Raw genomic sequence first — 55,858 nt, forward strand, 5'->3', positions numbered from 1 at the left:
CGTCCACCCAGTAGTCGTACCCCCGCGAGACCTCCTCGCGCCCGTACCACCGCTCCACCACCTGCGCCGGCAACCCCGCCAGCTCCAAGCGGTGCAAGCGGCTCGCGTCGGTCAGACGCGCCGACTGCGTCAACCACGTCCTCAACGCTTCCATTGCGTCACCTGCAAAAGCTCGGCCCGGCCGACACGTGATCCGGCCAGGATTGCCCCCTGCGGGACGGAAAGTAGCAGGTTCGGGGCAGGCCGGCATCCGCGGCCTGCCCGGCACGAGCCCGGGCCTCGGCGAGGCGATAGGAGCCGCCGGGACGCCCGGCCGTACCGGGCTCCCGGACGGGCCGGGATCAGTTGCCCGGATTGAAGGACAGCGTGCGGCGGGTGGTGACCGGGGCCGGCACCGGCTCGAATCTCCAACGCTTGACGGCATTGAGCGCTTCGCGGTCGAACACGCGCGGCGGGGTGGCGCGCAGGACGCGCGAGTTGGTCACCGAACCGTCGGTGCCGACCGTGATCTCCACCAGCACTTCGCCGGCGGTACCGGCGCGCAGCGCATCGGGCGGATACCGCGGAGCGGGCGTGCTGATCGGACGCAGCGACGGTGCCGTGGCCGCGGCCGGCGCGGCGGGCCGTGGGGCCGCCGGTTGCGCGGAGGCGCGCTGGTCGGCTTCGCGCTTGGCCGCGGCCTGGCGCTCGGCCTCGGCGGCCTGCTGGCGCGCGGCTTCCTGCTGGGCGGCGATCTGCTGGGCCGCGGCGGCCTCCTTGGCCTGCTGCTCGGCGAGCCTCTTCTGTTCGGCTTGCTGCTGCGTCCTCTGTTCGGCTTCCTTCCTGGCGCGTTCGGCTTCCTGCGCGGTGCGCGAAGCGGCGTTCTGGAGGCCATTGGCGATGCCGGACTTCAGGCGCGGCAGCGCCGGGGCCTTGGCGTCGACGCGCTCGATCAGCGCGACCAGGCGCTGGGCTTCCGGGAAGTCCTCGCGGGCGATGCCCTGCTCGGCGGCGATCAGGGTATAGGGCAGCAGGTCGGTCAGCGCGCTGGCGACGCTGGCATCGCCGGGCTGCTTGTCGCGCAGCGCGAGGTAGTACTCGACGGCGTTGTCGCCGGCCGGGGCGTACATGCGGTTCTCGCGCAGCGCCCGGGTCGCGGCCTCGCGCAGCTGGTCCACCGACATCCCGGCGACCTGCGGCGAAAGCGCGGCATCGGCGGCGGGTGCGGCCGGCGTACCGGCGGGAGCAGCGGCCGGTGCCGCGGGCGCGTTCTCGGCCGGTGCCGGCGACTCGGCGGCCGGCTTGTCGCCCTGGCCGGAACAGGCCGCAAGGCCCGCCAGCAACATCAGCGGCACGATCCGTCGTGCCTTACGGCCCATCTTCAGATCCGACATGTTTCCCCCTTGGCGCGATTGCGAATGAACGGCTGCGGCGTTGGAACGCCGCCGGCTTCTCCCGGAACCGGCGGCGGATTCCGCAATCTAGCATCGACCGGCGCGCTCCGGTCGGCCCGGAGTGCGCCGGTCGTGGAAAAAACCGTGATCCCCGCCACGTCAGTGGGCGGTCTCGCGTCCGTGCGCCGACGGGGCCATCAGCCGGTCGGTCCAGGCGATGCCGATTGCCGAGAGGATGAAGACGCAGTGGATGATGGTCTGCCACAGCACGCCCTCCCCGGTCAGGGTGGCGCAGCTGGCCTGGCCGACCTGGCCGGCGGTCTTGCTCAGCACCTCCGGGGCGCACAGCGGCATGCCGCCGAGCGCGCCTGCGGCGATGAAGGTCTTGAGCAGGTGGATCGAGGAGATGCCGATGATCGCCATCGCCAGCTTCACCTTCAGCACCGAGGCGTTGACGTGGCTCAGCCACTCGGGCTGGTCCGGGTGGCCTTCCAGGCGGAGCCGCGAGACGAAGGTCTCGTAGCCGCCGACGATCACCATCACCAGCAGGTTGGAGATCATCACCACGTCGATCAGGCCGAGCACGATCAGCATGATCTGCTGCTCGCCCAGGCTGGGCGCCTCGTGGACCAGGTGCCACAACTCCTTGCCGAACAGGAACACGTACACGCCCTGGGCGAGGATCAGGCCGAGGTACAGCGGCAGCTGCAGCCAGCGCGAGGCGAAGATCAGGGCGGGAATGGGCGAAAGCTTCTGCGAGGACGACATCGGGCAATGGCAGTGCGGGGAAGGAGCCGCAGGGTAGCGGCGCATCCATGAGCTGCCAAGCATCGCCGGCAGGCATGCGGACGGTGCGAAGGCGGCCGGTCAAGGACCTGCCCGGGTATTGCCGTGCGCGGTTCCCGGGCCTGCGTTCCGGTGGCACAGCGCCAGCAGCGGCGAGGCCATCAGCGTCGTGACCAGGGTCATGCCGAACAGCAGCGTGAACAGGGCGGGGCCGATCACGCCGCTGTCCAGGCCGATCTTGATCACCACCAATTCCATCAGGCCGCGCGCGTTCATCAGCGAGCCGACGGCGAGGCTGTCGCGCCAGCCGTATCCGCTCAGGCGCGCGCCCACCGTGCAGCCGAGCACCTTGCCGGCGATCGCCATCGCCAGGATCAGCGCGAACGCGCCGATGCCCGCACCGGCGAACGCATCGGGCGTCGTGGCCTGGCCGGCCAGCGCGAACAGGACCGGCATCAGCAGCGTGACCGCGATCGGCTCGATGCGTTCTGCCAGGTACCGCAGCAGGCGGTCGTCGCGCGGCAGGCAGGTGCCGAACAGGAAGGCGCCGAAGATCGCGTGCAGGCCGATCCACTCGGTGACGGCGGTGCAGGCCAGCAGGCCGACCAGCACCCAGGCCAACGCCTGGCGCGGGAATGCGTCGTCGCCGGCATGCGCCTGCAGCAGGCGTGCGTACAACGGCTTGAGCAGCACGAACACCACCGCGACGGTGGCGATCGCGCCGGCGGCGGTGAACAGGATGCTGCCGTGTTCGTTGCGGCCGGTCAGGGTCAGCACTACCGCCAGGAAAATCCACACCATCGCGTCGTCGATCACCGCCGCGCCCAGGGCCAGCCGCCCCGCGGTGGTGCGGGTCATGCCGCGGTCCTTGAGAATGCGTGCCAGCACCGGGAACGCCGTCACCGACATCGCGGCCGAGATGAACAACGCGAACGGCCAGAAGGCCACGCCCGCCGGCGCGAAGCGCGGATGCAGCCAGGGGGCGATCGCCAGGCCGAGCGCCATCGGCAGGACGATGCCGAGCAGGCCGGTGGCGAACGCCGAGCGCACCTGGGCGCGATTCCCTTCCGGCGCGCGCAGCTCGAGGCCGACGACGAACATGAAGAGCACCACGCCGAGGGTCGACAGGCTCGACAGCGCGGGCAGGCTGTCCCTGGCGAACAGCGCCGCATGCAGGCCTGGTTGCCAGGCGCCGAACACGATCGGGCCGAGCAACAGGCCGGCCGCCATTTCCCCGATCACCGGCGGCTGGCCGAGATGCCGGAGCAGTCTCCCGCACAGGCGCGCCGCGCCCAGGATGACGATGAGCTGGACCAGCAACAACGAGGTCGGATTCATGCTGTGCATCCTGTCAGGATCGAGGTTCCCCATGCGCCCGCGCCGGGCGGCCGCGTCCCCGGGCGGCAGGCGCGGAAGCGTAGCGCGGCGAGGGGCGGGAATTCACCCGTTCCGGGCAGGCATGGAAGGCGGATCCCGGCGGCGCGTCCTCGCCGCGTCATTGCCCGGGTGCGCAAAACGCTGTGTTGCCGCCGTCTTCCCGTCCGCTTGGCCTACTATCGCGGTCTTTCCCGCGCCGCGGCGCGATCCTCGTCCATGATCGGAGCCTTGCCATGATCGACCTGTACTACTGGCCCACGCCGAACGGCCACAAGATCACCCTGTTCCTGGAGGAGGCCGGGCTGGACTACGCGATCAAGCCGGTCAACATCGGCGCCGGCGACCAGTTCAAGCCGGAGTTCCTGCAGATCTCGCCCAACAACAAGATGCCGGCGATCGTCGACCACGCGCCTGCCGACGGCGGCGCCCCGGTCAGCGTGTTCGAGTCCGGCGCGATCCTGCTGTACCTGGCCGACAAGACCGGCCGGTTCTCCGGCGCGAGCGTGCGCGAGAAGGTCGCGGTCAACCAGTGGCTGATGTGGCAGATGGGCGGGCTGGGCCCGATGACCGGCCAGTACGGCCACTTCAACGTCTATGCGCCGGAGAAGATCCCCTACGCGATCGAGCGCTACACCAACGAGGTCAAGCGCCTGCTCGGCGTGCTCGACCGCCAGCTGCAGAAGCATGCGTTCGTCGCCGGCAGGGACTACAGCATCGCCGACATGGCGATCTATCCGTGGATCAACCCCTACGACGGCGCGCCGCTGGACATGGCGGCGTACCCGAACGTGCAGCGCTGGCGGGACGGGATCGCCGCGCGCCCGGCCACGCAGCGCGCCTACGCGCTGAAGCGGCAGGTCAACCCGAACGCCGGCAAGCCGCTCAGCGACGAGGAACGCAAGCACCTGTTCGGGCAGCGCTGATCGAGGCGCGGCGGGCCGCCGGGATCCGCCGCGTCCTGCGGAGGGCCGCGGCCAAGGCGGCCGCGACCGAAGCCGGCATGGGCATGCGGCGCAAGTGCCCGAGGGGTGGTTCACCCGCGCAAGCGGTTGCGCTTACCCTCGTGCCCACGCCCTCGCGCCAGCGGAGGGCTCCCGCCCGTTGCCAGAGACCCCGATGCGCTCCCTGTTGCTCGCCGCCTGCATGCTCGCCACGCCCGTCGCCGCCCACGCCGAAAAGCTCACCCTGGAAGCCATCACCGGACCGTTGCCGCTGTCCGGACCTACCTTGATGAAGCCGCAGGTGGCGCCGGACGGCTCGCGCGTGACCTTCCTGCGCGGCAAGGCCGAGGACCGCAACCGGCTCGATCTGTGGGAGTACGACATCGCCAGCGGGCAGACCCGCCTGCTGGTCGATTCCACGGTGGTGCTGCCGGGCGCCGAAACGTTGAGCGACGAGGAAAAGGCGCGCCGCGAACGCCAGCGCCTCGCCGCCTACAGCGGCATCGTCGATTACCAGTGGGCGCCGGACGCGCAGCGCCTGCTGTTCCCGCTCGGCGGCGAGCTGTACCTGTACGACCTGCGCAAGCGAGGGCCGGAAGCGGTGCGCCGGCTCACCCATGGCGAGGGTTTCGCCACCGATCCCAAGCTCTCGCCGCAGGGCGGCTTCGTCAGCTTCGTGCGCGGGCGCGACCTGTGGGTGATCGACCTGGCCAGCGACACGCAGGTGCGGCTGACCCGCGATGGCAGCGACACGATCGGCAACGGCGTGGCCGAGTTCGTCGCCGACGAGGAAATGAACCGCCATACCGGCTACTGGTGGGCCCCGGACGATTCGGCGATCGCCTTCGCGCGCATCGACGAGGCGCCGGTGCCGGTGCAGAAGCGCTACGAGGTCTATGCCGACCACACCGACGTGGTCGAGCAGCGCTATCCGCAGGCCGGCCAGCCGAACGTGCGCGTGCAGTTGGGCGTGATCGCGCCGAAGCAGGGCGCCGCGCCGCGGTGGATCGGCCTGGGCGCCGATCCCGACATCTACCTGGCGCGCGTGGACTGGCGCGACCCGCACCGGCTCACCTTCCAGCGCCAGTCGCGCGACCAGAAGCGGCTCGACCTGGTCGAGGCGGACCTGGCCACCGGCGCGCAGCGCACGCTGCTCAGCGAGACCTCGCCGACCTGGGTGCCGCTGCACGACGACCTGCGCTTCCTGAAGGATGGCCGCCTGCTGTGGAACTCCGAGCGCAGCGGCCATTCGCATCTCTACGTGGTGTCGGCCGACGGCACCGCCTCGACGCCGCTGACTTCCGGCGAATGGGTGGTCGACCAGGTCGAGGCCGTCGACGAAGCCGCGGGCAAGGTGTACTTCACCGCGACCAAGGATTCGCCGACCGAGAGGCAGCTGTACGTGGTGCCGCTGGCGGGCGGGCCGGTCGAGAAGCTCAGCCGCGTCCGCGGCACGCATGCCATCAGCTTCGCGCGCAACGCCAGCGTCTACGTGGACAGCTGGTCGAACACCGCGACGCCGCCGCAGATCGAGTTGTTCAAGGCCGACGGCAGCAAGCTGGCCACCTTGGTGGACAACGACCTGGGCGATCCGCGGCACCCGTTCGCCAAGTACCGCGATGCGTTGCGCCCGGTCGAGTTCGGCACGCTCACCGCCGCCGACGGGCGCACGCCGCTGCATTACCGCCTGCTGCGCCCGGCCGGTTTCGACCCGGCGAAGAAGTACCCGGTGATGGTCTACGTCTACGGCGGCCCGGCCGCGCAGACCGTCGTCGACAGTTGGCCCACGCGCGCCGACGCGATGTTCGACCAGTACCTCGCCCAGCACGGCTACGTGGTGTTCTCGCTCGACAACCGCGGCACGCCGCGGCGCGGCCGCGAGTTCGGCGGTGCGCTGTACGGGCGCCAGGGCACGGTGGAGGTGGACGACCAACTGCAGGGCGTGGCCTGGCTGAAGTCGCAGCCGTGGGTGGATCCGGCGCGGATCGGCGTGCAGGGCTGGTCCAATGGCGGCTACATGACGTTGATGCTGCTGGCCAAGCACAGCGAGGCCTATGCCTGCGGCGTGGCCGGCGCGCCGGTCACCGACTGGGCGCTGTACGACACGCATTACACCGAGCGCTACATGAACCTGCCGGCGGCCAATCCGGACGGTTACCGCGAGGCGCGCGTGGCCGAGCACCTGGACGGGTTGTCGTCGAAGTTGCTGCTGATCCATGGGATGGCCGACGACAACGTGCTGTTCACCAATTCCACGGCGCTGATGAGCGCGTTGCAGAAGCGGGGCACGCCGTTCGAGCTGATGACGTATCCCGGGGCCAAGCACGGGCTTTCCGGGCAAGATGCGCTGCATCGTTACCGCACTGCCGAGGCGTTCATTGCGCGCTGTTTGAAGCCTGAGGGCGATTGATGGCCCAGGCGTGGCGTGTTGCGGGGGGGCGGCGGGGGTGCGGCGGGGTGCTTCGGTTTTCCTTCTCTCTCTGGGGGTGAAGGCGTGTTGCATGCGAGTCATTGGCTTGCGCGGCGTTGAGCGCGATCGGGTTATGTCCGATGGCCGGCGATCGAAGATCCAGCGTCTTTGCCTTTCACGCTATCGGTCCGTTCTCCGACATCTATCTACCGTCATCCCCGCGAAGGCGGGGATCCAGGGACGTTGCTTTTGTGGCTTTTGGCGAGCAAGCCAAAAGCTTTCGCCTTCGGCGAGTCACTTTTCTTTGCTTGTGCACGCGCGCTGCAGGAGCAGCGCCGCACGGCGAAGCCGCCCCAAGGGCGCGGCACAGGGATGTGCCGCGTAAAGAAACGTAACCAAAAGAAGCGCTTCACAGCAGCCGAAGCGCTTCACAACAGCCGAATGGCTGGTCATGGCTGATCAAGCACACCCCGCCTTCGCGCCCGCAGCTGCGCTGCGGGTCCGCGGAGCCGACGGGATTTTTCGACGGGGCTCGTCCGCTATGCGGCCGAGTCCGGGGCATTCGCCGCACGGCGAATGCCCGCCTGCCGGGGCGAAGCGGTGCTTCGCCTTTTTCCGGCGAGCCCTGCCCCGGCGAAAAACGACGTGCATCCATGCACGTCGCCCCTTCGGGATTTTTCCCACCGTCTCCGCCGCTTCGTAGGGGCCTGCGCCGCAGTGACATTTGTGGGCCATAGTGGTTGGCGCGCCGCCGCGCGAGGAGGTGTTATCCAATCCAGAGCAAAATCACGAGCAACGGCAACGGCAACGGCAACGGCAACGGCAACGGCAACGGCATGGCTCATGGGCTTGCCAGCGGTTGTCGGCCGTCGTCCCCAGCTCTCCAGCGCCGCCGCTACAGCCGTCGCCATGACCTTTGGCCCGTTGCCGGCGCCCGGCCGGGCACGTAGGTTGCCGGCTACCGTTCCTGTGCAGGAAACCACCCGATGAAACCGCTCGTCCTGGCCGTTTCGCTGGCGCTGCTGGCGCCGTTGTCCCCGTCCGTGCAGGCCGCGGCGCCGGCCAAGGCGGCCGCGCCCGCCACGCCGCAGTGGGTCGCGCGCAGCAACGAGTACGCGCAGATCCTGTTGCAGGCGCAAGCGCCGTTCCAGCCGGAATTCGTCAGCTTCTTCGGCGTGCCCGGCTACGACGACAAGGTCGTCGATCTCGGACCGAACCACGACCAACGCGAGCGCGATGCCTTGGCCAAGGCGCGCGCCGCATTGCATGAGAAGCTGGCCGTCGAGCGCGACGCCAACGTGCGCCAGGACCTGGAGATCATGCTAGCCGCGATCGATCGCCAGGTCGAAGGCAGCCAGCTGCAGGAGCGTTACCTGCTGCCGTGGGTGGACGTGCCCAAGCTGGTGTTCGGCGGCATCAACAACCTGCTGTCCGACCAGACCCCGCCCGAGCGCCGCGCGCGCGCGCTCGATCGCCTGCGCAACTACGCCGGCCTCTCTCCGGGAGGCACCTCGACCGCCGCGCAGGCGCGGGCGCGCTACGAGGAGCGGCTCGGCGACGCGCAGTTGCTGCAACCGACCCGGATCGAGGTGGAGCAGGCGCTGGCCAACGTCGATACCTACATCGCCGGCATCGGCCAGCTGTTCGCCAAGTACGGCATCAAGGACGACGGCGCGCTGGCCGCCGTTTCCAGGCAGTTGAAGGACTACGCCGCCTGGACCCGCGCCGAGGTGCTGCCCAAGGCGCGCGAGGACACGCGCCTGCCGGAGCCGCTGTACGCCTTCCAGCTCAAGGAGGTCGGCATCGACATCGATCCGCGGCTGCTGATGCAGCGCGCGCAGCTGGAATTCATGGAGACGCGCTCGGCGATGCGCCAGCTCGCGCCGCTGGTGGCCAAGGAGAAGGGCCTGCCTGCCGGCGACTACGTCGACGTGATCCGCGCGCTCAAGCGCGACAGGATCGCCGACGACAAGCTCGAGTCGCACTACCGCGGCGTGATCGACCGGATCGACCCGATCATCCGCGAGCAACGCATCGTCGACGTGCCGAACCGGCCGATGCAGATGCGCCTGGGCTCGCCGGCCGAGAGCGCCGCGCAGCCGGCGCCGCACTTCCTGCCCGCGCCGCTGGTCGGCAACACCGGCCAGCAGGGTCAGTTCGTGCTGCCGCTGGGCAACCCGGATGCGGGCGGCAAGGGCCAGCAATACGACGACTTCAACTTCGGCTCGGCGGCGTGGACGCTGAGCGCGCACGAAGGCCGGCCCGGCCACGAGCTGCAGTTCACCGCGATGGTCGAGCGCGGCGTGTCGCTGGCGCGCAGCCTGTTCGCGTTCAACTCGGTCAACGTGGAAGGCTGGGCGCTGTACGCCGAGGCCGAGATGGTGCCCTACGAGCCGCTGGACGGGCAGCTGATCGCGCTGCAATTCCGCCTGTTGCGCGCCGCGCGCGCGATGCTCGACCCGATGCTGAACCTGGGCCTGATCGACCGCGAGCGCGCGCGCCTGGTGCTGGAGAACGACGTCGGCGTGTCGCCGGCGATGGCGCGGCAGGAGCTGGACCGCTACATGGTGCGCTCGCCGGGCCAGGCCGGCAGCTATTTCTACGGCTACTCGCGCATCATGGAGCTGCGCATGCGCACCGAGCTGGCGCTGGGACCGAAGTTCGACCGGCTGAAGTTCAACAACTTCCTGCTCGACCAGGGCATGCTGCCGCCGGACCAGCTGGCCAAGGCGGTGGAGGAGGTCTTCGTCCCGTCGCAGCGCTGAGCCACCGAGGTACCGCCGCCGGAATCGGCGGCGGTATCGCAAGACATGACACTGTGAGGCGCTTCTGTGGGAGCGACTTCAGTCGCGACGGGCTTTATCGGGAAGGCCCATCGCGACCGAAGTCGCTCCCACAAAAAAACACCCTTGCGGGACTCTGTCCGCTGGTGCCCGAGTCAGGGCTGCTGCTGCGCGCCCGGCGGCACCCAGATCGCCACGCCGGCCGCATGCTTCTGCGTGGTCGGGATGCCGATGCCGAGCCCGCCGCCGACGTGGCCGCCGTAGCTGCCGGCGCCGACCGATACGCCGCCGCCCGAGCGCTGCGAGCCCACGCCCATCAACACCACGCCGTTGGCGCCGAGCTTGGCCGCCTCGCGCTTGAGCCGGTCCACCGCGGCGTTGGTCTGGCCCTGGGTGCCGAAACCGGCCGCGCTGGTGGCCTCGATCTGCGCGATCTCCACCGAGCCGACCGGCGCGGTGTTGTAGATGCGCACGAACGCCGGGTCGATCGGCGGGCGCGCCTGGCCCATCATCACTTTCGAGGAGCTCGCGCAGCCGGCCAGGGCAAGGCCGAGCAGCGCGGCGGTCAACAGGCGTATGGTCATGGCGATTCCCCTCAGCAGTCGGGTGGCATGATCCGGCGCGGCCGCTGAATGCGGCCGGACCTGGCGGGAGCGAGCATGCGCCTCCGGGCGTGAAGCGGCCGGCGAGGCATGACCACCGGCCCGGTTGCCAGCCCGGCCCGGCGCGCTATCGTGCCGGTTCCGACCAAGGAGCACGAAGATGGGACTGATCAGCCTGCTGTGGGGCATCGTGGCGCTGTTGTGGATGATCCTGGCGTTCATTCCGCTGCTGGGCTGGGGCAACTGGTTCCTGATCCCGTTCGCCGCGGTGGGCGCGATCATCGCCGCGATCGGCATCCTGTTCACTTCGCCCGGCAACCGCGGGCGCGCCAAGGCCGGGCTGTTGCTCAACGGCATCGTGATCGTGGTCGGCGTATTCCGGTTGATGCTCGGCGGCGGCATCGTCTGACCCGGCGCGGAGCGCCGCGACAATCCGTCGCAGGTCCGTCCGGCGGCGCGCGGCGGAGGCGTAGAATGCGCGGCCTGTTCCCCCGACGATCCCAGCCGCGCCGGCGCCGGCCGCCGCGCGGCGATCTCCGCGATGATCATCCGCCCGCGTCCCCACGGTTGGCAGCTGCTCTACATCCTGCGCGGCTCGATCGTGCCGGCGATCGCGCCCAAGGTGCTGGCGATCGGCGTGCTCGCGCTGGCCGTGGCCGCGTTCGCCGAGCTGGCGCACCCGCCCGGCATCGAGCGGATCTCGGTGGTGCCTTTCAGCCTGCTCGGCCTGATGCTGTCGATCTTCCTGAGCTTCCGCAACAACGCCTGCCACGAGCGTTGGTGGGAAGCGCGCAAGCAATGGGGGCAACTGGTCTACGAATCGCGCAGCCTGGCCCGCCAGTGCGCGGTGCTGCTCGCCGGCGACCCGGCGCGGCGCCAGCGCGTGGGCTATCTCGTGGCCGGGTTCGCGCAGGTGCTGGCGGCGCGGCTGCGCGCGCGCGACATGCAGGCCGCGGCGCTGCCGTGGCTGCCGGGCCGGGACGCGGCGCTGCTGCGGGGTCGCGGCAACGTGCCCGACCAGATGCTGACGCTGATCTCGGCCGAACTGGCGCAGCCGCTGCACGAAGGCCGGCTGGACGCCTACCTGTACGGCCAGCTCGAGGCGCGCGTGCACGCGCTGTCGGCGATCCAGGCGGCCTGCGAGCGCATCGCCGGCACGCCGTTGCCGTTCGCCTACACGCTGCTGCTGCATCGTTGCGCCTGGCTGTTCTGTGTGCTGCTGCCGTTCGGGTTGGTGACCGCGCTGGGCTGGGCGACGCCGGTGGTGTCGATGCTGCTGGCCTACGCGTTCTTCGGGCTGGACCGGCTCGGCGACGAACTCGAGGAGCCCTTCGGCCTGGAGCCCAACGACCTGCCGATCGACGCCCTGGTGCGCACCATCGAGATCGACCAGCGCGAAGCGCTCGGCGAGCGCGACCTGCCGCCGCCGTTGCTGCCGCGCGACTACCTGCTGCAATGACCCCCTTCAATCCAAGCCAGAGGAATCCCGCCATGGCCCACCCGCATTACCGCCCGCGCCGCATGCGCCGCCACGACTTCACCCGCCGGCTGATGCGCGAGCACACGCTGACCGTCGACGACCTGATCTGGCCGGTGTTCGTGCACGAACTGCCAGGACGCGCGCCGGTGGCGTCGATGCCGGGCGTGGAGCGGCTGTCGATCGACGAGCTGCTGCGCGAGGCCGAGCAGGCGCTGGAGCTGGGCATCCCGGCGATCGACCTGTTCCCGGTGGTCGATCCGGCGGCCAAGAGCCTGGACGCGGCCGAGGCCTGGAATCCGCAAGGCCTGACCCAGCGCACGATCCGCGCGCTGAAGTCGCGCTTCCCGGAACTGGGCGTGATGACCGACGTGGCCTTGGATCCGTACACCACCCATGGCCAGGACGGCATCATCGACGAGAGCGGCTACGTGCTCAACGAGGTCACCGTCGAGGCGCTGGTGAAGCAATCGCTGTCGCATGCCGAGGCCGGCGCCGACATCGTCTCGCCCAGCGACATGATGGACGGCCGCATCGGCGCGATCCGGCGCGCGCTGGATGCCGACCCGCGCTTCCTCAACGTCAGCATCATGGCCTACTCGGCGAAGTACGCCTCGGCGTTCTACGGCCCGTTCCGCGATGCGCTCGGCAGCTCGGGCAACCTCGGCAAGGCCGACAAGAAGACCTACCAGATGGACCCGGGCAACGGCGAGGAAGCGCTGCGCGAGATCGCGCTGGACCTAGAGGAGGGCGCGGACATGGTGATGGTCAAGCCGGGCATGCCGTACCTGGACGTGGTGCGGCGGGTGAAGGACACCTTCCACGTGCCGACCTATGCCTACCAGGTCAGCGGCGAGTACGCGATGCTCAAGGCCGCCATCGCCAACGGCTGGCTGGACGAGCGCAAGTGCGTGCTGGAATCGCTGCTGGGCTTCAAGCGCGCCGGCGCCGACGGCGTGCTGACCTACTTCGCGCCGCAGGTGGCGCGCTGGCTGCGCGAGGGCTGAGCACCGCGGCGGGCGCGGCCCGGTTGCCGCGCCCGTGCCCGCGCCGCATCACGGCATCGGCAGCGCGATCGCGGTGGCCTTGGCGCTGGCGCCCAGGCCCGGGAACGGGTCCAGGCTGGCCATCGTGATCACGTCGTCGATCGACACCACGTCGCAGGCGATGCTGTCGTCGTTGAGGCAGAAGTACGCCGCCGCGCCCACGCCCGGCTCGTACACCGCCTTCCATACGTAGTCCGGCACGCGCACCGCGTCCGCGCCGATGGTCGCCGGCGTGCCGGTGTCGAAGGCCGGGCCGGTGACCACGTAGACCTCGCCGTTGTCGCGGGCGAGCTGGCGGACCTGCTCCTCGATGGCGGCCCACTTGCCGGTGTTGAGTTTGTGGTTCTGCGGTACGACGTTGGCCATCGAGAAGGTCTCCTTCTCCGAGGTGGTGGTGGAGGCGTCGCCGGCCGGGGTCATGTGGCCTCGGTCGTAGCCGCTGTTGGTGTAGTCGCTGCTTTCGGAGCGGTCGGCGGCCGGGATGCCGGTCTCCTCGTGGAACGAGCCGGTGCGGCCGATCGCGTCGGCGCCGGCGACCTGCTGGTCGGTCAGGTGCTCGGCCGAGTACAGCGGGCCCTTGGTCACGCCCGAGGCCATCAGCACGTACTCGCTGTGGCAGACCTCGGTGGTGCGCGCGGCGATGGCAGCGTCCAGCGTCGGCGCGGCGCCGCGGTAGTACAGCGAGGGGCATCCGGTCGCCGCCAGGGCGGCCGGGGCGGCGAATGCGGCGATCAGGACCAGGGCGCAACGCTGGAACGTCTTCATCTCAGGCTCGTCGGTGGGAGTGGAGCCGGCAAGCTCGCGGCGCGTGATGGCAGGACCGTGACCGCGCGGTGGCGGCGGCGGCCAGCCCCAAGCGGGTCACGGGCCCGGCGTGATCCGCGGCGCACCTGACTGCGTTCGATAAGCGTTCTCATTTAGAATGCGCACCTCCCATCCCTCCGGCCGCCGTCCCCTCGCGTGATCAAGTCCCTGCTCTTCCAGTTGCACTGGCTGTTGGGCATCAGCGCCGGCGCGGTCCTGGCGCTGATGGGCCTGACCGGCGCCCTGCTGGCGTTCGAGGACGAGGCCCTGCACGCGTTGAACCCGGCGCAGGCCGCGATCAGCGAGCGCCATGCCCGCGGCGAGACGCCGCTGCCGCTGCCCGAGCTGCTGCGCCGGCTGCAGGTCGGCCCGGAACAGCGACTGGCCCGGCTGATCGTCGATCCCACCGGCGACCGGCTTTCGCGGCTGCGCGCGCAGCAAGGGCCGGGCCAGCGCCTGGAGTTCTATTTCGACCCGTATACCGGCCAGCGCCTGGACGACCTGCGCGGGGTGGACGCCTTCCAGTTCATCGAGGAACTGCACCGCCATCTCGCCGCCGGCGAGCGCGGCAAGGCGGTGACCGGCGCGTGCGCCTTCATCCTGCTGTTCTTCTGCCTGTCCGGGCTCTACCTGCGCTGGCCACGGCAGTGGTGGAACTGGCGCGCCTGGGCCGTGGTGGAGTGGCGGCGCCAGGGGCGCGGTTTCCTGTGGAGCCTGCATTCGGTGATCGGCACCTGGTGCCTGCTGCTGTACGTCGTCATCGCGCTGACCGGGCTCAACTGGTCCTACGACTGGTACCGCAAGGGCCTGGTGCGCGTGTTCGGCGACACGCCGGCGGCGGCGGCCGGGCGCGGCGCGCGCCCGGGCGATGGCGAGCGCAAGCCCTGGAACCTGGAGCGGATGCAGGCCGCGCTGGACGGCGTGCCCGGCCTGGCGCGCGATCTGTACGACCTGCGTTTCCCCGAGCGCGGCACCCAGGTGGCGGTGCGCTACCGGCCGGCCGACCCGGCGCACTCGCGCGCCTACGACCTGGTCGAGATCGACGGCATCCGCGGCCTCGTGCTGCGGCGCCAGCCGTATGCCGGCCAATCGGCCGGCGAGCAGCTGTTGACCAGCCTCTACGCGCTGCATACCGGCAGCTTCTTCGGCCTGCCGGGGCGCATCGCCTGGATGCTGGCGGCGGCCTGCATGCCGCTGTTCTTCGTCACCGGCTGGCTGTTGTACCTGGACCGGCGCCGCAAGAAGCGCGCGCTGCGCGAGGCCCGCCAGGCGCTGGTGCCGGCCGCGCCTGCGGGCGAGCCGTGGCTGGTCGGGTTCGCCAGCCAGAGCGGTTTCGCCGAGCGGCTGGCCTGGCATGCCGCGGGCCAGTTGCAGGCCGCTGGCCTGCCGGCGCAGGTGCGGCCGCTGGCGCAGCTCGACCCGGCCACGCTGGGAGCCGCCCGGCGCGCGCTGTTCGTGGTCAGCACCTTCGGCGACGGCGAGGCGCCGGACGCCGCCCGCGGCGTGGAGAAGCGCCTGCTGCGGCAGGCCCAGGCGCTGCCCGAGCTGGGCTATGCGCTGCTCGCGCTGGGCGACCGCCAGTACGCGCGCTTCTGCGGATTCTCGCGGCGGCTGGAAGCCTGGCTGACCGCGCAGGGCGCGCGCGCGCTGTTCCCGACCGTGGAAGTGGACAACGCCGATCCGCAGGCACTGGCGCACTGGCAGGCGCAACTGGCCGGCGTCACCGGCACGGCGGTCGCCTCGTTCGAGTCGCACCGGCCCGCGTACGCGAGCTGGCGCCTGCGCGAGCGTCGCTGGCTCAATCCCGGCAGCGAGGGCGGCCAGACCTGGCGGATCGACCTGGAACCGCCCGCGGGCACGTACTGGCGGGCGGGCGACATCCTCGAGATCGAGCCGCAGCAGCCACCCGACGTGGTGCGCGAGTGCCTGCGCGCGTGGCGGCTGGAGCCGGGCACCCCGGTGCAGGTGGACGGCCGGACCCTGGCGCTGGCCGAGGCCGCGGCCCTGCGCGCCTTGCCGACGCCTGCGCCGGAGGCCGCGTTGCCGGAGCCGCAGGCCTGGCTGGACGCGCTGGCGCCGCTCGGCACGCGCGAGTACTCGGTCGCCTCGGTGGCCGAGGACGGCGTGCTGCAACTGGTGGTGCGGCTGATGCACGACGAAGCCGGTCGTCCCGGCCTGGGCTCGGGCTGGCTGGCGCTGCATGCGCCGCTCGGCGGCGAGGTACGGGCGCGGGTGCGCGCCAATCCCGGCTTCCGCCGCAGCCCGGGCGTGCCGATGGTGCTGATCGGCAACGGTACCGGTATCGCCGGCCTGCGCAGCCTGTTGGTCGAGGCGCAGCGCGCTGGCGAACCCGGGCATTGGCTGCTGTTCGGCGAGCGCAACGCGGCGCACGATCGCCTGTTCGGCGAGGAACTGGATGCGTGGCTCGCGCAGGGGCACCTGCAGCGGCTCGACCTGGCGTTCTCGCGCGACCAGGCGCACAAGGTCTACGTGCAGGATCGCCTGCGCGAACGCGCCGGCGAGTTGCGGGCATGGCTGGCGCGCGGCGCCGTGATCCACGTCTGCGGCAGCCTGCAGGGCATGGCCCAGGCGGTGGATGCCGAACTGCGCCGCCAGCTCGGCGAGGACGGGCTGGATGCGCTGGTGGCCGAGGGCCGCTATCGCCGCGACGTTTACTGAGCCGTCCGCCGCCGGCATCGTATCGGGATCTTCCATCCCGGAGTCCTGGACATGTCCTTCCTGGTCCGCCCCGCACGCGCCCAGGATGCGGCCGAGATGGCCCGGCTGCTGACGCAGCTCGGCTATCCGGTGGGCGAAGCCGAAGCGGCGGCGCGCTGGCGGGCGATCGCCGCTTCGCCCCGCCATGCGGTGTTCGTCGCGGCCGCCGCCGAGGGCCCTCTGGCCGGCCTCGTCGCCGTGGAGCGGCGGCTGATGCTCGAACTGGGCGAGCGCTGCGAGATCGTGGCGCTGGTAGTGGACGCGCACCTGCGCCGCGGTGGCGTCGGGCGCGCGCTGGCCGATGCGGCCCGCACATGGGCGCAGGCCGGGCCCGGTCGGGCGATGATGGTGCGGTCCAGCGTGGCCCGGGAGGCATCGCACCGGTTCTACGAACGCGTGGGCTTCCGGAACATCAAGACCCAGCACGTCTACGAGCTGCGCCTGGAGTGAACGGTCGCCGCTTCAGCGGCAGCGGTCGTCCCCACTCGCGGCCGGCGCCTTCATCCGGTAGATGTCGAGCTTGCCGGCCTTCGGCGCGCGGGCACTGCCGCTCAGCAGCAGTTCGCCGGGCTTGGAGGCGTCCACCACCGGGCCGAGCGTGGTGCCTTCGGCGTCGTTGAACGACACCGCCAGCGCCTGCGCCTCGCCATAGCGGCCGTTCGCGCATTGCGCCAGCCACAGCCGCACCGGCTTGGTCGCGGGATCGGCCGAGCGCGCGAACACCAGCGCGCGGCCATCGCCCAGCCAGGCCGCGTCGAACTCGTCGGCGTCGGTGTTGACGCCGGGCACCGGGCGCGGATCGACGAAGGCGCGGCCGTCCCAGCGCGCCACGAACAGGTCGTGGCCCCCCGCGCCGCCATGCCCGTCGCTGGAGAACAGCAGGCGGGTGCCGTCCAGCGACAGCGTCGGCGCCCATTCGTCGCCCGCGGTGTTGACGCCGGCGCCGAGGTTCTCGACCGGGCCGAAGCCGTCCGCGCCGACCGCGGCGCGGTACAGGTCGTCGCCGCCGAAGCCGCCCGGCCGGTTGGAGAAGAAGTACAGCCAGCGCCCGTCGGCGCTGAAGAACGGATCGAAATCGTTGGCCGGCGAATTCAGCGGCAACGGCACGGGATCGCTCCAGCGCCCGCCGGCGAGGGCGGCTTGCCACAGGTCCCAGCCGCCCGCGCCGCCTGCGCGGTCGGTGCTGCCCCAGACGATGCGCCGGCCGTCCGGCGACACCGTGGCGCGCACTTCATTGGCGGGCGTGGACACCACGCCCATGCCTTCGATGCCGAACTCGGCCAGTCCCGTTGCCGACGGGACGCAGAGTACACTCGCCGCCAGCGCGAGCAGCGATCCTCGCAATCGCATGCGGTTCTCCTGCAGAGAAGGGACGCGCAAGTCTAGCCAATCGAGAGTGCCTCCATGCCCGCTTCCCGCTACGCCGTGTTCGGCCACCCCGTCGCCCATTCGCTGTCGCCGCGCATCCATGCCGCGTTCGCGAGCCAGCACGGGATCGCGCTGGAATACACCGCCATCGATGCCGCCCCGGACGCGTTCGCCGCCACGCTGGAGCGCTTCGCCGCCGAGGGCGGCGCCGGCGCCAACGTCACCTTGCCGCTGAAGGAGCAGGCCTTCGCGCTGGCGGCCACGCTCAGCGCGCGCGCGCGCCGGGCCGGGGCGGTCAACACGCTGGTGCGCGACGGCGACCGCTGGCACGGCGACAACACCGACGGCGCCGGGCTGGTGCGCGATCTCACCGATCGCCACGGCCTGGACCTGCGCGGCCGCCGCGTGCTGCTGCTCGGCGCGGGCGGTTCCGCGCGCGGCGTGGCGCCGGCGCTGCTCGACGCCGGCGTGCTGGAGATGGTGATCGTCAACCGGACCCCGGAGCGCGCCGACGCGCTGTGCGACGTGCTCGGCGAGCCGGCGCGCGCGGTGTCGCGCTACTGGGAGGACCTGCACGACCTGGGCGACTTCGAGCTGGTCGTCAACTCGACCTCGGCCGGCCGCCAGCCGGATGCGGCGTTCTCGCTGCCGCTGTCGCTGGTCAACAGCATGACCACTGCGGTCGACCTCAACTACGGCGACGCGGCGATCGCCTTCCTGGCCTGGGCGCGCGCGGCGCGATGCCGCAACAGCGTGGACGGACTGGGGATGCTGGTCGAGCAAGCCGCGGAGAGTTTCGAACGTTGGCATGGCGTGCGTCCGGATACCGCGCCCGTCTACGCGGCGTTGCGCGAGCGCAGCGCGTTGCTGGTGGGCGAAGACTGAAATCCAAAGGGAGATTGGAATGGAAATGATGAGCATGTTGGCCGTCGTGCTGGGCGGCCTGTTGGTCCACCTGCCGCTGTTGGCGGCGCTGGTGGCCGGATTCGTGATGCTGGCGGTGGCGCCAGCGGGCCGTCCGCGCCGTGGCGGCCTGTGGGGGATATCGCTGATCCTGCTGGCCTTGCTGCTGGGTACACTGACGAGCGCGCTGCCGATGATGTTGATGCACTTCGGCAGCGAGTCCGTGAGCATGATCCGCACGGTCGCGATCGCGGTCGGTTTCCTCGTCTCGGCCATCCAGGCGACGGGCCTGGTGCTGCTGGTGCTGTCGCTGGTGCGGGCGCTGCGTCCGCCGCGCGCGGCCTGAGCCTCGGAGGGCCCGGCTTCGGCCGGTGCGACCGGGCATGAGAAAATAGCCGGATGAACGATGCAGCCAGTCCGGGTACGGACACGACCCCGTCCGAGCCCCGGCGCCAGCTGGGCGAGCCGCTGAAGGCGAGCATCCGCGCGGCCTACGCCAGCCTGCAGGCCAACACCCCCGGCTTCGCCACCCGTCGCGCGCAGAGCCAGATGATCGGCGTGGTCTCGCGCGCGCTGGCGACCTCCGGCGGGATCGGCATCGTCGAGGCGCCGACCGGCGTCGGCAAGAGCCTGGGCTATCTCACCGCCGGCGTGCCCATCGCGCTGGCCAGCAAGAAGAAGCTGGTGATCAGCACCGGCACCGTCGCGCTGCAATCCCAGTTGGTCGAGCGCGACATCCCCGCCTTCCTCAAGGCCACCGGGCTGGAGGCCAGCGTGGCGTTGGCCAAGGGCCGCACCCGCTACCTGTGCACGCGCAACGCCGCCGAGCTGCACGGGGAGGCCAGCCAGGAGTCGATGTTCGAGGACGAGCAGGCGCTGTACGACCGGCCGCTCAGCCCGGCCGACGCCGAGATCGCGCACCGCCTGGCCAAGGCCTACGCCGACCGCAAGTGGAACGGCGACCTCGACGAGGCTCCCGAGCCGGTCCCGGTATCGCTGCGGATGCGCATCACCACGCCGGCTTCCGGATGCGCCGGCCGGCGCTGCAGCTACTCGGCGCAATGCCCGGTGCTGAAGGCGCGCAGCGACGTGCGCGAGGCGCAGATCGTGGTCACCAACCACGCGCTGCTGCTGTCGGCGCTGTCGCTCGGCGACTCGGACAACGGCCAGCCGTTGATCGCGCCGCCCTCGGACATGCTGCTCGTGCTCGACGAAGGCCACCACATCGCCGGCGTGGCGATCGACCAGGGCGCCGCCAACCTGCCGCTGGACGACATGGCGCGCCGCACCGGCAAGCTGCAGATCCTGATCGCCGCGGCCTACCGCGCGATCGACAAGGAGAAGATCGGCAACCTGCTGCCGAACGAGGCGATCGAACTGGCCGCGCGCGTGAGCAAGCTGCTCAGGGCGTTCCATGCCATGGTCGGGCAGGCCTGGAAGCCGGATCCCGCCGAGCGCGATCCGCAATGGCGCGCGCCGAACGGCCAGCTGCCGCCGGACTGGCGGCCGGCGATCGAGGAACTCGGCGAGGACACGCGCGCGCTGTTCAACTGGGTGCACGCCGCGCACGGGCTGGTCGCCAAGGCCAAGCAGGACGACGCGGCGCGCGAGCGATTGCAGCGCAACCTCGGCATGGCGCTGGAGATGGTCGAGCAGCAGCACGCCCTGTGGGGCGGCTGGCGCCGCGAGGACAGCGAAGGCCAGCCGCCGATGGCGCGCTGGATCACGCTGTCGCGCGACGGCGACTTGGTCTGCCACTGCTCGCCGGTGTCGGCCGCGCAGGTGCTGCGCAAGCTGCTGTGGAGCGAGGTCGACTCGGTGGTGATGACCTCGGCGACGCTGACCGGCGGCGGCGATTTCCAATCCTTCGCGATCGACAACGGCGTGCCCGAGCATGCCGAGATGACCGCGCTCGCCTCGCCGTTCGACCTGCCCAACCAGGCCGAGTTGGTGGTGCCCAGCTTCCCGGTGACGCCGGACGACCGCGAAGGCCATCCCAGGGAAGTGGCGCGCTACCTCGTGCGCGAACTGGACTGGGGCAAGGGCAGCATCGTGCTGTTCACCTCGCGCTGGAAGATGGAGAAGGTCGCCGACCTGCTGCCGGTGGCGCAGCGCAACCGCGTGCTGGTGCAAGGCGAGGGCAACAAGAGCCAGCTGATCGGCGAGCACCTGCGCCGCATCGCGGCCGGCGAAGGCTCGGTCCTGTTCGGCCTGAATTCGTTCGGCGAAGGCCTGGACCTGCCTGGCGAGGCCTGCACCACGGTCGTCATCACCCAGGTGCCGTTCGCGGTGCCGACCGACCCGCAGACCGCCACCCTCGGCGAATGGATGGAAAGCCGCGGCCTCAACCCGTTCAACCTGATCGCGATCCCGCACGCGCTGCGCACGCTCACCCAGTTCGCCGGCCGCCTGATCCGCAGCTCCACCGACCACGGCCGCGTGATCATCCTCGACTCGCGCCTGCTCACCCGCCGCTACGGCCGCCGCATCATCGACGCGCTGCCGCCGTTCCGGCGGGTGATCGGTTGAGTCGTCGGGACGCGGCCCTTCGGGCTGCGCCGCCGCTCAGAAGTCCAGCTGCGCGCCCAGCGTCCACTGCCGGCCGAGCCCGGGAATGACGGTCAGCGCGCCCCACGAGGCGGTGTAGTACTCGCGGTCGAACAGGTTGTAGACATCGGCGCTGAGCTTCAGGCGCGGGAGCGGCTGCCAGTACGCGGTCAGCCGCGCGGTGGTGTAGGCCGGCAGGCGATAGGTATCCGTGGCGGTGCCGGTGCGCTCGCCCACGTGCGTGATGCCCGCGCCGACGCCGTAGCGGCCCCGGGCCAGCTCGGCCTCGCGGATCGCGAACAGGCTGCCGCTGAAGTCGGGAATGTTCAGCAGTCGCTTGCCGACCAGCGCCGCGTTGTTGTCGCGCAGCACGTCGGTGTCGAGGTAGGCGGCGCTGGCGGTCACCCGCCAGTGCTCGCCGAGCTGCCCGGACACGTCCGCCTCCACGCCGCGGCTGCGGACCTCGCCGGCGGCGATGCTGAAGTTGGCATTGGTCGGGCTGCGGGTCAGCACGTTGCGCTTGCGGATGTCGAACAGCGCGAGGCTGGCCGAAACCTCCTCGTCGGCCGAGAGCCACTTGCTGCCGAGTTCGAACGAGCGCCCCGACTCGGGCGCGAAGGCGTTGCCGTTCTCGTCGGCGCCGCTGTTGGGACGGAACGACGAACTGGCATTGGCATAGAACGACAGCTGCGGGCCGGCCATATAGACCACGCCCAATCGCGGCGACGCCTTGGAATGCCGCTGGCGTTGCCGCGTGCCGGCCAGGTTGTTCTCCACGCGCTGCTCGAACCGGTCCAGGCGCACGCCGGCCAGCAGCTTCCAGCGCTCGCCCAGGCCGATCTGGTCCTGCAGGAACAGGCCGGCCGCGCGCTGCACGTCGTCGGTACTCGTGGTGAACGCCAGCGGCGGATGCGCTTGCCCGTAGACCGGCGCGTAGATGTCGATCGGGTAGCGATCGGCCGAGAGCGCGGAGTAGGCGAGGTCCATGCCGGTGGCCAGCCGCGAGCCCTCGATGCCGGCCAACATCCGATGCTCCAGCATGCCGGTGTCGAGGCGGCCTTCGACCTCGAACTGCAGCATGCTGTCGCGCGCCGGAAGCGTGCGCCAGCTGTCGCGGCGGCTCAGCGTGCGGCCGTCGGCGGCCAGCGTGCCGAGCAGGTCGGCGGCGCGGCCGTGGAAGCTGGTTTCGCGGTGCGAAGCGCCGGCACGCAGCGTCCAGCCCGTCGCGAGTTCGTGCACCAGCCGGAGCTGATGGGTATCGCCGTTGACGTGCAGGTCGGGATCGCCGGGTTCGCCCAGGAAGCGGTCGCGCGGCAACAGGCCGAGCTTGCCGCCGACGTTGATCAGGCCGCGGTCGAGCGGCGTACGGATGCGGATCAGCTCGCCGTCGTAGTCCAGCGTGGTCGCCTCGCCCAGCTGCCAGGTCAGCGCCGGTGCGAGCACGTACTTGTGGCTGTCGACCAGCGTGCTGCGGCTCGCGCCGTCCTCGGCGGCCAGGTTCAAGCGGTAGGCCAGGCGCTGGCCGAGCGGGCCCGTGCTGTCGAGGGTGGTGCGGGCGTAGCCGAGATTGCCGCCACCCACGGTCAGGCGATTGAAGGGCGCGAACAGCGGCTTCTTGGTGATGACGTTGTAGGTGCCGCCGGGCTCGCCGCTGCCGTACAGCGCGGCCGAGGGGCCCTTGAGGAATTCGACCCGCTCCACCGACACCATGTCGCGCTGCGGGCCGTAGCCGCGCGAGGACGCGAAGCCGTTGAGCAGCGAACCGCCATTGGCGTTGCTGAAGCCGCGGATCGCGTAGTTGTCCCAGGTGCCGCCGAAATCGTTGAGACGGGTGACGCCGCTGACGTAGTCGACCGCGTCGGCCAGGCGGTTGGCGTTGAGATCGTCCAACTGCCTGCGCGACAGCACCCGCACCGCCTGCGGCACTTCCAGCAGCGGCGTGTCGGTGCGGGTGGCGCCGCTGGCGCTGCGTTCTTCGCCGGCCGGGCGCTGGCTGCGGACCTGCACGGCATCGAGCGTGGTCGGGTTCGTCGTCGGCTCGGCGGCGCCAGCCGACGCGGGGAGGAGGGCAAGCGCCGCGGCGATGCAGTGGGAGATGCGGGTTGGGGTGGGCATGCAGGGGAAGAGGGCAGCGAGCGGGGACCTGCCTGGAATCCGCCGCCACGAACGCAACCGATCCGCCTGCCAGGCGCCTTGCCCGAATGCGAAACGGCCGGCTCGCGGCCGGCCGACGTGCCACTCCTGACGGAAGATCGCGGCGGACCCATGCAGGATCTCAAACAATAATGATTATTGTTATCTGGAGCCCGCAACCCTGCAAGCATCTCCCGCGTGGGCCTCGGCCGATGCCAATTGGCGTGGCGACGTCATGCCGTGGCCGAGTCGATCGAAGCCGTCGAAGTCGAACGGGCCTCCAACTTCGAAGTCGGCGCTCGGATCATGGATGCAGCGGACTGGCTGCGGGCAACATCGGCGCGCCGATCAACCGGCAACTGCGGGAGCGGCTTCAGCCGCGGCAGGCTTTGCCGGTAGGGCCCATTGCGGCTGAAGCCGCTCCCGCGAGGATGTCCCGTCCTCTACTTCTTCAAACTGCCGCCAACGCGGCCCGCAACGTCTCCGCCAACGGCGTGGTCGGCCGCCCGATCAGCGCACTGAGCTGGCGGCCATCGTCGAACAGCGCGCCGCGCGCGGCCGCGGCATCGTTGTCGGCCAGCATCTCGGCGAACGGCGCCGGCAGGCCGGCCTTGAGCAGGCTTGCGCGGTAATCGGCCTGCGGCAGGTCCTGGTAGGCCACCTGCTTGCCGGAGAGCCGGCTTACTTCGGCGGTGTATTCGGCCAGCGTATAAGCGCTGTCGCCGGCCAGTTCATAGGTCTTGCCGGCATGGCCGTTCCCGGCGAGCACCGTCGCGGCGGCTGCAGCGTAGTCGTCGCGGCTGGCAGTCGAGATCAGGCCGTCGCCGGCGCTGCCGAAGCGCACGCCGCTGGCAAGTTCGTGCGCCAGCGAATAGGTGAGGTTCTCGGTGTACCAACCGTTGCGCAACAGCACCGCCGGCAGGCCCGAAGCACGCAGCAGCGCCTCGGTCTCGCGGTGCTCCACGGCCAGGCCGAGTTCGCTGGTGTCGGCGCGCAGCACGCTGGTATAGCCGATCAGCGCGACGCCGGCGCGCACCGCCGCATCGATCACGTTGCGGTGCTGGGCGACGCGCTGGCCGACCTCGCTGGAGGAGATCAGCAGCACCCGTTCGATCCCGGACAAGGCTGCATCCCAACCCTCGGCGCGCGCGTAGTCGGCGACGCGCACGTCCACGCCGGCGCTGGCCAGGTCAGCGGCCTTGCCGGCGTTGCGCACGGCCACGGCCAGGTCGGTGGCGGGGACTTTCCTGAGCAATTCGGCGACCACCTTGCGGCCGAGCTGGCCGGTGGCGGCGGTAACGAGCAAGCGGGGAGAGGTGCGGGGCATGGCGCGGTTCCTGTCAGGTTTCGGGACCGAATCCGCGCACATGAGCGTGTGCTGCTTCGTGCGGGGATTCGCGGGAGAGACATGGTCTAGAATAGAGACCGAAACCGAGCCGCGTAAGAAGGCAGTTTCCCCTCCCTTGGTTACCTGCAAGGAACCCGCATGTCCATCCCGATATCCGCCGTGCTCGGCAATGCCGAGCTGCAGGGCAAGTGCCCGGTGCGCGACGTGCTCGACCACCTCGCCGCCAAATGGACCACGTTGATCCTGGTCGCGCTGGGCGAGAGGCCGCTGCGCTTCGGCGAGCTGCATCGCGCGCTGCCGGACATCTCCAAGCGCATGCTGACCCAGAGCCTGCGCGACCTGGAACGCGACGGCCTGATCACCCGGCATGTCTTCCCGACCAAGCCGCCTAGCGTGGAATACCGCCTGTCCGGGCTCGGGCGATCGATGCTGGTGCCGCTTGGCGCCCTGATCGACTGGGCCGCACAGGTGCACCCGGCGATCCTGCAGGCGCGCCAGGCCTATGACGCGCAAGCCGCGTGAATGCCATGTCCGTTCAGACGCCGCATGTAAGCTATCGGCCCTCGTCCCGTTCCCACCGCCTCGCCCGCCCCGTGCGACAGGCGCTTTTGTCATGACCCAAGCGATTCCCTCCGCACCGGCCCGCTACGCCGATTCCCTGCGCCTGTCCGTCGCGCCCATGATGGATTGGACCGATCGCCACTGCCGCGTGTTCCACCGGCTGCTGGCGCCGTCGGCGCGGCTATATACCGAGATGGTGCACGCCAATGCGGTGATCCATGGCGACCGCGAGCGCCTGCTTGGGTTCGATCCGGCCGAGCATCCGGTGGCCCTGCAGCTTGGCGGCAGCGATCCCGCGCTGCTGGCGCAGGCGGCGCGCATCGCGCAGGACTGGGGCTACGACGAGGTCAACCTCAATTGCGGCTGCCCGTCCGACCGCGTGCAGGCCGGACGGTTCGGCGCCTGCCTGATGCGCGAACCGGCGCTGGTCGCCGACTGCGTCGCGGCGATGCGCGCCGCGGTTTCGATCCCGGTGACGGTGAAGTGCCGCCTCGGCGTGGACGAAGACGACGATTACGCGCTGTTCGCCAGCTTCGTCGACCAGGTCGTCGCGGCAGGCAGCGCGATGGTCGTGGTGCATGCGCGCAATGCCTGGCTGCAAGGCCTTTCGCCCAAGGAAAACCGCGAGATCCCGCCGCTGCGCTACGACTGGGCGTACCGGCTGAAGCAGGAGCGCCCGGCATTGCCGGTCGTGCTCAACGGCGGCATCGCCAGCGTCGCTGCCGCGCAGGACCACCTGGCCCGCGTCGACGGCGTGATGATCGGGCGCGCCGCCTATCACGAACCCTATGTGCTGCACGAGATGCAGTCCGCGCTGTACGGCATGCCGCTACGGGCGCGCGCCGACCTGCTGCGCGCGCTGCGTCCCTACGTGGAAGCGCGCCTGGCCGAAGGCCTGGCGCTCAAGCACATCACCCGCCACGTGCTCGGCCTGTTCCATGGCCAACCAGGCGGCCGCGCCTTCCGCCAGATACTGAGCGAAGGCGCGCACCGCCCGGGCGCGGATTGGTCGCTGGTCGAGCAAGCCCTGGATGTCACGCACGCGCAGGCGTTGCGCGTGGCGGCCGCGTGAGTGGCGCGCATCAGCCTCGCGCCGGCACCGCTGAACATCGCCACGTACGAACAGCCAAGCCGTAGGCCCTAGCTGGCTTGCCGCCAGTGGCAGGGCGCAGCTGGATAGCAAAAAGCTAAAGAATCGTCCCAGGTCATCTCAACGCCATGTTCTCGATCAAGTCGGCGTCCTCCAACGAAATGCCTTCGACGACGCACTCGCGTGCCCGTTCCAGCTTCCTGTGCAGTTCGACAAGCTCGTCGTCGGAAAGGCACTCGAGCCCGTCGCGGCCGAAGGCGGCCTGATTCACCAGGAACTGGAGTTGGTATGTCCGTTGCAACCAACGGATCCGCTCCAGACGACAGGCACGGCTCACGAGGTCCCGCCGGGTCGATACCGGCTCCGGAAGGTCTTCCGCCCGTACCAGGCGAAGCTTAGGCCGTGCGGGCGCGGCCTCGAGTTGCCGGGCGATCATGGCTGCCAACGCTTCCAACCTGTCCTTGTCGCTCATTGCTGCCCTCGTCGATCTGCGAACCGTAGCGCACACTCATCTCGACCAGGTTCGCTTCAGGCGACTTCAGCAGCTCGGCATACACCGCCGCGATCATCGCGGTATTGGCCGATGCCGCGAAGACCTTGCCTTTCGCGGCGAACAGGTTCTCGAGGAAGGTGATTGCGGAGTGCAGTCTGCCGGGATCCAGTATCTCAGGCTGAGACGAGACGGAGGCCTGGATGTCCAGCCAACCCGCCGGCAGGCCCAACGCGCGTTCGATGGACTCGGCGGTCTCGTCGCTCACGTTCCTCGCCGACGAGCCCTTGGCCTCGCTCATCTGATAAAGGTAGCTGGGGCTCAGGCCGGTCTTCTCCGCCACGAGGTGTCTCCCCCGCTCCTGCAACAGCAGGGCAAGCCGCTGCCGGCGGTTCTCCTTGATCGCGCTTAGGCGGTTCGGATTGCTCATGTCGAGGATGCTGCGTCCAGGTGATTAGCAATTTGCTATTGACAGCTCGTAGCAATATGCTACCTTGGACTGAAAGGCATTTCATCCTCGGAAGTACGAGATCGCACCATCGAGCGCGCGGCTTCATCCAGGACCAGATGGACGGCGCGTAGATGCCTGCATCCAGGGCTCTCGTCATGCATGACGGTCGCTCGAACGGCGGTTCCGGATTGTGTGCGCTCGTTCGAGCAACACGGATGGCCGGAAGAAAATAACCGGCGGTCGATAAACGAATATCTAGCGCACGCATGCGAGAGGCGCGCGTGCATGAAATGAAAATATGAATACTTAATCAGAGCTGCACACGATGGCGCGTCATCGCGAGTGCGAAGCGCGTGGTCGGCGAGTAGCGATGCCGCTAAAGGCGTCTTCCGAGGAATGTGAAGTGATGCCTGACTCATCCACGCACCCTCTCAGGCCGTGAGACACCACGGAAGTACCTTGCGAACCTGGCGGGAAGTCCAAGCGAGAGTGGATGGAGATCCAGCTGGCAAGGATCCGCAATGGCATGGACGAAGAATGCGAATAGATGGTGGCAGGGGACTAAAGGAGATGGATCATGGCTGATGTTCGAGAGCTTCTGGCGAGGTTTGGACCAAGAAGCGTCCGTTTCGATCTGCGTATCAGGAGCGACGTTGTACATGCGCAACTGGACGTGCCGGGTGCCTTGGCATTCGTACCACCCGGCTTGGGCCGGGAGGTGCTGGAATGCTGCCATTGCTCCGACGTCGTCCGCCCGACACGGGTGCTCATGGACCATGTGCTGATAGTGGTCCGCAAAGAATGGGCTCGCCAGGCCGACCTGGTCAGAGATGCCCGCCTGTCGTTGAGCCTGGCCGAAGTGTGCGCCGGCTACCACGGCGTCGTGACCGGCGAACAGCGGCGTGAGCTCGAACGGGCACGTGAAGCGTTCGAACAGGCCAAGGCCCAGTGCTGGCCGAAGGAGTTCCCGAGCATGCTGCCGCGCGTGGTCCTGGCTGCATTGAACGAAATAAAGAAGCGCAATGGTTGTCCGAATTGCGGAGCACGCGGGGAGATCCGTAATAGCGCGGGCGTAGTGATCAAGTGCGAGAAGTGCAACGGGAGCGGCGTAATCCCGGTGAGCGATCGTGCACGGGCGGAGGCCATAGGCCGGCATGTCGAAAGCTATCGACGGCATTGGGCACCCGCATACATGTGGATGCTAAATACACTCAGCGACGCGGAAGCCGAAGCCGCATCTGCGCTAAGAAGGGCATTGCGGGAAGAAAGCGAAGTCCTGGCATGACACGGCATGAAGCCGTGATGATGAAAGCCTTTGCAAAGGAATGATCGTGTAATTTCACGGGACCGAGCTACCTCGCAAGCATGCGACACTTCGAAAGGCCTGCCTCAATGGCGGGCCTTTCTTCTTCGCTGTTCTGTGTAGAAACGGACGGTTGTCGGCTTGAATGGCCGACGGAACGGAAGGCATATTCGTCATCGTCAAAAGTAGTGTTTGCAAAGTAACTGCAGGGCCAGCATCGCCTGAAAGTCTTCGAGGAATGTCGGCTTGAAGGGCCGACGATAAAGTGGATAGATTATGTAACATGGAAAGTTGAATCGATAAGCCGATATCACTTTCCTAGAGCGAGCGGATCGCCCGCGATGGCGACGGCTTAGAAGAAGACGGATTGATTCCAAGCCTCGCTCCTCACGCGATGAGCATGGCGTGCCGCCAGGATTGATTCGGCGAATGCAGCGGGGATGAACCCCTGCAAATCAACAAAAGCCAAGCGCCGCCGGAAAGGACGGCACACTGGTGCGAGGAGAAGCAAGTTGGAAAGCCAGTACGCAGAGGGCATCGCCTCTGGTGTCGCGAAACTGTCGCCGCCTGCCACGGTGGTTGGAGTATCCATCATGGGGTATTCGCTCCAGGATTGGGTGTATGCATTGACCATCGTGTACACCACGATGCTGATATTCCATCACGTGGTTACCAAATGGATTCCCCTGTGGAGACGCAGCCGTGGCCGTTAAGGGAAAAGCGATGGCCGCTATCGCCGCCGGAGTTGCGGCTCTGGCGGCGCCTCTGATCATCAAATGGGAAGGCGTGCGCTATATGCCCTACTTGGACGCGGTAGGCGTGCTCACGGTCTGCTATGGCCACACCGGCCCCGACGTCGCGCCGGGCAAGAAATACACGAAGGAGGAGTGCGAATCGCTCTTGCGCGCGGATATGGCCGAAGCCAACAGCCATGTACGTCGGTGTATCGGCGTCCCGATGCTGCGGCAGGTGGAAGCATCGCTGACCAGTGCGGCTTTCAACCTAGGGCCGCAAGTGGTGTGCGGTAGCGCATTGCAACGCAAGGCCGCCGCCAATGACTGGCCGGCCGCTTGCGCAGAATTGGACCGCTGGAAGTACGCCGGTGGTCGCGAGGTGCGAGGTTTGGTGCTGCGTCGCGACGACGAGCGTGCGCTCTGTGAAGGACGTGCCCTGTGGCAGGAACGTTGAGTCGGTCATGCATCGCCGTTCTGGTCGTGGCGCTTTGGACGGCCACGGCCTTCTGGGGTGGCTGGGAATGGCGGAACCGAGCAGCCGAACTGGAGATGACTGCTCGCGACGCCCTGCAAGCCAGGGAGGAAGCCGCGATGCAGATGGAGACGAGGAGAATCGAAGATGGGCGAGACCGGGCGATGCAGGAAGCGGCCGACGCCGCAGATGACCGTGAAGAAAGGATCGAATCGGATTTTCGAAAGCGCATGGCAGCTGCCGCTACTGGCAGGGATAGCGAGCTTGGGCGGCTGCGCCTGGAGTGGGCCGGTTGCGAGACCCGCCGCCTGTCCGAAAACGCCGCCGCTGCCGCAGCACCTGCTGAAGAGGACCGATTACGCAGGGCAAGTGCGGCGAGCATTGTACGAGCCGCCGAACTATCCCAGTCCGAGCGAGACGAATGCATCGATCGATACGAGGCCATCTCCGAGCCCTTGAAGTCTGAGTCCTGAGGTACTGGCCATCGTGAGACCAGCATGCAGTTTGATCCGGTAGGTCATCGTGCCTACTGGCAACCGCCCGCCAGGGCAATCACTAGAGAGGAAAGAAGCAAGATGTCGAACGAAGGTTTCGAAGAAATCATCGATTGTGTCCACAAGATCGAACGAGAGGTCGCCGAAATCTCGGTTGCCCTAGCCAGTCTCCAGCAAGCCGTCGCGGCGCAGGACGAGGCGATCGCCGCCGTCAGGGACCACGTCGAGCGCGTGGACAACGCAGCCGGAGAACATATCGTCGATCTTCAGGAAGCCGTGGAAGAACTCAAGTCAGTAATGGCCTGAACTGAACAAACATCCGTCAACAAACATCGAGGAAAAGCGAGGAAATGAACATCATCACCATTCTTGAATCCAAGTACGAAGGCGCAAATCGTCCAGGCTACATCCAGCTCACCTTCGCCGAGGTGGACAATGGCGAGCCGCGCATCATCACCACCGTTCCGGCCGCGGATGCGGCAGACCTGACCGTAGGCTCCAAGTATCGGTTCGCCCCCGAGCTGGTGGCCGAACAGGCATAACACCGGGCCGAGCCCGCGCCCCATCTACGATTCCGCGATCTGCATCGGAGTCGGAGCAGAAGCGAACCAACAACCGCCGCAAGGCGGTTTTTTCATCTCTATCAGAAAAGGATACCCATCAATGTCGGACAACAAAGCTATCTCTGCACAGAACTCCGCGCTGTACGTCAAGACCGGCGCTGCCCCCACGACTCCCAACAATCCTGCGGAGTACAGTGAAGTGGATGGCCTGACTGCCTTCCCCTTCGGCCGCGGGCAGGCCAACACCCTGGATGCCACCAACCTGCGTTCGACTCAGGTCGAGAACATCGTGGGCCTCTCGGGCGGCCAGACGATCCAAGTGGCGGGTCATCGCTGGCCGGTTGGTCAATCCGCTGGTCAGGAAATCCTGCGCAATGCAGAGCCGAACGACGAGCTGCATTTCTTGATGGTGCTGCCGACCGGCGACATGGCCACGTTCGTGGCGAAGGTGGCCGCGTTCAATGTGACCCCGGGCGTCAACGCCGTGCTGACCTTCACTGCCGATCTGCTGCCGCGTGACTTCACGCTCGTGACCGCGCCGACCGGGGGCTGACGGATGCCGTTGCTGACCAAGGGCGAGATCCTCGCCATCAACGACCGCAAGACAGAGGATGTTCCGGTTCCTGAATGGAGTGGTGTCGTACGAGTAGCCACCATGTCGGCAAGCGATCGCGATAGGTGGGAACAGGAGACCTATGGAGGCGACAAGCCGAAGACGGAGGACTTCCGGGCCCGCTTCGTTGCGTTGTGCATGATCGACGAGAAAGGGGAGCGGCTGTTCACCGACAAGGAGGTCGTGCAACTCGGGGCCAAGTCGGCAGCTGCTTTGGATCGCGTGTTCCGGACGGCGCAGAAGTTGAACGCACTGGGCGGCGCTGCCGTGGAGGAACTCGAAAAAAACTGATGAGCCGGCCCGAGCGCCGGCTTCAGTTCCGTATCGCGTGGCGCTTGGGCTATGCGCATCCGGATCAGATGCTGGCGGGACTCACGTCCCGCCAGCTATCTGAGATGTATGCATTCGCCTCCATAGAGCCATTGGACGAGCCATTGCAGTGGATGCTGGCACAGCTCACCGACGTGCTGGCCAGGGTACATGGAAATCAAACTTCGCCTGTCGATTTCATGCTGGTCGAGCGACGGGCACCAAAGGACGACTCCGGGTTGAGGTCCCAGCAGTTGGTCGAGATGTTCCAAGCTGCAGCAAATGCGAATAAACGCCATTGACATAAAGGGGATCGTAATCTTCAGTTTCCATGGCGTCGAATTTAATTTTACCCTTGGGAATTTATGAAATATGAATATCGATAGCAACTCTGCGCTTTATATGAAGATACGCCTGGACACAGAGGGGTTTCGTGCCTCGATGGCTGAGGCTTCCCGTATTGCCCGTGAAATGTCACAGACGATTCGAAAAGAATTTGAAAAAACCGGATCATCAATAGCTGAAGTAATAAATATGGAGTCGGACAAGTCGGCAGCAAAGACTTATTTGGATAAAACTTCAAATAAACTTGAGGAGTACAATAGTTTCTTTAACCTTGGTAAGGATGGAGATATTTCACTGTACGAGTCAAAAAGATCTGAGATCAAAGGCGATGAGAAGAAAGATGAGAAAAAAAGGAGACAGGATGGCGTGACGGAGTAAAAAGTGCCTTCGATAGTCTTAAGAAAGACGCAGAAGATTTTGCTACTCCGACAAATGCAATAATCAAAAAGGTTTTTAACGGAGCGGAAGATGCAATTGTTTCTTTTGTCAAAACGGGAAAGATGTCTTTCTCTGACCTGGCAGATTCGATAATTTCGGATCTTACGAGGATGGTTGCCAAGCAAGCAGTTAGCGGAATTATGAGCGGCTTGGCTGGATGGTTTGAGAATTTTTCATCCGGAGGCTACACCGGCCCAGGTGGAAAGTACGAAGTCGCCGGCATCGTCCATCGCGACGAAGGCGTGCTGTCCAAGGAGGATATGGCGGCGCTGGGTGGTCCCTCGGGCTTTTATGCATTGCGCCGCGCTCTGCGCAAGGGTTATGCGAACGGTGGTGTCGCTGGCCAGCCCGGTAATGTCGTGCCTTTGTCTTCGGATGGAGCGGGGGGCATGAAGGTCGAAGTCAATAATTATGGAGGTGGCAAGGTGCAGACAAGGCAGGTCACGCAACAGACCCCGGATGGAGGCACGCTCAGGAAGATGGTGATCGATATCGTGGGCGAGAGCCTCGATGGTGGCGAGCTCAGCGCGTTGGGCAGGGCACGCTACGGATGGGCGGAGGTGGTCGGATGATCCGATGGCCTGATTACGCCGAAGTGCGGTTCGCCGATTATGCGGAGGAGTTCGATCCATCGGTGGAGCGCACCGAGATGGAGCGTGGCGTTCCCAAGCAGCGGATCGTCAATTCCGAAGTGCTGCAGTCGATCCAGGCTTCCGTGCAGTTTCGATCGGCCGAGGCGGTTGTTTCCTTCGAAAGGTGGTACTTCGAAGAGGTGGGGCGGATCGGCTGGTTCACGATGGAGCATCCCCGAACCGGCGAGACGATCACCGCTCGTTTTCGGAATGGAAGCATCGGCCAGCTCGTCCCCCTGAATACCTTGTTCCGCTTCGCCAAGCGGGATCTCGTCCTGGAGTACCTGCGATGAGTACGTTCATCGAGCGTCGCCAACGCGTATCGGACGAAGCCGGCGCGTTGGTCCTGGCAGAACTGTCCGCGCCGTCCTTCGCCGAAGTCCTGCGCATCGTCAACGATACCCGGAACTGGACCAGCCGGGGCCTGGAGTTCGTCGGCATTCCTTTCGGGTTCAAGCTGCCCGACGACGTCAGCGGGCAGACGCCGCGCACCCAGTTGGTCATCGACAATATTGGCCGATCGATCACGGAAGACCTGGAGCGGCTGAAGCCGGGTGAGATCGTCACGGTCAAGCTCATGATTACCGATCGCGCCGATCCCGATACGATCGAAGAGACGCTATACCTGCCCATGACGCAGGTGACCGTCACCACGAAGACGGCGTCGGCGCAATGCGGCGTGGACTACCTCATGCGACAGCAGGCGGTGCAGCTCCGCGCCAATAGATTCACGTTGCCGGGCATTTTCACGTGATGGCGATAGGCGACGTGGGCCGGTTCACGCAGATCCCCTACGACGAGGCGTCGTTCGATTGCGCCGACCTTGTGGTCATGGTGCAGCGCGAGCTTTTCGGACGCGAGATCGAGTTGCCGAGCCAACGTCCGCGTGGGGTACAGGGGCAGGCGGTGATCGGTAGGCTTTCGCGCTCATATGCCCGACGACGAGAAGGATCACCCCAGGACGGCGATCTCGTCCTGATGATCGACCACGGACAACGACGCCCCGGCCATGCCGGGGTTTTCTTTTTCCTGGCCCACGAGGGCTGGGTACTTCATACCAACGAACAGAACGGCTGCAGCGTTCTGCACCGGACACGTGAACTGTCCGGCTGGGGGCTGCGCATCGAGGGCTACTACGAATGGATCTGATGGAACATACCCCGAATGAAGGCATGCTGGTCATCAACCCGCATCCACTGCTTGCCGATGGCCTGCGCAGCCTGCCGGCGGACCTGCGGCCTGGAGAATCGCTTTACGCGTTTCTGAGCCGCCACGTGGAAGGACTGGATGGCGAGCCGTGGGCGGTTGCCGTCGATGGCGAGGATGTGCCACGGCATCTGTGGCACCAGGTGCATCCCAGGAACGGGCAAGTTATTGAGGTCCGAGGCGTAGTCGGTCGTGCTGCGGTTTCGTTGGTGGCCATGGCCGCATTGACCTACTTCACGTTCGGTATCGGCGGCTACGGTGGATTCATTGCGACCGAGTTTGGAAAGATTGCCGCGACCGGCGTCTATATGGCCGGATCCGTGCTGATCAACAAGGTGCTTGCACCCAAAGTCCCTAAGGTCTCAAGCAGTACTCAAAGCACCTACTCGTTGGGGAATCCGCAGAATCGCGCGCGGCAGTACGAGCCATTGGGCCTGCTGTTTGGCGCCATGCGCATTGCGCCGGATCTCGCCAGCAATCCGTATACCTGGTACGAGGGAGATGACCAGTACCTGTCGATGATCCTGACTCCAGGCATCAATGTCGATCGGGTCGATGATCTGTACAACGGCGACGCGTTGATGACCTCCTACGAGGGGGTGCAGACCTGGTTCGATGGCTTCGGAGGCATGGCCAGCCAGAAGATCCCGCTATACAGCAATGCCGATGTCGTGGAAGGCGGGACACTGATCGACACGACCCGCGATCCCAAGAACAAGCCCGGCGAATGGGTGCAGCGAACGAGCTCCGCCGACACGATCCGGCTTATCGTCGGCATCGAGTATCAGTTGTGGGACAAGACCACCAAGGGCGGAGACAAGAACAACCGCGAGGTCGTCGAGATCCAGTACCGACCCGTGGGCGCCAGTGCTTGGCAGATGTTCGGGAACTATGTCCTGAACAGCAAGACACAGAAGAACCATCGCGTCAGCTACGGCAAGGATGTGCCACCAGGGACATACGATGTTCGGGTCCGGGTAGGGGGCTGGAACACCGATGGTTCGGGCGCATCCTGCATGTTCCAATGGACTACGCTGACCAGCGTGCAACAGGACACGACCGATTACGCGGGCATTCCGCGCATCGGCATCAAGGCCAAGGCGACCGGGCAGTTCAACGGTTCCCCCAACGAGATCCGCTGCGTGGCGCATTCCACCCCGATCCCGGTATGGAACGGCACGCAATGGAGTACGCAGGAAAGTTCGAATCCTGGTGCGCAGATCCTCGCCTACGCCCGCGGCATCACCGACCGGAACGGCAAGCGCATCGCCGGTATCGGGCTCCCCGACTATCAGATCGACATCGAAGCGCTGCAAGGCTTCATGCTCCACTGTGCCGCGCATGGTTATACCTATGACAACTGGATCACCGACGCGCGCAGCCATGACGACATCCTGACGGCGGTGGCCTTGGCCGGCATGGGCCAGATCACCTGGGCAAAAGGGCGCTTGTCGGTGGCTTGGGCTGCCGAGGACCAGCCGCTGTCCGGCGTGGTCAACATGGCCACGATCAAGAAGGGCCAGTTCCAGGTCGACTATACCCTCGCCAACGCCGCGGACGGCATCGAGTACACCTATCTCGACCGGCAGAACTGGGAAACCAAGACGTTGCGTGTTCCCGCACCCGGCGTCACCACGATGCTGAACCCGGCCCAGGTAACCGGCGAAGGCGTCACCAGCGAGGCGCACGCCGCCGTGCTTGCCCGCTGGCACTTGGCCCAGAGCCTTTATCAGTACAAGAGCATCGGATACTCGACGGATCTGGAGCATCTTTCCTATCGCCGCCTGTCGGTGCTGGCGCTGCAGCATGATTTGACGCAGTGGGGCTATGGAGGGCGTGTACGCGCGGCCACGATCGGTGCCGACAATGCAGTCAGGCTGACCTTGGATGAACCGATCCCCGCGCCTGCCAACGGAAATGCGTTCATCGGCCTTCGCATCCCCGGCGAAAAGGTCTACCGGATCTTCAAGGTCAAGCCGTTCGGCGATACGAGCCGTACGATCGAGCTTTCCGAACCGTGGCCGGGTGACGCGGCCCTGCCGGGAGACAGCGATAAGAATCCGGCCTGGGATACCCTCTGGATCTACGATTTCAAGCAGACGCCCGGATACCGCGTTCGCGTGACCGGCATCCAACCGGAGAACGACCTGAAGGGGGCATCGGTCAGCGTCGTCGCCGAAGGTCCCGAGTTCTGGAACTACGTCCTGACCGGCGAGTATGTCCCGGCGCCTAACCAGTCGCTGCTGCAGACCCGCCCGGTCGCAAGCGACCTGAAGATCACCGAGCGCCAGGTGGTACAGGGAGATACGGTCTATACCGAACTGCAGGCTTCGTTCGAGGTCAGTGGGCCGGTGGCGCGGTCCATCGTGCTGTCCGATCTGGATGGCAATGGGGAGCTGGAACAGGTCGCCGAGACGACCACGCGGGCCGCAAGCTGGCGTATCCCGGGAGCGGGTACCTATCCGATCACGGTGCGGCCCTTCAACCAGGACGGGTTGGGCGGAGTGGCCGCGACCATCAATTACACGACACGGGGAGCCGATGCAGCCCCCGTCCTGGTCGATTACTTCAACGTGGAGGATCTGCCGGGCGGTCTGCGTCGCTACTCGTGGGGGTTCCACGATGCCACCATCCAGTCGCCGGACTTCGCGGGTGTCGAGATCCGGTACGTCAGTGGCGACATTCCCAGCCCTGCCTGGGACGACATGGACCTGCTCGGCTCCGATGGCTATCACGCAACGACTTTCGAATCGACGCTGCCGGCTGCAGGAACCTATACGTTCCTGGTACGTAGCCGGAACACGTCGGGTGCACTCAGCACGAGCTCGCTGCGCTTGGCGAAGACACTCTCTGGCAACCTGGGCGAGGTCATCGGTGGGATCGAGCAAGGCAACGAGCAGACCAAGCAGGAACTGCTCGAGCAGATCGCGAACGAGGCCGAGGCGCGCGTGCAGGAGGACGCTCGGGTCGCTGCCGAGGCTGCAGCCGCCCTTCGGCAGGAGGCCGCCGCCCAGGCCGCCGCGCTCGAGCAGACGGCGACCGATATCCGCGGCGAGGTCGCGGAACAGGTCGGTCAGCTGAACCAGGACCTTTCCGCGCTGCAGTCGGAGGTGGGCGACCTGTTCGGCGCCGATCAATGGTCGGCGACCACGGCGTACAGCCAGGGCGCGCTGGTGATGGCCGACGGCGTCATCTACAAGGCCCAGCAGAACGTCCCGGCCGGCACGCCGGTCACCAATACGACCTACTGGCAGGCGCTGGGCAACTACGCGCAGCTGAGCGACCAGGTGCAGGCCCAGGCGGCGTCGATCACCTCGCTGTCGAACCGGGTTACCTCGGCCGAGGGCACGATCACCTCCCAGGGCCAAGCGATCACCCAGCTGCAGCAGCAGGTCGTCGGCAAGGCCGACGCCTCGGCGCTGACCGCGCTGACCTCGCGCGTGTCGACTGCCGAGGGCACCATCACCTCGCAAGGTCAGGCGATCACTTCGCTGACCAACCGCATCGGCACGGCCGAAGGCAACATCTCGGCGCAGGGCGCTGCGATCACCTCGCTGTCCAATCGCGTCACCAGTGCCGAGGGCACCCTGACGTCCCAGGGGCAGTCGATCACGACTCTGCAGAACAGCATCGGCAACATCGGCGGTGAGAACCTGCTGACGAACAGCTCGTTCGAAATCCGCACGTCCGACACGTCCGCCCCCACGGATTGGGGGCTGGACACGGGCGGATTCGGATCGGTAACGCAGGGCTATGTCGACTCACCGCTGGCGAGTAGCACGAAGGCCTGGCGCGGCGAGGGCACGTCCAGCTCCGCATCCAACTGGATTGGCCTTGGCCGCGTGAATGCGATCGCCGCGTTTGCGAAGGTGCAGCCGGGAACCGTGGTCACCTTCAGCGTCTACGCGCGCGGCAAGGCCGGCACCACCGGGCTGTTCGTGCTCTCGATGTACAATCAGGCCGGCACGGTGGCGGTGTCGGCGCCCCAACTCACCGTCGCGCTGACGGAGTCGTGGACCCGCTACACGTTCACGACCACAGTCCCGAACGACGCCTATTTCATCAGGACGTATATCCGCGGGCGGGTCGCCATCAGCGGCATGGCCGTGTGGTTCGAGTTCGACAATGCTCAGCTTCAGGTGGGCTCCGTTGCGACGCAGTACGAGCCCAGCGTCTCCGAAGCCGGCGCCATCGCGGCAGCTACCGCCTCGGCGGTCTCGTCGTTGACGACGCGTGTCGCCGCGGCCGAGGGCGCCATCACCTCGCAAGGGCAGGCGATCACGCAGCTCACCAACCGAGTCAGCACCGCGGAGGGGAACATCTCTGCCAACAGCAACGCGATCGGCTCGCTCACCTCGCGCGTGAGTTCCGCCGAGGGTGCCATCACTTCCCAGGGGCAGAGCCTCACGTCGTTGCAGAACAACATCGGGCAGACCAAGACGTACAAGGTGCTGTCGGCCGCCAACGGATCTTCTAGGTACGGCCAATCTGGTGTCTGGAACGCGGCGAACACGCGCATCGTTACGGCGTTCCGCGGCCTTACTTTGGCACTGTTGCAGAACGATGGTACGTGGTCCGCGACAACATATGATGTTTACAACGACGCGAACGCTCGTCAGTCGCTGTCTGATGCTTTAGCTGGGCTTAGCAACACGCAATACTTCGCGATGTTCGGCAACGACTCGTTCGAACCTGGAAAGGCGGTGTGGTCTGCGGCAGCCATTGCGTGCGGTGCGTCGCAGGCGGCTATCGATAAGATCGGAAATCGTTTCGCCTACATCCTCATCGGTCGTGGCAAGCTGGGTGCAGGTAACGGCACCGAGCTGATCTCTACCACCGGCAATACGGTTGATTCGTGGGTCGAGCGCGGCATCCAAGTTCTTGGGAACGTGATTCTTGATGTCAGCGGCAACGCTGCGGCCGTGCAGGGTCTTGAGGCGGTGTCGGCGGCCATCACCTCACTGACCTCGCGCGTGCAGACGGCCGAGGGCACCATCACGTCGCAAGGGCAGAGCATTACGTCGTTGCAGAACAGCATCAAAGCGTCGGGCGGATCGAATTTGCTTACTGATCCGAGTTTCGAGTCTCGGTTGTGGACCCTGACGCATCCGGCCGTAACCAGCTATCTGACCGATGTTGCATATAGCGGCAGCGTGTCGTTGTGGTTCGGCCCGTCCACGAATTTCGTGCGTATCGCGCAAGCGCCCAACGAAATCCAACTGGTGCCCGGTCGAACCTATCGCGTCGGTACGTGGTATCGCACCAGTGCAGATTTCAATGGTACCGCTGGAAATAGCAAGTTGCGTATCAGCGGAATGCCCGGCGATGGATTTCTCGACCAGAGCGTTTTCACCGCGAACAAGCTTGAGTGGACCAAGGCCGAAGTCACTTTCACCGTTCCGACCGCGGCGACCTACGTTTCCCTCAATGTCCGCGTGCAAACGGACCACACGGTGGGCGCACTGCGCGTTGACGGATGCTACGTCTATGACGTGACGGACACGCTCACGGGAGCGGCCAACAGCAGCGCGATCACCGGCCTGTCCAGCACAGTCGCTAGTCAGGGCGGACAAATCACGTCGCAGGGTCAGCAAATCACCTCTCTGCAAAACGATACATCGGCGCTTTATCGCGGCACTTCGAACTTGGCCGTTCTTGGCGATTTCGAGGCGTATGCCGACGGTGCTTACTTGATTAATAACAATACCGGAACGGCGCAAGTTCAAACCGGAACGGTATACATCGATAGCAAAGCTCTAAAGATCACCTGTGCGTCCGCTACGAGCGGGGGCAACATGGATGTCTACCTCGGAAACGCCTTCACTACCACGCCTTCGCGTACCTATTACTTCGAAGGCTGGTTGCGCGTGGACTCCGCTGGCACTGCGCCGACCACTACGATCTTGCGCCTTGGCCTGCGGTGCATCAACACCGCCAATGGCAACGTGTGGATCACCGGCACCCAGACCGATCTTTCGACCGTAGCGCCCAATACGTGGGTTCGCGTTACCGGCTACGCCACGTCGCCTTCGAATGCGGTGAAGGGCCTGCCTTGGATCTCGGTTCCCAGCACGGGGCGCGAAACGGGCGTGATCGTGTACGTGGATCAGTTCGTCATTCGCGACGTGACCGAAGGTTACAACGCGCAACAACTGGCGAACGCCAACAGCAATGCGTTGGTTAGCCTGACCTCGCGTGTGCAGACGGCCGAGGGCACCATCACCTCGCAAGGGCAGAGCATTACATCGTTGCAGAACAGCATTAGCAACGTGGGTGGTGACAACCTGCTGAAAAACAGTTCGTTTGAGATCAGGGCCAACGACACGTCGGCTCCGACCGGCTATAGCACGGATGGCACACTGCCCAGCAGGGTGGTGTCCTATGTCGATTCGCCGCTGACTGGAAGCGTCAAAGCGGTACGCATGGAAGCCACGTCTACGGCGGCATCGCAGTACATGTCGCTGCTGGCCGTGGTGGACAAGAGTGCGCCGAATCAGCCTCACACGCTTAGCTGCTGGGCACGTGGACTGGCGGGCACGCGCTTCAATATCTATATCCAGTATCTCGATTCCGGTAACGCGGTAATCAACACCTACACGAGTCCGAATTTCAGCATCACCGAATCGTTCGCTCGTTACACCTTCAACACCGGCGCGTCGCCGGCTAACACAGTAAAGGCCCGCGCGTACGTGGGGCGCATCTTCTCGTCTGCATCGGGCCAAGCGCTATGGATGGAACTTGACAACGCGCAGTTCCAAGAAGGCACTGTTGCGACCAACTGGGCGCCGAGCATTGGAGAGACGGCAGCGGCCACGACTGCCAACTCCGACGCCATCACGTCCCTCACCAGTCGCTTGACCGCCGCCGAGGGCTCGATCACGTCGCAGAGCAACAGCCTTACCGCGCTGTCTAATCGGGTCACGACTGCCGAGTCCAACATCTCCGGCCAGGCCTCGGCGATCACCTCGCTGCAGTCGACGGTGACCCAGCAGGGCAACACGCTCAGCTCGCACACGTCGCAGATCACCTCGCTGTCGAGCTCGGTGGCGGGCAAGGCCGACGTGTCGATCGTGCAGAGCCTGGAGACCAAGGTCAACGCGAACCTCAATGGCTCCGGCAACCTGCTGGTGAACTCGACGTTTGCGGAATCGGTAGAAGGTTGGATGGTTGTTTGGGGCCAGCCCGCTGGGAGCAACTGGGGTCGCGATTGGGAAGGCGTGTCGTTGGACCAGAACAACGAACACGTTCTTGGTGCCAGTTGGCCTAGCAATCCGGCCGACCAGAACATGGTCATCTACAACTCGCAGCCGGTTGGTGTAACTGCTGGTGATTGGTTGATCTTTAGCGCGTGGTTGTTGATTCGAGGTGGCGCGCGGGTTCGCGTTGCAATGAAGTTCCAGAGCAACAGTAACGGCAATATCGCTGAGCCCTCGACCAGCTATATCACGCCGGCCACTGCTGACTGGGGCAACGTCGCAAACTGGACGCGTGTGTTCCTGAAGGTTCAAGTGCCGGCGGGCGCCACCAAGGTGCAGTGCGGTATGTGGGCCAACACCGGAACAGCCGGCGGCGATGGTGCCGCGTGGATGGCGCGACCGATGCTGGAACGTGTACAGGCCGACGCTACAGGCCCGTCGCCCTGGGCACCGGGAGGCTCGGAGGCCATGGCCCGCGTCACGCTAGCCCTGACTACCGATAAGTTGGTTTCGGGTTACAGCATTGCGAATGATGGGAAGATCTCAGAGTTCAATATCCTGAGCAACATCTTCCGCGTGCTCACGCCTGGATCAGCGGATGGGCTTGAACTCCGCGATGGCTATCTGCGCGTGTGGAAAGGTAATGCGCAGCGCATCATTGGTACCGGATTCGGTGCGGGTGGTGACAATCTCATCGACTACTTTGGCCCCAACGTTGGAGCCGGTGCTGCATCGAAGGCCAATGCCGTTATGTGGATGGACGCTAACGGTAATGCTTATTGGGGTGGTTCACTCTCTGCTGGCGCACTCAAGAATGCAGTCCAAACTACGACAACACAGACTATTGGTACGGAATTGATCAACGGTCCGTTCGCCACCAATGGGCGCAATCGTACTGTCGCGATTAGCTTTAGCCGGACCCATGTGCGCACTAACAGGAATATGGGTAATCAAGGATTCGTCGCTGGTAGCGGTAGCAACACGGCGACGATCCAGGTCTATCGGAAGATAGGAAACGGCGGAGAGGCGCTTTGGCAAACGGTTAATGCCACTGGTGGGGTATCAATTATGAATGAGTTTGATGGTCCGGATAGCGCAAGGTCGAGCTGGAGCGGTGCGGTGACCTTCAATGATTCGAGTTCAAGCGCTGAAACCGTACAGTACAGGGCCGTGATTACCGGCTTCAGTGAGCAATCAGTAACGCATCAATCAGGTTCTTTTACTGGTCAATCTATTACGCAATCGTTGTCGATTGTTTCCGTGGAGCAGTGATATTGACCTTGCTGTGGAGATAGTACTTTTTGTCATGGTGCCGCCATGCGCGGCACCATGACAAACGAGGAAACCATGAATCATTAGAATTCCAGATCCATCTGGGGGTGATGCAGTAATGCGGTATCAGATCAATCCACGCTGATCCCCGCCAACCGCTGCAGCGCCTCGGCGTACTTCGCGCGGGTGCGGTCGATCACGTCCTGCGGCAGCTCCGGGCCGGGGGCGGTCTTGCCCCAGTCCAGGGTTTCCAGGTAATCGCGCACGAACTGCTTGTCGTAGCTCGGGGGGCTGGTGCCGACCTCGTACTGGTCGGCCGGCCAGTAGCGGGAGGAGTCGGGGGTCAGCATCTCGTCCATGATGTACAGGCGGCCGTCGGCGTCGGTGCCGAACTCGAACTTGGTGTCGGCCAGCAGGATGCCGCGCTCGGCCGCGTAGTCGGCGGCGAAGCGGTAGATGCGCAGGGTGGCGTCGCGCACGCGTTCGGCCAGTTCGGTGCCGACTGCCTTCACCATGGTGTCGAAGTCGATGTTCTCGTCGTGGTCGCCGACCGCGGCCTTGGTGGAGGGGGTGAAGATCGGTTCGGCCAGTTTCTCGGCCTGGCGCAGGCCGTCGGGCAGCTCGATGCCGCTGACCTTGCCGGTGCGCTGGTAGTCCTTCCAGCCGCTGCCGATCAGGTAGCCGCGGGCGATGGCTTCCACCGGCACCGGCTTGAGCTTCTTGGTCACCACCGCGCGCTTGGCGTACAGGGCCTTGTCCACGCCCTCGGGCAGCACGCTGGCCACGTCGATGCCGGTGAGGTGGTTGGGCATCAGGTGCTCGGTCTTGCGGAACCAGAAGTTGGAGACCTGGCACAGCATCTCGCCCTTGCCGGGGATCGGGTCGGGCAGCACCACGTCGAAGGCGGAGAGGCGGTCGGTGGCGACGATCAGCAGGTAGTCGCCGGGCGGCGTGCCGGCCGGCAGCCGTTCGCGGGGGATGTCGAAGACGTCCCGGACCTTGCCACGGTGACGCAACGGCAGGCCGGGGAGATCGGATTGCAACAGCGTGGTCGACACAGGCACTCCTCTGGAACTTCGCGTTGGCGCTGTCCCCGGGACCCGGCGGGCCCGCGGCTGGACGGCGGGCCGCGTAGTGTACGGCGCTTCGGGGGCTGCCGCAGGGGTTTTTGCAGGGCCGTCCATGGGGCGTTCGGTTAAACTGGCAGGCCCGCCTCCCGGCCCTGCCCACGCCCCATGCCCTGGTACGGAAAACTGCTCGGCGCCCTGCTCGGCGCGTTGCTGTTCCGCGGTTCGCCGCCGCTGGGAGTGCTGCTGGGCCTGCTGGTCGGCCACGCGGTCGATGCCGGCTGGTTCAAGGCCCGGCGCGACGATCCCTACCGGGCGCTGGGGCTGACCCCGGATGCCAGCAATGCCGAGATCGAACTGGCCTATCGCCGGTTGATGTCGCAGTACCACCCCGACAAGGTCGCACGTGCCGATCCGGAGCAGCGCCGCCAGGCCGAGCGCCGCGCCAGCGAGATCAATGCCGCCTACGACCGCATCCAGCGCCTGCGCCGGCGCTAGCCATTCCGCTCCGAGAACCGCCATGTCCGACTGCATCATCGCCCCGTCCATCCTGTCCGCCGATTTCGCCCGCCTCGGCGAGGAGGTCGACGCCGTCCTGGAGGCCGGCGCCGACTGGGTGCACTTCGACGTGATGGATAACCACTACGTGCCGAACCTGACCATCGGCCCGATGGTCTGCCAGGCGCTGCGGAAGCACGGCATCGTCGCGCCGATCGACGTGCACCTGATGGTCGAGCCGGTGGACCGCATCGTGCCGGACTTCGCCGAGGCCGGCGCCACGCTGATCAGCTTCCATCCCGAGGCCAGCCGCCACGTCCATCGCACGATCCAGTTGATCAAGTCGCATGGCTGCCAGGCGGGGCTGGTGCTGAACCCGGCCACCCCGGTGGACATCCTCGACTGGGTGCTGCCGGAGCTGGACATGGTGTTGCTGATGTCGGTCAACCCGGGCTTCGGCGGCCAGGCGTTCATTCCTTCCGCGCTGGAGAAGCTCAAGGTGGTGCGGCGGAAGATCGACGCGCTCGGCAAGCCGATCCGGCTGGAGATCGACGGCGGCGTCAAGGCCGACAACATCGGCGCGATCGCCGCCGCCGGCGCGGACACCTTCGTCGCCGGCTCGGCGATCTTCAATGCCCCGGGCTCCACGCAGGAAAGTTACGCGGAAGTGATCGGCAAGATGCGCGCCGCGGTGGCCGGGGCCAGGCGCGGATGAGCGCTCTCGGCATCCGCGCCGCCACGCCGGACGACGCGCCGCTACTACACGAACTGGTCACCGCGCTCGCGGTCTACGAGCGCGAGCCCGACGCGGTCAAGGCCAGCGTCGAGGACCTGCGCGCCAGCCTGTTCGGCGAGGGCGCCACCGCGCATGCGCTGGTGTGCGAGCACGAAGGCGTGGCGATCGGCTTCGCCGTCTACTTCTTCAATTACTCCACCTGGCTCGGGCGCAACGGCCTCTATCTGGAGGACCTGTTCGTGCGCCCCGAGCATCGCGGCCTCGGGGCCGGGCTGGCGCTGCTGCGCCATCTCGCGCGGCTGGCGGTGGACAAGGGCTGCGGCCGCTTCGAATGGTCGGTGCTGGACTGGAACCAGCCGGCGATCGACTTCTACCGCGCCGTCGGCGCCAGGCCGATGGACGAGTGGACGGTCTATCGCCTGGAGGGCCAGACGCTGGCGGATTTCGCCGCCGGGCGCTCGCCCGCGCCCCGTGCCGCCCGGTAGCCGGCGCAATAGAACCACGCCTCGAAGAAAAACGGGGACCGCGCCGCCCGACGCGATCCCCGCTGGAAAATTGGAGGCTTATCCTGCCTCCGCCCATCGTCCCTGCTATGGCCTTCCATGTTCCGGATGGGCGATGACACGGTGATGACAGGCGCGGCGTTCACGATGCCCGGTTCCGCGCGCTGCTAGCCTGCCGCTTCCTTCCTCGTGGCCGGATGCCGATGCCCCCCCACTGGCGACTGATCCTCAACGGAAAATCCGCGGGCGACGACGCGCTGCGCGCGGCGGTGGGCCACATGCGCGAGCGCGGCGTCCGGCTGGACGTGCGGGTGACCTGGGAAGACGGCGATGCCGAGCGCTACGTCGCCGAGGCCATCTCCGCCGGCGTGGATACCGTGATCGCGGCCGGCGGCGACGGCACCCTGAGCGAGGTGGCGACCACGCTGGCGCACCGCGACGAACCGGCCGGGGCGTTGCCGACCCTGGGATTGGTGCCGCTGGGGACGGCGAACGACTTCGCGGCCGCGGCGGGCATCCCGGAGGAGGCGTTGGCGGCGCTGCGATTGATCGCCGGCAGTCCCGCCCGCGCGATCGACCTGCTGCGCGTGGAGGCCGACCACGGGCCGCATTGGTGCGCCAACGTCGCCAGCGGCGGCTTCGGCACGCAGGTGACCGTGGAAACCGACGAAGGGCTCAAGAAGATGCTCGGCGGGCTGGCCTACCTGATCACCGGCATGTCCCGCCTGGGCCGGATCGAGCCGGTCCAGGCTTCGCTGCGCGGGCCGGACTTCCACTGGCAGGGCGGCTTCATCGCGCTCGGCATCGGCAACGGGCGCCAGGCCGGGGGCGGCCAGGCCCTGTGCCCGGAGGCACGGATCGACGACGGCCTGCTCGACGTGACGATCGTGCCGGAACTGAGCGGCGAGGTCGCCGGCACGCTGGGGGCGCTGGTCACCGGCGGCAAGCGCGCGGCGCTGGAGCGCGTGGCCGAGCGTGCGCAGTTGCCGTGGCTGGAGATCGACGCACCCGAGCCGCTGACGCTCAACCTGGACGGCGAGCCGGAGACCTCGCGGCATTTCCGCATCGACTGCGTGCCCGGCCGCCTGCGCATGCACCTGCCGGCCGATTGCCCGTTGCTGTCGGATTGAGGCCGGGCGGCCCGCCGTCGCGAGGGAACCCGCCGACGGTTTCGGCTGCAAGCGAGCCTGCATCGCGCACGCGGGTGCGGTACAGTAGCCCGGTGTCCAGCCTGACGACCCCGCGTTCCTTCTCTTCCGCTCGCCGCTGGTGGCGATGGTGGCCCGTTGCCGTCGTCCGCTTCGTCACCGCCGCCCCCCGGAAGGAAAGTCGTCTTGATCACCGCAGAGCAGTTCCAGCGCCAGGCCGCTGAAGGCCACACCCGCATCCCTGTCGTCCGCGAAGTGCTGTCCGACCTGGACACGCCGCTTTCGGTCTACCTGAAGCTCGCCGACGGCCCCTACACCTACCTGTTCGAATCGGTCGAAGGCGGCGAGCGCTTCGGCCGCTACTCCATCATCGGCCTGCCGGCGCGGCGCGTGTACAGCTTCCGCGGACACACGCTCGAGACCTGCGAGCTGAGCGAGGTGGTGGAGACGCGCGAGGTCGCCGACCCGCTGGCCGAGGTCGAGGCGCTGCGCGCGCGGCACTCGGTGCCGAAGCTGGACGGCCTGCCGGGCTTCACCGGTGGCCTGGTCGGCTGGTTCGGCTTCGAGTGCATCCAGTACATCGAGCCGCGCCTGGCCGCCGGCGACAAGCCCGACGAGCTCGGCACCCCGGACATCCTGCTGATGCTCTCCGAGGAGCTGGCGGTGTTCGACAACCTCAAGGGCCGGCTGTACCTGATCGTGCATGCCGATCCGCGCCAGCCGCAGGCCTTCGCGCGCGCCAACCGGCGCCTGGACGAACTGGCGCACCGGTTGCGCCAGGCCGGCGCCGGCTATCCGCAGGCGCAGGTCTCCGACGCGATCGACGAGGCCGACTTCCGCTCGTCCTTCACCCGCGAGCAGTACCACGACGTGGTGCGCAAGGCGCAGGAGTACGTGCGCGCCGGCGACATCTTCCAGGTGGTGCCCTCGCAGCGCCTGCGGGTGCCGTTCCGCGCCCGCCCGATCGACGTCTACCGCGCGCTGCGCGCGCTCAACCCGTCGCCGTACATGTACTTCATCGACGTCGGCGGCACCCAGGTGGTCGGTTCCTCGCCGGAGATCCTGGCGCGCCTGCGCGACGGCGAGGTCACCGTGCGCCCGATCGCCGGCACCCGCCCGCGCGGCGCCACGCCCGAGCAGGACAAGGCGCTGGAAGAGGAGTTGCTGGCCGATCCGAAGGAGCGCGCCGAGCACGTGATGCTGATCGACCTGGGCCGCAACGACGTCGGCCGCGTCGCCGAGGCTGGCAGCGTGCAGGTCAGGGAATCGTTCGTGATCGAGCGCTACAGCCACGTCATGCACATCGTCAGCGAGGTCACCGGCACGCTGAAGGCCGGGCTCAGCTATGCCGACGTGCTGCGCGCGACGTTCCCGGCCGGCACCGTGTCGGGCGCCCCCAAGATCCGCGCGCTGGAGATCATTCGCGAGCTGGAGCCGGTCAGGCGCAACGTCTATTCCGGCGCGGTCGGCTACATCGGCTGGCACGGCGATGCCGACACCGCGATCGCGATCCGCACCGCGGTGATCCAGGACGGGCATCTGTACGTGCAGGCCGGCGGCGGCGTGGTCTACGACTCCGATCCGGACCTGGAATGGCAGGAGACGATGAACAAGGGGCGCGCGCTGTTCCGCGCGGTGGCGCAGGCCGCCAAGGGGCTGTGATGGACGGACAACCCGGCACCGGCAGGATCAGCTTCCGCAACGACTACAACGACGGCGCGCACCCGCGCGTGCTGCAGGCGCTGGTCGCCGCCAACGCGGAACGCAACGCCGGCTATGGCCTGGACCGCCACAGCCTGCGCGCGGCCGAGCTGATCCGCGGCGCCTGCGGACGGCCCGACGCCGAGGTGCACTTGCTGGCGGGCGGCACCCAGACCAACCTGGTGGCGCTTTCCGCGTTCCTGCGGCCGCACCAGGCGGCCATCGCCAGCGTGCAGGGCCACATCGCCACGCACGAGACCGGGGCGGTCGAGGCCACCGGCCACAAGGTGCTGACCGTGCCGACCGCGGACGGCAAGCTCTCCCCAGGCGACATCGCGCCGCTGCTGGCCGCGCACGACAACGAGCACATGGTGCAGCCGCGCCTGGTGTACATCTCGCAGAGTACCGAGCTGGGCACGATCTACTCGCGCGCCGAACTGCAGGCGCTGTCCGATTTCTGCTGCATCGAGGGGCTGCTGCTGTTCGTCGACGGCGCGCGCCTCGGCGTGGCGTTGACCGCGCCGGGCAACGACCTGTCGCTGGCCGACATCGCCGCGCTGAGCGACGCCTGCTACATCGGCGGCACCAAGAACGGCGCGTTGCTCGGCGAGGCGCTGGCGATCTTCAATCCCGCCCTCAAGGCGGACGTGCGCTACCTCGTCAAGCAGCGCGGCGCGATGCTGGCCAAGGGCATGGTGCTGGGCACGCAGTTCGAGGCGCTGTTCGAGGACGGGCTGTACTTCGAGCTGGCGGCGCATGCCAACGCGATGGCGCAGCGCCTGCGCGAGGGCCTCGCCGTCGCCGGCGCCGATTTCGCCGTCGATTCGCCGACCAACCAGCAGTTCGTCGCGGTCGATCCGGACCGCCTCGAGGCCCTGGCCCGGCGCTACGAGTTCGAGCGCTGGCAGGCATTGCCCGACGGCCGCACCGTGATCCGCTTCGTCACCTCGTGGGCGACGCGCCCGGAGGACGTCGACGCGCTGTGCCGCGATTTCGCCGCATCCGGCGCGATGCCCGGCTGAGCCCCACCAAGACCCCACCGCGATCCACCGGTCGCGCAATGAGTGACCCGCCATGCTGCTGATGCTCGACAACTACGACAGCTTCACCTACAACCTCGTGCAGTACCTGCAGGCGCTGGGCGCCGAGGTGACGGTGGTGCGCAACGACGCGATGAGCGTCGAGCAGATCGCCGCGCTCAAGCCCGAGCGGATCGTGATCTCGCCGGGACCGTGCACGCCGAACGAGGCAGGGGTCTCGCTGGAGCTGATCGAGAAGCTCGGCCCGACCACGCCGATCCTCGGGGTCTGCCTCGGCCACCAGAGCATCGGCCAGGTCTACGGCGGGGACGTGATCCGCGCCGGCAACATCATGCACGGCAAGACCTCGCCGATCCGGCACGAGGGCAAGGGCGTGTTCGCGGGCCTGCCGGATGGCTACCAGGCCACGCGCTACCACTCGCTGGTGGTGGACAAGGCCACGCTGCCCGACGTGCTGGAAGTCACCGCCTGGACCGAGAACCCGGACGGCTCGGTCGAGGAGATCATGGGCCTGCGCCATCGCGAGCATCCGGTCGAGGGCGTGCAGTTCCATCCCGAATCGATCCTCACCGAGCACGGCCACGCGTTGCTGAAGAACTTCCTGCAGCGCTGATCCCCGGGAGGCGCCGGGCCGCCCGGTTCCGCCGCGGCCACACGTTTGCCGCACCCCATCCGCCACAAGACCTCACGCCATGCCCATCACCCCGCAAGAAGCCCTGCAGCGCACCATCGAGCATCGCGAGATCTTCCACGACGAGATGGTCGATCTGATGCGCCAGGTCATGCGCGGCGAAGTGTCCGACACCATGGTCGCGGCGATCCTCACCGGCCTGCGCGTGAAGAAGGAGACCGTCGGCGAGATCGCCGGCGCCGCCGCGGTGATGCGCGAGTTCTCGCGCACCGTGGACGTGGCCGACCGCACCCACCTGGTCGACATCGTCGGCACCGGCGGCGACGGCTCGCACACCTTCAACATCTCGACCTGCGCGATGTTCGCCGCGGCCGCGGCCGGCGCCCGCGTGGCCAAGCACGGCAACCGCAGCGTGTCGTCCAAGTCCGGCAGCGCCGATGCGCTGGAGGCGCTGGGCGCGGTGATCGAGCTGCAGCCGGAGCAGGTGGCGCGGGCGATCGCCGCCACCGGGATCGGCTTCATGTTCGCGCCGATCCACCATCCGGCGATGAAGGTGGTGGCGCCGGTGCGCCGCGAGATGGGCGTGCGCACGATCTTCAACATCCTCGGCCCGCTCACCAACCCGGCCGCCGCGCCGTCGATCCTGATGGGCGTGTTCCATCCGGACCTGGTCGGCATCCAGGCCCGCGTGCTGCAGCGGCTCGGTGCCGAGCGCGCGCTGGTGGTCTGGGGGCGCGACGGCATGGACGAGCTCTCGCTCGGCGCCGGCACCCTGGTCGGCGAACTGCGCGACGGGCAGGTGCGTGAATACGAGGTGCATCCGGAGGACTATGGCATCGCCATGTCCGCCAGCCGCAACCTCAAGGTCGCCGATGCCGCCGAATCGCGCGCCATGCTGCTGGGCGTGCTCGACAACACGCCCGGCCCGGCGCTGGACATCGTCGCGCTCAATGCCGGCGCCGCGTTGTACGTGGCGGGCGTGGCCGACAGCATCGCCGACGGCATCGCCCGCGCGCGCGCGGCGATCGCCGACGGCAGCGCGCGCGCGCGGCTCGACGCGTACGTGGCGTTCACGCGGTCGCTTTGAGGGCTCCCCGCCCTCCGCGCCGGCGGGGGTGAGGCCTTCGTGCGGCGGTTGGCCCGATCCGTCCGGGAAGCCCGGCCCCGGCTTGCGCCGCGCCGGCGCGAAAGCCGGGGGAGGGCGCCGTTTTCGCCATTCCGCCGCCCTTGGCCGATAATGCCGGGCCCCCAGGAACCGATCCGATGAGCGACATCCTCACCACCATCCTCGCCCGCAAGGCCGAAGAAATCGCCGAGCGCAGCGCGCGCGTGCCGCTGGCGGAGCTGGTGGCGCGCAGCGCCGACCTGCCGGCCACGCGCGGCTTCACCGCGGCGCTGCAGGCGAGCATCGCGCAGGGCGATGCGGCCGTGATCGCCGAGGTCAAGAAAGCCAGCCCGTCCAAGGGCGTGATCCGGCCGGACTTCCGCCCCGCCGACATCGCGGTCAGTTACGAATTCGGTGGCGCCAGCTGCCTGTCGGTGCTGACCGACGTGGACTTCTTCCAGGGGGCCGACGCCTACCTGCAGCAGGCGCGCGAGGCCTGCACGCTGCCGGTGCTGCGCAAGGACTTCACCGTCGACCCGTACCAGGTCTACGAAGCGCGCGTGCTGGGCGCCGATTGCATCCTGCTGATCGTCGCCGCGCTGGACGACACGCAGCTGGCCGACCTGTCCGGGCTGGCGCTGCAACTGGGCCTGGACGTGCTGGTCGAGGTGCACGACATCGACGAGCTGGAGCGCGCGATCCAGGTGCCGGTGCCGATGATCGGCATCAACAACCGCAACCTGCGCACCTTCGAGGTGACGCTGCAGACCACGCTGTCGATGAAGGATGCCGTGCCCAGGGACCGCCTGCTGGTCACCGAGAGCGGCATCCTGGCCCGGACCGACGTGCAGCTGATGCGCGACAACGGCGTCGACGCGTTCCTGGTCGGCGAGACCTTCATGCGCGCCGAGGAGCCGGGCGAGGCGCTGCGCCAATTGTTCTTCGCATGACCCAGGCCTATCCGACCCCGCGCGAGGACGCGCCGCTGGTCGTCTTCGACTTCGACCACACGCTCTACGACGGCGATTCCGGCAGCCACCTGTTCGCCTGGCTGATCCGGCGCAATCCGCTGCGGCTGCTGGCCGCGCTGCTGGCCACGCCGGTGCTGGGCCCGATGGTCGCGCTGCTGCCGACGCGCCGGCGCGGGGTCTCGGGCTACGTCTGGATCGCCACGTTCGGCCTGCATCGCGCCCGCGAGTTCGATCGGGTGATCGACACCTACGTGTTGCGCCACGAGGCCGACATCCGCCGCCGGCTGCTGCCGCGCGCGCTGGAGGTATTCGCGGGCCACCGCAAGGCCGGCGACCGGGTGGTCGTCGCCACCGGCGCGCCGCCGGAGCTGGCGCGCGCGATCCTGGCGTTCGTCGCCCACCAGGACGTGCCGGTGATCGGCAGCCTGGTCGGCCCGACCCTGGGCGCGGTCATCGCCAAGCGGCACTGCCACAACGAAGAGAAGATGCGGATGCTGCGCGAGCGCGGCTATGGCCGGATCGAGGTGGCCTACTCCGACAGCGTCGCCGACCTGCCGCTGCTCAAGGCCGCGCGCGCACCGGTGGTGGTCAACCCGAAGCGGAGCAGGGTCGGCTTCTTCCGCGAGGTGCTGCCCCCGGGCACGCCGATCCTGAACTGGGGATGCCGCGACCGCGGTGGCGATCCGGTGTAGCGCAGCATGTGCGCGGAGCGGCTCTACGCCGACCTAGGGTCATTAGCCGCGATAGGGCTTTCCCGGCAAGGCCTCATCGCGGCCGAAGCCGCTCCCACAAAAGCCGATCCCCCGGATCGGCGTCCAAGTAGCGTCAGCAACTGCCCGGGTTCCCGGTGAATGTTCTGGAGGGTGCCCCGGGTAAGAGGGCGCGCGCCGGCAGGCGCGGGGGACGGGTACTTATGAGCCGGGGCCCACGGTCCGCGCCGCGGACCGTGGGGCATTTGTGCGAATGCGCGCCCGCTCAGCGCGTCCCGTAGAGCACCACGGTCTTGCCGCGGGCATGCAGCACGCCGTCGGCCTGCAGCTTCTTCAGCACGCGCCCGGCCATCTCGCGCGAGCAGCCCACCAGTCGCGCCAGCTCCTGCCTGGACACGCGCAGCTGGGTACCCTGCGGGTGGCTCATCGACTCCGGCTCCTTGGCCAGGTCGTGCAAGGTGCGCACGATGCGGTCGGTCACGTCCAGGAACGCCAGACGGCTGGCCTTGCGGGTGGTGTCGAGCAGGCGCTTGGAGAGCTGGGCGCCGATCGCGTACAGCAGCCGGGCGGCGTCCGGGGCCAGGGCGCCCTGCAGCAGCTGGTGCAGGCGCTCGTAGCTGATCTCGGCCAGTTCGCACTGGCTGCGGGTGCGCAGCACCACCTCGCGCTCGTCGGACTCGATGAACAGGCCCATCTCGCCGACGAACTCGCCGGCGCCGAAGTAGCCCAGCACCAGCTCCCGGTCGTCCTCTTCCTCGGCGATGATGCTGACCGAGCCGCTGATCACATAATAGAGCGTGCCGGCCGGGTCGCCCGGCCGGAACACGTCGGTGCGGGTGGGGTACCGACGGCGGTGGCTATGGGCGAGGAAGCGCTCGACGGTCGCCGCGTCCAGCGCCAGCGGCGGGACGCCCTGACGCGCCGGTGTCACACTGTGGGGGTTCACTAGGCTCATGGCAGTTCCGCAGCTCGATCGTCGGAAGCTTAACGGGACGGATCGTCCAAGGTAAACCACCTTGTGGGGTCGGCGTTTCGTTGCTGGGCACTTTGCCTCATAATTGCCCCTTTCCCGTCTCCCAGAGGACCGACCGCCGTGGTCAAGCCGTTGCCACGCCTGAGGCTGCAAGGTTTTAACAACCTCACCAAGGCGTTGAGCTTCAACATCTACGACGTCTGCTACGCCCGTACCGAGGAAGAGCGCCAGCGCTACATCGAGTACATCGACGAGCAGTACGACGCCGACCGCCTGACCCAGATCCTGACGGATGTGGCCGAGATCATCGGGGCCAACATCCTCAATATCGCGCGCCAGGACTACGACCCGCAGGGCGCTTCGGTGACGATCCTGATCTCCGAGGAGCCGGTCATCGACAAGAAGCAGGCCGGCAAGGAGCTGATCTCCGACGCGGTGGTCGCGCACATGGACAAGTCGCACATCACCGTGCACACCTATCCGGAGACGCACCCGCAGGAAGGCATCGCCACCTTCCGCGCCGACATCGACGTCGCCACCTGCGGCGTGATCTCGCCGCTGAAGGCCCTGAACTACCTGATCGAGTCGCTCGAGTCGGACATCGTGATCATGGACTACCGCGTCCGTGGCTTCACCCGCGACGTGAAGGGCAAGAAGCACTTCATCGACCACAAGATCAACTCGATCCAGAACTTCCTGGCCAAGAACATCAAGTCGCGCTACGAGATGTTCGACGTCAACGTCTACCAGGAGAACATCTTCCACACCAAGATGCACCTGAAGGACTTCGACCTGGACCAGTACCTGTTCGAGGAGAAGGCCAAGAACCTCTCGTTCAAGGAGCGCATGAAGATCGAGGCGCTGCTCAAGCGCGAGATCGAGGAGCTGTTCCACGGCCGCAACCTGGCCGAGTGAGGGTCATATCCGGTTCGGGTGCCGTCCGCTAGGATGGGCGCGGTGAATCGAAGGGCGGGACGACCCGCCACGCGGCGCAAGCCGCGGACCAAAGCCGACGGCGGCCCGGTGCGAAAGCGCCGGGCCGTCTGCTTTTGGGCGGTTCCCCGGAAGAACCCGCGTCGCTGCGCGGGATCGGTGTCCCTATTGGAAAAGGAGGTGTCGCATGTCCTGGATCTACCTGTTGCTGGCCGGCCTGTTCGAGATCGGCTTCGCCCTGGGCATGAAGTACTCGGAAGGCTTCAGCAGGCCGCTGCCGACCGTGGGCACGGTGGTGTCGGCGCTGATCAGCCTGTACCTGATGAGCCAGGCGATGAAGACCATCCCGGTCGGCACCGCCTACGCGATCTGGACCGGCATCGGCGCGATGGGCGTGGCCGTACTGGGCATTTTCCTGTTCAACGACAGCGCCTCGCCGGCGCGGCTGGCCTGCGTCGGCCTGATCGTGGCCGGGGTGATAGGTCTGAAGCTCGCCTCGTCCTGACCTTTTCGTAAGGCGGTTTGCCTGTGGGAGCGGCTTCAGCCGCGATGGAGCTTTCCCATTGGATCCCGCATGGGCGAGAGGGCTCTGGCGGCAGGGCGTGCGTGGTAAAGCCACATCGCGGCTGAAGCCGCTCCCACAGAAGCCATTCCGGCCGACACCGGCGATGGCTGTCGCTGCGGCTTCAGAGCCGGTAGGCGAGGGTCTTCATCAGCTTCGAGGCCAGCGCCATCGCGGTCGGGATCGGGGGAGGCAGGATGCGCGCGCCGGCCTGCTCGGCATGGTCGGCATGGCGTGCCTCGTCGGCCTTCATCACCTTCAGGATCTCGCGGCTGCGCCGGTCGTCGGGCGGCAGCGTCTCCAGGTGCTCGTCCAGGTGCGCCTCGACCTGGCGCTCGGTCTCGACCACGAAGCCCAGGCTCCACGGGTCGCCGGCCAGTCCGGCGAGGGTGCCCAGCGCATAGCTGCCGGCGTACCAGATCGGGTTGAACAGGCTGGGGCGGCTGTCCAGCTCGCGCAGGCGGTCGGCGCACCAGGCCAGGTGGTCGGTCTCTT

Annotated in this window: 53 protein-coding genes and 1 pseudogene (1 of these 54 cut by a window edge); 40 read left to right on the forward strand and 14 right to left on the reverse strand. The window is 67.2% G+C overall.

Features of this window, described 5'->3' with window-relative positions; genetic code table 11:
• Window positions 1-341 precede the first annotated feature (341 nt).
• From FD678_RS14875 to FD678_RS14885, 3 genes are all read right to left on the reverse strand, one after another.
• Window positions 342-1,373, reverse strand: coding sequence for an energy transducer TonB (locus tag FD678_RS14875; RefSeq protein ID WP_140725361.1), 1,032 nt, complete (start codon window positions 1,371-1,373; stop codon window positions 342-344).
• A 159-nt stretch (window positions 1,374-1,532) separates the two neighbouring features.
• Window positions 1,533-2,141 (reverse strand): TIGR00645 family protein, encoded by a 609-nt coding sequence (locus tag FD678_RS14880; RefSeq protein ID WP_140725364.1) that lies wholly within the window; start codon window positions 2,139-2,141, stop codon window positions 1,533-1,535.
• A 99-nt stretch (window positions 2,142-2,240) separates the two neighbouring features.
• On the reverse strand, window positions 2,241-3,497 hold the full coding sequence (locus FD678_RS14885) for a cation:proton antiporter (protein WP_140725367.1): 1,257 nt from the start codon (window positions 3,495-3,497) through the stop codon (window positions 2,241-2,243).
• 272 nt (window positions 3,498-3,769) lie between these two features.
• On the opposite strand from FD678_RS14885, the gene FD678_RS14890 reads away from it, so the two are divergent.
• From FD678_RS14890 to FD678_RS14905, 3 genes are all read left to right on the forward strand, one after another.
• On the forward strand, window positions 3,770-4,459 hold the full coding sequence (locus FD678_RS14890; RefSeq protein WP_140725370.1) for a glutathione S-transferase C-terminal domain-containing protein: 690 nt from the start codon (window positions 3,770-3,772) through the stop codon (window positions 4,457-4,459).
• A 193-nt stretch (window positions 4,460-4,652) separates the two neighbouring features.
• Window positions 4,653-6,887 carry a S9 family peptidase gene (locus tag FD678_RS14895; protein WP_140725373.1) on the forward strand — a complete coding sequence of 745 codons (2,235 nt, stop codon included), beginning with the start codon at window positions 4,653-4,655 and terminating at the stop codon, window positions 6,885-6,887.
• 986 nt (window positions 6,888-7,873) lie between these two features.
• Window positions 7,874-9,652 (forward strand): DUF885 domain-containing protein, encoded by a 1,779-nt coding sequence (locus FD678_RS14905; RefSeq protein WP_140725379.1) that lies wholly within the window; start codon window positions 7,874-7,876, stop codon window positions 9,650-9,652.
• A 173-nt stretch (window positions 9,653-9,825) separates the two neighbouring features.
• Here FD678_RS14905 and FD678_RS14910 read toward each other — a convergent pair whose 3' ends face one another.
• The gene (locus FD678_RS14910; RefSeq protein ID WP_140725382.1) at window positions 9,826-10,254 is read right to left on the reverse strand and encodes a hypothetical protein; all 429 of its coding nucleotides are present in this window, start codon (window positions 10,252-10,254) and stop codon (window positions 9,826-9,828) included.
• 178 nt (window positions 10,255-10,432) lie between these two features.
• On the opposite strand from FD678_RS14910, the gene FD678_RS14915 reads away from it, so the two are divergent.
• The 3 genes from FD678_RS14915 to hemB all read left to right on the forward strand — a co-directional run bounded on the left by FD678_RS14915 (window position 10,433) and on the right by hemB (window position 12,756).
• On the forward strand, window positions 10,433-10,681 hold the full coding sequence (locus FD678_RS14915; protein WP_140725385.1) for a hypothetical protein: 249 nt from the start codon (window positions 10,433-10,435) through the stop codon (window positions 10,679-10,681).
• 132 nt (window positions 10,682-10,813) lie between these two features.
• The gene (locus FD678_RS14920; protein ID WP_140725389.1) at window positions 10,814-11,731 is read left to right on the forward strand and encodes a bestrophin family protein; all 918 of its coding nucleotides are present in this window, start codon (window positions 10,814-10,816) and stop codon (window positions 11,729-11,731) included.
• A gap of 32 nt (window positions 11,732-11,763) precedes the next feature.
• Window positions 11,764-12,756 carry a porphobilinogen synthase gene (hemB, locus tag FD678_RS14925; RefSeq protein WP_140725392.1) on the forward strand — a complete coding sequence of 331 codons (993 nt, stop codon included), beginning with the start codon at window positions 11,764-11,766 and terminating at the stop codon, window positions 12,754-12,756.
• A 48-nt stretch (window positions 12,757-12,804) separates the two neighbouring features.
• Here hemB and FD678_RS14930 read toward each other — a convergent pair whose 3' ends face one another.
• Window positions 12,805-13,560, reverse strand: a complete 756-nt coding sequence (locus tag FD678_RS14930; RefSeq protein ID WP_140725395.1) for a DNA/RNA non-specific endonuclease — start codon at window positions 13,558-13,560, stop codon at window positions 12,805-12,807.
• 198 nt (window positions 13,561-13,758) lie between these two features.
• Here FD678_RS14930 and FD678_RS14935 point away from each other — a divergent pair, with 198 nt between their 5' ends.
• Together FD678_RS14935 and FD678_RS14940 are read left to right on the forward strand one after the other, a co-directional pair.
• Window positions 13,759-16,278: a sulfite reductase flavoprotein subunit alpha gene (locus FD678_RS14935; protein WP_256661956.1), complete on the forward strand. Its 2,520-nt coding sequence runs from the start codon at window positions 13,759-13,761 to the stop codon at window positions 16,276-16,278.
• 51 nt (window positions 16,279-16,329) lie between these two features.
• Entirely contained in the window at window positions 16,330-16,767 is a 438-nt protein-coding gene (locus FD678_RS14940) for a GNAT family N-acetyltransferase (protein ID WP_140725402.1), read from the forward strand.
• A 12-nt stretch (window positions 16,768-16,779) separates the two neighbouring features.
• On the opposite strand, the gene FD678_RS14945 is transcribed toward FD678_RS14940, so the two are convergent.
• Window positions 16,780-17,667, reverse strand: a complete 888-nt coding sequence (locus FD678_RS14945; protein ID WP_140725406.1) for a TolB family protein — start codon at window positions 17,665-17,667, stop codon at window positions 16,780-16,782.
• Between the two features lie 54 nt (window positions 17,668-17,721).
• Between FD678_RS14945 and aroE the strand changes: the two genes are divergently transcribed.
• From aroE to dinG, 3 genes are read left to right on the forward strand one after another with little or no spacing between them, the layout of a single operon-like run.
• Window positions 17,722-18,570 (forward strand): shikimate dehydrogenase, encoded by an 849-nt coding sequence (gene aroE, locus FD678_RS14950; RefSeq protein ID WP_140725409.1) that lies wholly within the window; start codon window positions 17,722-17,724, stop codon window positions 18,568-18,570.
• Between the two features lie 28 nt (window positions 18,571-18,598).
• Window positions 18,599-18,934, forward strand: a complete 336-nt coding sequence (locus tag FD678_RS14955) for a hypothetical protein (protein WP_140725412.1) — start codon at window positions 18,599-18,601, stop codon at window positions 18,932-18,934.
• 53 nt (window positions 18,935-18,987) lie between these two features.
• Window positions 18,988-21,117, forward strand: coding sequence for an ATP-dependent DNA helicase DinG (gene dinG, locus FD678_RS14960; RefSeq protein ID WP_140725416.1), 2,130 nt, complete (start codon window positions 18,988-18,990; stop codon window positions 21,115-21,117).
• A 36-nt stretch (window positions 21,118-21,153) separates the two neighbouring features.
• Here the strand turns inward: dinG and FD678_RS14965 are convergent, their stop codons facing one another.
• Both FD678_RS14965 and FD678_RS14970 read right to left on the reverse strand, forming a co-directional pair.
• On the reverse strand, window positions 21,154-23,250 hold the full coding sequence (locus tag FD678_RS14965) for a TonB-dependent siderophore receptor (RefSeq protein WP_140725419.1): 2,097 nt from the start codon (window positions 23,248-23,250) through the stop codon (window positions 21,154-21,156).
• Window positions 23,251-23,719: 469 nt separating this feature from the next.
• Window positions 23,720-24,595 (reverse strand): SDR family oxidoreductase, encoded by an 876-nt coding sequence (locus FD678_RS14970; RefSeq protein WP_140725423.1) that lies wholly within the window; start codon window positions 24,593-24,595, stop codon window positions 23,720-23,722.
• Between the two features lie 159 nt (window positions 24,596-24,754).
• Between FD678_RS14970 and FD678_RS14975 the strand changes: the two genes are divergently transcribed.
• Both FD678_RS14975 and dusA read left to right on the forward strand, forming a co-directional pair.
• Window positions 24,755-25,138 carry a winged helix-turn-helix transcriptional regulator gene (locus FD678_RS14975; RefSeq protein ID WP_140725426.1) on the forward strand — a complete coding sequence of 128 codons (384 nt, stop codon included), beginning with the start codon at window positions 24,755-24,757 and terminating at the stop codon, window positions 25,136-25,138.
• 91 nt (window positions 25,139-25,229) lie between these two features.
• Window positions 25,230-26,249, forward strand: coding sequence for a tRNA dihydrouridine(20/20a) synthase DusA (gene dusA, locus FD678_RS14980; protein ID WP_140725429.1), 1,020 nt, complete (start codon window positions 25,230-25,232; stop codon window positions 26,247-26,249).
• A 133-nt stretch (window positions 26,250-26,382) separates the two neighbouring features.
• Here dusA and FD678_RS20430 read toward each other — a convergent pair whose 3' ends face one another.
• Both FD678_RS20430 and FD678_RS14990 read right to left on the reverse strand, forming a co-directional pair.
• Window positions 26,383-26,739, reverse strand: coding sequence for a hypothetical protein (locus FD678_RS20430; protein WP_218569755.1), 357 nt, complete (start codon window positions 26,737-26,739; stop codon window positions 26,383-26,385).
• Complete coding sequence (locus FD678_RS14990) at window positions 26,663-27,187, reverse strand: helix-turn-helix domain-containing protein (RefSeq protein ID WP_140725432.1); 525 nt, start codon at window positions 27,185-27,187, stop codon at window positions 26,663-26,665. The genes FD678_RS20430 and FD678_RS14990 overlap by 77 nt, the downstream gene beginning before the upstream one ends.
• A 598-nt stretch (window positions 27,188-27,785) precedes the next feature.
• On the opposite strand from FD678_RS14990, the gene FD678_RS14995 reads away from it, so the two are divergent.
• Window positions 27,786-28,493 (forward strand): hypothetical protein, encoded by a 708-nt coding sequence (locus tag FD678_RS14995; RefSeq protein ID WP_140725435.1) that lies wholly within the window; start codon window positions 27,786-27,788, stop codon window positions 28,491-28,493.
• Between the two features lie 370 nt (window positions 28,494-28,863).
• Here FD678_RS14995 and FD678_RS20660 read toward each other — a convergent pair whose 3' ends face one another.
• A complete protein-coding gene (locus tag FD678_RS20660; protein ID WP_256661946.1) occupies window positions 28,864-29,154 on the reverse strand; it encodes a hypothetical protein in 291 nt (96 codons plus the stop codon).
• Between FD678_RS20660 and FD678_RS20880 the strand changes: the two genes are divergently transcribed.
• The 14 genes and pseudogenes from FD678_RS20880 to FD678_RS20270 all read left to right on the forward strand — a co-directional run bounded on the left by FD678_RS20880 (window position 29,105) and on the right by FD678_RS20270 (window position 42,785).
• Window positions 29,105-29,224 carry a hypothetical protein gene (locus FD678_RS20880; RefSeq protein WP_372237535.1) on the forward strand — a complete coding sequence of 40 codons (120 nt, stop codon included), beginning with the start codon at window positions 29,105-29,107 and terminating at the stop codon, window positions 29,222-29,224. The genes FD678_RS20660 and FD678_RS20880 overlap by 50 nt on opposite strands.
• A gap of 10 nt (window positions 29,225-29,234) precedes the next feature.
• Window positions 29,235-29,699: a lysozyme gene (locus FD678_RS15005; protein WP_140725441.1), complete on the forward strand. Its 465-nt coding sequence runs from the start codon at window positions 29,235-29,237 to the stop codon at window positions 29,697-29,699.
• 95 nt (window positions 29,700-29,794) lie between these two features.
• Window positions 29,795-30,190 carry a hypothetical protein gene (locus FD678_RS15010; protein WP_140725444.1) on the forward strand — a complete coding sequence of 132 codons (396 nt, stop codon included), beginning with the start codon at window positions 29,795-29,797 and terminating at the stop codon, window positions 30,188-30,190.
• 102 nt (window positions 30,191-30,292) lie between these two features.
• Window positions 30,293-30,517, forward strand: a complete 225-nt coding sequence (locus FD678_RS15015) for a hypothetical protein (RefSeq protein ID WP_140725447.1) — start codon at window positions 30,293-30,295, stop codon at window positions 30,515-30,517.
• Window positions 30,518-30,561: 44 nt separating this feature from the next.
• On the forward strand, window positions 30,562-30,753 hold the full coding sequence (locus FD678_RS15020; protein ID WP_140725451.1) for a hypothetical protein: 192 nt from the start codon (window positions 30,562-30,564) through the stop codon (window positions 30,751-30,753).
• A gap of 121 nt (window positions 30,754-30,874) precedes the next feature.
• Entirely contained in the window at window positions 30,875-31,327 is a 453-nt protein-coding gene (locus FD678_RS15025; RefSeq protein ID WP_140725454.1) for a phage tail protein, read from the forward strand.
• A 3-nt stretch (window positions 31,328-31,330) separates the two neighbouring features.
• Window positions 31,331-31,678 carry a hypothetical protein gene (locus FD678_RS15030; RefSeq protein WP_140725457.1) on the forward strand — a complete coding sequence of 116 codons (348 nt, stop codon included), beginning with the start codon at window positions 31,331-31,333 and terminating at the stop codon, window positions 31,676-31,678.
• Entirely contained in the window at window positions 31,678-31,998 is a 321-nt protein-coding gene (locus FD678_RS15035) for a phage tail assembly protein T (RefSeq protein ID WP_218569757.1), read from the forward strand. The genes FD678_RS15030 and FD678_RS15035 overlap by 1 nt, the downstream gene beginning before the upstream one ends.
• Before the next feature lie 70 nt (window positions 31,999-32,068).
• Entirely contained in the window at window positions 32,069-32,419 is a 351-nt protein-coding gene (locus FD678_RS15040; protein WP_140725460.1) for a hypothetical protein, read from the forward strand.
• 41 nt (window positions 32,420-32,460) lie between these two features.
• A pseudogene (locus tag FD678_RS20665) lies at window positions 32,461-33,051 on the forward strand (phage tail tape measure C-terminal domain-containing protein); the annotation flags it as partial.
• Complete coding sequence (locus FD678_RS15050) at window positions 33,048-33,404, forward strand: hypothetical protein (RefSeq protein WP_140725463.1); 357 nt, start codon at window positions 33,048-33,050, stop codon at window positions 33,402-33,404. The pseudogene FD678_RS20665 and the gene FD678_RS15050, both read left to right, overlap by 4 nt.
• Complete coding sequence (locus tag FD678_RS15055; protein ID WP_140725466.1) at window positions 33,401-33,865, forward strand: DUF1833 family protein; 465 nt, start codon at window positions 33,401-33,403, stop codon at window positions 33,863-33,865. The genes FD678_RS15050 and FD678_RS15055 overlap by 4 nt, the downstream gene beginning before the upstream one ends.
• Entirely contained in the window at window positions 33,865-34,260 is a 396-nt protein-coding gene (locus FD678_RS15060) for a C40 family peptidase (protein ID WP_140725469.1), read from the forward strand. The genes FD678_RS15055 and FD678_RS15060 overlap by 1 nt, the downstream gene beginning before the upstream one ends.
• A 23-nt stretch (window positions 34,261-34,283) precedes the next feature.
• The gene (locus FD678_RS20270; protein WP_177497836.1) at window positions 34,284-42,785 is read left to right on the forward strand and encodes a host specificity factor TipJ family phage tail protein; all 8,502 of its coding nucleotides are present in this window, start codon (window positions 34,284-34,286) and stop codon (window positions 42,783-42,785) included.
• Between the two features lie 131 nt (window positions 42,786-42,916).
• On the opposite strand, the gene FD678_RS15070 is transcribed toward FD678_RS20270, so the two are convergent.
• On the reverse strand, window positions 42,917-43,843 hold the full coding sequence (locus FD678_RS15070) for a phosphoribosylaminoimidazolesuccinocarboxamide synthase (protein WP_177497838.1): 927 nt from the start codon (window positions 43,841-43,843) through the stop codon (window positions 42,917-42,919).
• Between the two features lie 177 nt (window positions 43,844-44,020).
• Between FD678_RS15070 and FD678_RS15075 the strand changes: the two genes are divergently transcribed.
• From FD678_RS15075 to FD678_RS15120, 10 genes are all read left to right on the forward strand, one after another.
• Entirely contained in the window at window positions 44,021-44,350 is a 330-nt protein-coding gene (locus FD678_RS15075; RefSeq protein ID WP_140725475.1) for a J domain-containing protein, read from the forward strand.
• Between the two features lie 22 nt (window positions 44,351-44,372).
• Window positions 44,373-45,065: a ribulose-phosphate 3-epimerase gene (gene rpe / locus FD678_RS15080; RefSeq protein WP_140725478.1), complete on the forward strand. Its 693-nt coding sequence runs from the start codon at window positions 44,373-44,375 to the stop codon at window positions 45,063-45,065.
• Window positions 45,062-45,571, forward strand: a complete 510-nt coding sequence (locus FD678_RS15085) for a GNAT family N-acetyltransferase (protein ID WP_140725481.1) — start codon at window positions 45,062-45,064, stop codon at window positions 45,569-45,571. The genes rpe and FD678_RS15085 overlap by 4 nt, the downstream gene beginning before the upstream one ends.
• 221 nt (window positions 45,572-45,792) lie before the next feature.
• Entirely contained in the window at window positions 45,793-46,719 is a 927-nt protein-coding gene (gene yegS, locus FD678_RS15090) for a lipid kinase YegS (RefSeq protein ID WP_140725484.1), read from the forward strand.
• Window positions 46,720-46,926: 207 nt separating this feature from the next.
• Window positions 46,927-48,399 carry an anthranilate synthase component I gene (gene trpE / locus FD678_RS15095; protein WP_218569788.1) on the forward strand — a complete coding sequence of 491 codons (1,473 nt, stop codon included), beginning with the start codon at window positions 46,927-46,929 and terminating at the stop codon, window positions 48,397-48,399.
• On the forward strand, window positions 48,399-49,460 hold the full coding sequence (locus FD678_RS15100) for a threonine aldolase family protein (protein ID WP_140725490.1): 1,062 nt from the start codon (window positions 48,399-48,401) through the stop codon (window positions 49,458-49,460). Before trpE ends, FD678_RS15100 begins: the two co-directional genes overlap by 1 nt.
• Window positions 49,461-49,512: 52 nt before the next feature.
• Window positions 49,513-50,091: an anthranilate synthase component II gene (locus FD678_RS15105; RefSeq protein ID WP_140725493.1), complete on the forward strand. Its 579-nt coding sequence runs from the start codon at window positions 49,513-49,515 to the stop codon at window positions 50,089-50,091.
• Window positions 50,092-50,170: 79 nt separating this feature from the next.
• Window positions 50,171-51,196, forward strand: coding sequence for an anthranilate phosphoribosyltransferase (gene trpD / locus FD678_RS15110; RefSeq protein WP_140725496.1), 1,026 nt, complete (start codon window positions 50,171-50,173; stop codon window positions 51,194-51,196).
• A gap of 176 nt (window positions 51,197-51,372) precedes the next feature.
• Complete coding sequence (gene trpC, locus FD678_RS15115; protein WP_140725499.1) at window positions 51,373-52,164, forward strand: indole-3-glycerol phosphate synthase TrpC; 792 nt, start codon at window positions 51,373-51,375, stop codon at window positions 52,162-52,164.
• Window positions 52,161-52,877 carry a haloacid dehalogenase-like hydrolase gene (locus tag FD678_RS15120; protein ID WP_140725502.1) on the forward strand — a complete coding sequence of 239 codons (717 nt, stop codon included), beginning with the start codon at window positions 52,161-52,163 and terminating at the stop codon, window positions 52,875-52,877. The genes trpC and FD678_RS15120 overlap by 4 nt, the downstream gene beginning before the upstream one ends.
• A 283-nt stretch (window positions 52,878-53,160) precedes the next feature.
• Here FD678_RS15120 and crp read toward each other — a convergent pair whose 3' ends face one another.
• Entirely contained in the window at window positions 53,161-53,841 is a 681-nt protein-coding gene (gene crp, locus FD678_RS15125) for a cAMP-activated global transcriptional regulator CRP (RefSeq protein ID WP_256661947.1), read from the reverse strand.
• A gap of 159 nt (window positions 53,842-54,000) precedes the next feature.
• On the opposite strand from crp, the gene speD reads away from it, so the two are divergent.
• Entirely contained in the window at window positions 54,001-54,783 is a 783-nt protein-coding gene (gene speD / locus FD678_RS15130; RefSeq protein ID WP_441346747.1) for an adenosylmethionine decarboxylase, read from the forward strand.
• Window positions 54,784-54,988: 205 nt separating this feature from the next.
• Window positions 54,989-55,306 (forward strand): quaternary ammonium compound efflux SMR transporter SugE, encoded by a 318-nt coding sequence (sugE, locus tag FD678_RS15135; protein WP_140725511.1) that lies wholly within the window; start codon window positions 54,989-54,991, stop codon window positions 55,304-55,306.
• Between the two features lie 181 nt (window positions 55,307-55,487).
• Here sugE and coq7 read toward each other — a convergent pair whose 3' ends face one another.
• On the reverse strand, window positions 55,488-55,858 hold the 3' portion of the coding sequence (coq7, locus tag FD678_RS15140; protein ID WP_140725514.1) for a 2-polyprenyl-3-methyl-6-methoxy-1,4-benzoquinone monooxygenase. Its footprint extends 268 nt past the window's final position; the window shows 371 of its 639 coding nt (coding positions 269-639); its start codon lies off the right edge, out of view; it ends in the stop codon at window positions 55,488-55,490.

The organism is Pseudomonas sp. Hp2, assembly GCF_006386585.1.
Classification (GTDB): domain Bacteria; phylum Pseudomonadota; class Gammaproteobacteria; order Xanthomonadales; family Xanthomonadaceae; genus Pseudomonas_S; species Pseudomonas_S boreopolis.

Excerpts from the sequence above, each read along its gene's own strand:
- FD678_RS15085 (WP_140725481.1), top strand. The coding sequence starts at position 45,062 with ATGAGCGCTCTCGGCATCCGCGCCGCCACGCCGGACGACGCGCCGCTA.
- FD678_RS15035 (WP_218569757.1), top strand. The coding sequence starts at position 31,678 with ATGAGCCGGCCCGAGCGCCGGCTTCAGTTCCGTATCGCGTGGCGCTTG.
- FD678_RS14905 (WP_140725379.1), top strand. The coding sequence starts at position 7,874 with ATGAAACCGCTCGTCCTGGCCGTTTCGCTGGCGCTGCTGGCGCCGTTG.
- FD678_RS15060 (WP_140725469.1), top strand. The coding sequence starts at position 33,865 with ATGGCGATAGGCGACGTGGGCCGGTTCACGCAGATCCCCTACGACGAG.
- FD678_RS14885 (WP_140725367.1), bottom strand. The coding sequence starts at position 3,497 with ATGAATCCGACCTCGTTGTTGCTGGTCCAGCTCATCGTCATCCTGGGC.
- FD678_RS20270 (WP_177497836.1), top strand. The coding sequence starts at position 34,284 with ATGCTGGTCATCAACCCGCATCCACTGCTTGCCGATGGCCTGCGCAGC.
- FD678_RS14955 (WP_140725412.1), top strand. The coding sequence starts at position 18,599 with ATGAGCATGTTGGCCGTCGTGCTGGGCGGCCTGTTGGTCCACCTGCCG.
- FD678_RS15105 (WP_140725493.1), top strand. The coding sequence starts at position 49,513 with ATGCTGCTGATGCTCGACAACTACGACAGCTTCACCTACAACCTCGTG.
- FD678_RS14970 (WP_140725423.1), bottom strand. The coding sequence starts at position 24,595 with ATGCCCCGCACCTCTCCCCGCTTGCTCGTTACCGCCGCCACCGGCCAG.
- FD678_RS14990 (WP_140725432.1), bottom strand. The coding sequence starts at position 27,187 with ATGAGCAATCCGAACCGCCTAAGCGCGATCAAGGAGAACCGCCGGCAG.
- FD678_RS14965 (WP_140725419.1), bottom strand. The coding sequence starts at position 23,250 with ATGCCCACCCCAACCCGCATCTCCCACTGCATCGCCGCGGCGCTTGCC.
- trpD (WP_140725496.1), top strand. The coding sequence starts at position 50,171 with ATGCCCATCACCCCGCAAGAAGCCCTGCAGCGCACCATCGAGCATCGC.
- hemB (WP_140725392.1), top strand. The coding sequence starts at position 11,764 with ATGGCCCACCCGCATTACCGCCCGCGCCGCATGCGCCGCCACGACTTC.
- FD678_RS15040 (WP_140725460.1), top strand. The coding sequence starts at position 32,069 with ATGAATATCGATAGCAACTCTGCGCTTTATATGAAGATACGCCTGGAC.
- FD678_RS15025 (WP_140725454.1), top strand. The coding sequence starts at position 30,875 with ATGTCGGACAACAAAGCTATCTCTGCACAGAACTCCGCGCTGTACGTC.
- FD678_RS14940 (WP_140725402.1), top strand. The coding sequence starts at position 16,330 with ATGTCCTTCCTGGTCCGCCCCGCACGCGCCCAGGATGCGGCCGAGATG.
- FD678_RS15050 (WP_140725463.1), top strand. The coding sequence starts at position 33,048 with ATGATCCGATGGCCTGATTACGCCGAAGTGCGGTTCGCCGATTATGCG.
- FD678_RS15015 (WP_140725447.1), top strand. The coding sequence starts at position 30,293 with ATGTCGAACGAAGGTTTCGAAGAAATCATCGATTGTGTCCACAAGATC.
- FD678_RS14875 (WP_140725361.1), bottom strand. The coding sequence starts at position 1,373 with ATGTCGGATCTGAAGATGGGCCGTAAGGCACGACGGATCGTGCCGCTG.
- FD678_RS15120 (WP_140725502.1), top strand. The coding sequence starts at position 52,161 with ATGACCCAGGCCTATCCGACCCCGCGCGAGGACGCGCCGCTGGTCGTC.
- dinG (WP_140725416.1), top strand. The coding sequence starts at position 18,988 with ATGAACGATGCAGCCAGTCCGGGTACGGACACGACCCCGTCCGAGCCC.
- trpC (WP_140725499.1), top strand. The coding sequence starts at position 51,373 with ATGAGCGACATCCTCACCACCATCCTCGCCCGCAAGGCCGAAGAAATC.
- FD678_RS15100 (WP_140725490.1), top strand. The coding sequence starts at position 48,399 with ATGGACGGACAACCCGGCACCGGCAGGATCAGCTTCCGCAACGACTAC.
- sugE (WP_140725511.1), top strand. The coding sequence starts at position 54,989 with ATGTCCTGGATCTACCTGTTGCTGGCCGGCCTGTTCGAGATCGGCTTC.
- FD678_RS14895 (WP_140725373.1), top strand. The coding sequence starts at position 4,653 with ATGCGCTCCCTGTTGCTCGCCGCCTGCATGCTCGCCACGCCCGTCGCC.
- aroE (WP_140725409.1), top strand. The coding sequence starts at position 17,722 with ATGCCCGCTTCCCGCTACGCCGTGTTCGGCCACCCCGTCGCCCATTCG.
- dusA (WP_140725429.1), top strand. The coding sequence starts at position 25,230 with ATGACCCAAGCGATTCCCTCCGCACCGGCCCGCTACGCCGATTCCCTG.
- FD678_RS15075 (WP_140725475.1), top strand. The coding sequence starts at position 44,021 with ATGCCCTGGTACGGAAAACTGCTCGGCGCCCTGCTCGGCGCGTTGCTG.
- FD678_RS14880 (WP_140725364.1), bottom strand. The coding sequence starts at position 2,141 with ATGTCGTCCTCGCAGAAGCTTTCGCCCATTCCCGCCCTGATCTTCGCC.
- FD678_RS15005 (WP_140725441.1), top strand. The coding sequence starts at position 29,235 with ATGGCCGCTATCGCCGCCGGAGTTGCGGCTCTGGCGGCGCCTCTGATC.
- FD678_RS20430 (WP_218569755.1), bottom strand. The coding sequence starts at position 26,739 with ATGAGCGACAAGGACAGGTTGGAAGCGTTGGCAGCCATGATCGCCCGG.
- FD678_RS15030 (WP_140725457.1), top strand. The coding sequence starts at position 31,331 with ATGCCGTTGCTGACCAAGGGCGAGATCCTCGCCATCAACGACCGCAAG.
- FD678_RS15010 (WP_140725444.1), top strand. The coding sequence starts at position 29,795 with ATGACTGCTCGCGACGCCCTGCAAGCCAGGGAGGAAGCCGCGATGCAG.
- FD678_RS14930 (WP_140725395.1), bottom strand. The coding sequence starts at position 13,560 with ATGAAGACGTTCCAGCGTTGCGCCCTGGTCCTGATCGCCGCATTCGCC.
- FD678_RS15020 (WP_140725451.1), top strand. The coding sequence starts at position 30,562 with ATGAACATCATCACCATTCTTGAATCCAAGTACGAAGGCGCAAATCGT.
- FD678_RS14890 (WP_140725370.1), top strand. The coding sequence starts at position 3,770 with ATGATCGACCTGTACTACTGGCCCACGCCGAACGGCCACAAGATCACC.
- FD678_RS14915 (WP_140725385.1), top strand. The coding sequence starts at position 10,433 with ATGGGACTGATCAGCCTGCTGTGGGGCATCGTGGCGCTGTTGTGGATG.
- yegS (WP_140725484.1), top strand. The coding sequence starts at position 45,793 with ATGCCCCCCCACTGGCGACTGATCCTCAACGGAAAATCCGCGGGCGAC.
- FD678_RS20880 (WP_372237535.1), top strand. The coding sequence starts at position 29,105 with ATGGGGTATTCGCTCCAGGATTGGGTGTATGCATTGACCATCGTGTAC.
- FD678_RS15055 (WP_140725466.1), top strand. The coding sequence starts at position 33,401 with ATGAGTACGTTCATCGAGCGTCGCCAACGCGTATCGGACGAAGCCGGC.
- FD678_RS14995 (WP_140725435.1), top strand. The coding sequence starts at position 27,786 with ATGGCTGATGTTCGAGAGCTTCTGGCGAGGTTTGGACCAAGAAGCGTC.
- FD678_RS14945 (WP_140725406.1), bottom strand. The coding sequence starts at position 17,667 with ATGCGATTGCGAGGATCGCTGCTCGCGCTGGCGGCGAGTGTACTCTGC.
- FD678_RS14975 (WP_140725426.1), top strand. The coding sequence starts at position 24,755 with ATGTCCATCCCGATATCCGCCGTGCTCGGCAATGCCGAGCTGCAGGGC.
- FD678_RS14920 (WP_140725389.1), top strand. The coding sequence starts at position 10,814 with ATGATCATCCGCCCGCGTCCCCACGGTTGGCAGCTGCTCTACATCCTG.
- FD678_RS14910 (WP_140725382.1), bottom strand. The coding sequence starts at position 10,254 with ATGACCATACGCCTGTTGACCGCCGCGCTGCTCGGCCTTGCCCTGGCC.
- rpe (WP_140725478.1), top strand. The coding sequence starts at position 44,373 with ATGTCCGACTGCATCATCGCCCCGTCCATCCTGTCCGCCGATTTCGCC.